General features: G+C 74.6%; 55 protein-coding genes and 1 riboswitch (2 of these 56 only partly in view). Of the genes, 16 read left to right on the top strand and 39 right to left on the bottom strand.

The features are described from left to right. On the top strand, positions 1–1425 hold the 3' portion of the coding sequence (locus GWJ10_RS12795; RefSeq protein ID WP_346773833.1) for an MMPL family transporter. It extends 822 nt beyond the left edge of the window; 1425 of the gene's 2247 nt are visible here — the last part of the coding sequence; its start codon lies off the left edge, out of view; the stop codon is at positions 1423–1425. Between the two features lie 90 nt (positions 1426–1515). After that, positions 1516–2274, top strand: a complete 759-nt coding sequence (locus tag GWJ10_RS12790) for a response regulator transcription factor (RefSeq protein WP_163187846.1) — start codon at positions 1516–1518, stop codon at positions 2272–2274. On the opposite strand, the gene GWJ10_RS12785 is transcribed toward GWJ10_RS12790, so the two are convergent. The 3 genes from GWJ10_RS12785 to aspS form a co-directional block, all read right to left on the bottom strand. Then, positions 2250–2642, bottom strand: a complete 393-nt coding sequence (locus GWJ10_RS12785) for a hypothetical protein (protein ID WP_163187844.1) — start codon at positions 2640–2642, stop codon at positions 2250–2252. The two genes, GWJ10_RS12790 and GWJ10_RS12785, sit on opposite strands and share 25 nt — an antisense overlap. Then, entirely contained in the window at positions 2639–4126 is a 1488-nt protein-coding gene (locus GWJ10_RS12780; RefSeq protein ID WP_241005792.1) for a glycosyltransferase family 2 protein, read from the bottom strand. Before GWJ10_RS12780 ends, GWJ10_RS12785 begins: the two co-directional genes overlap by 4 nt. A 226-nt stretch (positions 4127–4352) precedes the next feature. Next, positions 4353–6167, bottom strand: a complete 1815-nt coding sequence (gene aspS, locus GWJ10_RS12775) for an aspartate--tRNA ligase (RefSeq protein ID WP_163187842.1) — start codon at positions 6165–6167, stop codon at positions 4353–4355. Between the two features lie 281 nt (positions 6168–6448). Here aspS and GWJ10_RS12770 point away from each other — a divergent pair, with 281 nt between their 5' ends. Then, positions 6449–6916 carry a PPOX class F420-dependent oxidoreductase gene (locus GWJ10_RS12770; RefSeq protein WP_043660852.1) on the top strand — a complete coding sequence of 156 codons (468 nt, stop codon included), beginning with the start codon at positions 6449–6451 and terminating at the stop codon, positions 6914–6916. A 6-nt stretch (positions 6917–6922) separates the two neighbouring features. On the opposite strand, the gene GWJ10_RS12765 is transcribed toward GWJ10_RS12770, so the two are convergent. Further along, positions 6923–8578 carry an Rv2578c family radical SAM protein gene (locus GWJ10_RS12765; protein WP_163187840.1) on the bottom strand — a complete coding sequence of 552 codons (1656 nt, stop codon included), beginning with the start codon at positions 8576–8578 and terminating at the stop codon, positions 6923–6925. Between the two features lie 43 nt (positions 8579–8621). Then, positions 8622–9059 (bottom strand): hypothetical protein, encoded by a 438-nt coding sequence (locus GWJ10_RS12760; RefSeq protein WP_076404907.1) that lies wholly within the window; start codon positions 9057–9059, stop codon positions 8622–8624. 145 nt (positions 9060–9204) lie between these two features. Then, positions 9205–9324, top strand: a riboswitch (TPP riboswitch). 105 nt (positions 9325–9429) lie between these two features. On the opposite strand from GWJ10_RS12760, the gene GWJ10_RS12755 reads away from it, so the two are divergent. Genes GWJ10_RS12755 through GWJ10_RS12745 form a run of 3 tightly spaced genes read left to right on the top strand, consistent with a single transcriptional unit; the run spans position 9430 to position 12735 of the window. After that, positions 9430–10143 (top strand): ECF transporter S component, encoded by a 714-nt coding sequence (locus GWJ10_RS12755; protein ID WP_083711788.1) that lies wholly within the window; start codon positions 9430–9432, stop codon positions 10141–10143. Next, positions 10136–11950, top strand: a complete 1815-nt coding sequence (locus GWJ10_RS12750) for an ABC transporter ATP-binding protein (RefSeq protein WP_163187836.1) — start codon at positions 10136–10138, stop codon at positions 11948–11950. Before GWJ10_RS12755 ends, GWJ10_RS12750 begins: the two co-directional genes overlap by 8 nt. Beyond that, the gene (locus GWJ10_RS12745; RefSeq protein ID WP_163187834.1) at positions 11947–12735 is read left to right on the top strand and encodes an energy-coupling factor transporter transmembrane component T; all 789 of its coding nucleotides are present in this window, start codon (positions 11947–11949) and stop codon (positions 12733–12735) included. Before GWJ10_RS12750 ends, GWJ10_RS12745 begins: the two co-directional genes overlap by 4 nt. Positions 12736–12752: 17 nt before the next feature. Here the strand turns inward: GWJ10_RS12745 and GWJ10_RS12740 are convergent, their stop codons facing one another. From GWJ10_RS12740 to GWJ10_RS12730, 3 genes are all read right to left on the bottom strand, one after another. Further along, complete coding sequence (locus GWJ10_RS12740) at positions 12753–13421, bottom strand: M23 family metallopeptidase (RefSeq protein WP_061267260.1); 669 nt, start codon at positions 13419–13421, stop codon at positions 12753–12755. A 29-nt stretch (positions 13422–13450) separates the two neighbouring features. Then, positions 13451–14848, bottom strand: a complete 1398-nt coding sequence (gene hisS / locus GWJ10_RS12735) for a histidine--tRNA ligase (RefSeq protein ID WP_163187832.1) — start codon at positions 14846–14848, stop codon at positions 13451–13453. Positions 14849–14909: 61 nt separating this feature from the next. After that, complete coding sequence (locus tag GWJ10_RS12730) at positions 14910–15692, bottom strand: MBL fold metallo-hydrolase (protein WP_346773832.1); 783 nt, start codon at positions 15690–15692, stop codon at positions 14910–14912. A gap of 212 nt (positions 15693–15904) precedes the next feature. Here GWJ10_RS12730 and GWJ10_RS12725 point away from each other — a divergent pair, with 212 nt between their 5' ends. From GWJ10_RS12725 to ligD, 4 genes are all read left to right on the top strand, one after another. Further along, on the top strand, positions 15905–16654 hold the full coding sequence (locus tag GWJ10_RS12725) for a peptidylprolyl isomerase (protein ID WP_163187830.1): 750 nt from the start codon (positions 15905–15907) through the stop codon (positions 16652–16654). Then, complete coding sequence (locus GWJ10_RS12720) at positions 16651–18525, top strand: DUF349 domain-containing protein (RefSeq protein WP_241005791.1); 1875 nt, start codon at positions 16651–16653, stop codon at positions 18523–18525. Before GWJ10_RS12725 ends, GWJ10_RS12720 begins: the two co-directional genes overlap by 4 nt. A 90-nt stretch (positions 18526–18615) precedes the next feature. Continuing rightward, positions 18616–19269: a hypothetical protein gene (locus tag GWJ10_RS12715; RefSeq protein WP_163187828.1), complete on the top strand. Its 654-nt coding sequence runs from the start codon at positions 18616–18618 to the stop codon at positions 19267–19269. Positions 19270–19279: 10 nt separating this feature from the next. Further along, the gene (gene ligD / locus GWJ10_RS12710) at positions 19280–20356 is read left to right on the top strand and encodes a non-homologous end-joining DNA ligase (RefSeq protein WP_163187826.1); all 1077 of its coding nucleotides are present in this window, start codon (positions 19280–19282) and stop codon (positions 20354–20356) included. Between the two features lie 83 nt (positions 20357–20439). Here ligD and GWJ10_RS12705 read toward each other — a convergent pair whose 3' ends face one another. From GWJ10_RS12705 to pdxT, 11 genes are all read right to left on the bottom strand, one after another. Next, on the bottom strand, positions 20440–21546 hold the full coding sequence (locus GWJ10_RS12705; protein WP_114553430.1) for an ATP-dependent DNA ligase: 1107 nt from the start codon (positions 21544–21546) through the stop codon (positions 20440–20442). 71 nt (positions 21547–21617) lie between these two features. Beyond that, positions 21618–23960, bottom strand: a complete 2343-nt coding sequence (locus tag GWJ10_RS12700) for a bifunctional (p)ppGpp synthetase/guanosine-3',5'-bis(diphosphate) 3'-pyrophosphohydrolase (RefSeq protein ID WP_043651895.1) — start codon at positions 23958–23960, stop codon at positions 21618–21620. Between the two features lie 74 nt (positions 23961–24034). Beyond that, complete coding sequence (locus GWJ10_RS12695; protein ID WP_081895974.1) at positions 24035–24640, bottom strand: adenine phosphoribosyltransferase; 606 nt, start codon at positions 24638–24640, stop codon at positions 24035–24037. Next, a complete protein-coding gene (gene secF, locus GWJ10_RS12690) occupies positions 24637–25755 on the bottom strand; it encodes a protein translocase subunit SecF (protein ID WP_034654760.1) in 1119 nt (372 codons plus the stop codon). Before secF ends, GWJ10_RS12695 begins: the two co-directional genes overlap by 4 nt. After that, entirely contained in the window at positions 25755–27752 is a 1998-nt protein-coding gene (gene secD / locus GWJ10_RS12685; protein WP_076404916.1) for a protein translocase subunit SecD, read from the bottom strand. Before secD ends, secF begins: the two co-directional genes overlap by 1 nt. An 81-nt stretch (positions 27753–27833) precedes the next feature. Further along, the gene (yajC, locus tag GWJ10_RS12680; protein WP_021483634.1) at positions 27834–28292 is read right to left on the bottom strand and encodes a preprotein translocase subunit YajC; all 459 of its coding nucleotides are present in this window, start codon (positions 28290–28292) and stop codon (positions 27834–27836) included. Between the two features lie 189 nt (positions 28293–28481). Continuing rightward, entirely contained in the window at positions 28482–29558 is a 1077-nt protein-coding gene (gene ruvB / locus GWJ10_RS12675) for a Holliday junction branch migration DNA helicase RuvB (protein ID WP_061267253.1), read from the bottom strand. Between the two features lie 2 nt (positions 29559–29560). Continuing rightward, complete coding sequence (gene ruvA, locus GWJ10_RS12670) at positions 29561–30196, bottom strand: Holliday junction branch migration protein RuvA (RefSeq protein ID WP_043651863.1); 636 nt, start codon at positions 30194–30196, stop codon at positions 29561–29563. A 198-nt stretch (positions 30197–30394) separates the two neighbouring features. After that, entirely contained in the window at positions 30395–30964 is a 570-nt protein-coding gene (ruvC, locus tag GWJ10_RS12665) for a crossover junction endodeoxyribonuclease RuvC (protein ID WP_034654762.1), read from the bottom strand. A gap of 223 nt (positions 30965–31187) precedes the next feature. Further along, positions 31188–31949, bottom strand: a complete 762-nt coding sequence (locus GWJ10_RS12660) for a YebC/PmpR family DNA-binding transcriptional regulator (protein ID WP_034654766.1) — start codon at positions 31947–31949, stop codon at positions 31188–31190. A gap of 6 nt (positions 31950–31955) precedes the next feature. After that, complete coding sequence (gene pdxT, locus GWJ10_RS12655; protein WP_076404917.1) at positions 31956–32618, bottom strand: pyridoxal 5'-phosphate synthase glutaminase subunit PdxT; 663 nt, start codon at positions 32616–32618, stop codon at positions 31956–31958. 83 nt (positions 32619–32701) lie between these two features. Here pdxT and GWJ10_RS12650 point away from each other — a divergent pair, with 83 nt between their 5' ends. Next, positions 32702–33373, top strand: a complete 672-nt coding sequence (locus tag GWJ10_RS12650) for a hypothetical protein (RefSeq protein WP_163187824.1) — start codon at positions 32702–32704, stop codon at positions 33371–33373. Between the two features lie 6 nt (positions 33374–33379). Here GWJ10_RS12650 and GWJ10_RS12645 read toward each other — a convergent pair whose 3' ends face one another. The 9 genes from GWJ10_RS12645 to GWJ10_RS12605 all read right to left on the bottom strand — a co-directional run bounded on the left by GWJ10_RS12645 (position 33380) and on the right by GWJ10_RS12605 (position 41656). Continuing rightward, positions 33380–33943, bottom strand: coding sequence for an NUDIX domain-containing protein (locus GWJ10_RS12645; protein ID WP_144682658.1), 564 nt, complete (start codon positions 33941–33943; stop codon positions 33380–33382). 59 nt (positions 33944–34002) lie between these two features. Then, positions 34003–34944 (bottom strand): pyridoxal 5'-phosphate synthase lyase subunit PdxS, encoded by a 942-nt coding sequence (gene pdxS / locus GWJ10_RS12640; RefSeq protein WP_163187948.1) that lies wholly within the window; start codon positions 34942–34944, stop codon positions 34003–34005. Positions 34945–35134: 190 nt separating this feature from the next. Further along, entirely contained in the window at positions 35135–35785 is a 651-nt protein-coding gene (locus tag GWJ10_RS12635; RefSeq protein WP_061267249.1) for a hypothetical protein, read from the bottom strand. Further along, entirely contained in the window at positions 35782–36987 is a 1206-nt protein-coding gene (locus GWJ10_RS12630) for a glycosyltransferase family 4 protein (RefSeq protein ID WP_167496845.1), read from the bottom strand. Before GWJ10_RS12630 ends, GWJ10_RS12635 begins: the two co-directional genes overlap by 4 nt. Positions 36988–36989: 2 nt before the next feature. Next, positions 36990–37970: a phosphatidylinositol mannoside acyltransferase gene (locus GWJ10_RS12625; protein ID WP_061267247.1), complete on the bottom strand. Its 981-nt coding sequence runs from the start codon at positions 37968–37970 to the stop codon at positions 36990–36992. Then, complete coding sequence (pgsA, locus tag GWJ10_RS12620; RefSeq protein ID WP_061267246.1) at positions 37970–38638, bottom strand: phosphatidylinositol phosphate synthase; 669 nt, start codon at positions 38636–38638, stop codon at positions 37970–37972. The genes GWJ10_RS12625 and pgsA overlap by 1 nt, the downstream gene beginning before the upstream one ends. Beyond that, positions 38638–39153, bottom strand: coding sequence for an HIT domain-containing protein (locus GWJ10_RS12615; RefSeq protein ID WP_061267320.1), 516 nt, complete (start codon positions 39151–39153; stop codon positions 38638–38640). Before GWJ10_RS12615 ends, pgsA begins: the two co-directional genes overlap by 1 nt. Before the next feature lie 129 nt (positions 39154–39282). Further along, positions 39283–41283 (bottom strand): threonine--tRNA ligase, encoded by a 2001-nt coding sequence (thrS, locus tag GWJ10_RS12610; RefSeq protein ID WP_163187946.1) that lies wholly within the window; start codon positions 41281–41283, stop codon positions 39283–39285. A gap of 157 nt (positions 41284–41440) precedes the next feature. Continuing rightward, a complete protein-coding gene (locus GWJ10_RS12605; RefSeq protein WP_031316353.1) occupies positions 41441–41656 on the bottom strand; it encodes a hypothetical protein in 216 nt (71 codons plus the stop codon). A gap of 181 nt (positions 41657–41837) precedes the next feature. Here GWJ10_RS12605 and GWJ10_RS12600 point away from each other — a divergent pair, with 181 nt between their 5' ends. From GWJ10_RS12600 to GWJ10_RS12590, 3 genes are read left to right on the top strand one after another with little or no spacing between them, the layout of a single operon-like run. Then, positions 41838–42305 carry an XRE family transcriptional regulator gene (locus GWJ10_RS12600; RefSeq protein ID WP_163187822.1) on the top strand — a complete coding sequence of 156 codons (468 nt, stop codon included), beginning with the start codon at positions 41838–41840 and terminating at the stop codon, positions 42303–42305. Beyond that, positions 42298–42708, top strand: coding sequence for a hypothetical protein (locus tag GWJ10_RS12595; protein WP_163187820.1), 411 nt, complete (start codon positions 42298–42300; stop codon positions 42706–42708). The genes GWJ10_RS12600 and GWJ10_RS12595 overlap by 8 nt, the downstream gene beginning before the upstream one ends. Beyond that, positions 42705–43793: a hypothetical protein gene (locus GWJ10_RS12590; RefSeq protein WP_163187818.1), complete on the top strand. Its 1089-nt coding sequence runs from the start codon at positions 42705–42707 to the stop codon at positions 43791–43793. The genes GWJ10_RS12595 and GWJ10_RS12590 overlap by 4 nt, the downstream gene beginning before the upstream one ends. A 135-nt stretch (positions 43794–43928) precedes the next feature. Here the strand turns inward: GWJ10_RS12590 and GWJ10_RS12585 are convergent, their stop codons facing one another. The 6 genes from GWJ10_RS12585 to GWJ10_RS12560 all read right to left on the bottom strand — a co-directional run bounded on the left by GWJ10_RS12585 (position 43929) and on the right by GWJ10_RS12560 (position 51207). Beyond that, on the bottom strand, positions 43929–44459 hold the full coding sequence (locus GWJ10_RS12585; protein ID WP_163187816.1) for a CAP domain-containing protein: 531 nt from the start codon (positions 44457–44459) through the stop codon (positions 43929–43931). Positions 44460–44530: 71 nt separating this feature from the next. Further along, the gene (locus tag GWJ10_RS12580; RefSeq protein WP_163187814.1) at positions 44531–45847 is read right to left on the bottom strand and encodes a UDP-glucose/GDP-mannose dehydrogenase family protein; all 1317 of its coding nucleotides are present in this window, start codon (positions 45845–45847) and stop codon (positions 44531–44533) included. Positions 45848–45931: 84 nt separating this feature from the next. Next, positions 45932–47641 (bottom strand): polysaccharide biosynthesis tyrosine autokinase, encoded by a 1710-nt coding sequence (locus GWJ10_RS12575; RefSeq protein WP_241005790.1) that lies wholly within the window; start codon positions 47639–47641, stop codon positions 45932–45934. Between the two features lie 94 nt (positions 47642–47735). Then, positions 47736–48716, bottom strand: coding sequence for a GDP-L-fucose synthase (locus GWJ10_RS12570; RefSeq protein WP_241005789.1), 981 nt, complete (start codon positions 48714–48716; stop codon positions 47736–47738). Next, entirely contained in the window at positions 48713–49741 is a 1029-nt protein-coding gene (gene gmd, locus GWJ10_RS12565) for a GDP-mannose 4,6-dehydratase (protein ID WP_061267240.1), read from the bottom strand. Before gmd ends, GWJ10_RS12570 begins: the two co-directional genes overlap by 4 nt. Before the next feature lie 41 nt (positions 49742–49782). Beyond that, on the bottom strand, positions 49783–51207 hold the full coding sequence (locus GWJ10_RS12560; protein ID WP_241005788.1) for a glycosyltransferase: 1425 nt from the start codon (positions 51205–51207) through the stop codon (positions 49783–49785). A 136-nt stretch (positions 51208–51343) separates the two neighbouring features. Here GWJ10_RS12560 and GWJ10_RS12555 point away from each other — a divergent pair, with 136 nt between their 5' ends. Together GWJ10_RS12555 and GWJ10_RS12550 are read left to right on the top strand one after the other, a co-directional pair. Further along, positions 51344–51817, top strand: coding sequence for a COG0110: Acetyltransferase (isoleucine patch superfamily) (locus GWJ10_RS12555; RefSeq protein WP_009863918.1), 474 nt, complete (start codon positions 51344–51346; stop codon positions 51815–51817). A 1-nt stretch (position 51818) separates the two neighbouring features. Next, complete coding sequence (locus tag GWJ10_RS12550) at positions 51819–52949, top strand: glycosyltransferase (RefSeq protein WP_241005787.1); 1131 nt, start codon at positions 51819–51821, stop codon at positions 52947–52949. On the opposite strand, the gene GWJ10_RS12545 is transcribed toward GWJ10_RS12550, so the two are convergent. From GWJ10_RS12545 to GWJ10_RS12525, 5 genes are all read right to left on the bottom strand, one after another. Then, entirely contained in the window at positions 52937–54265 is a 1329-nt protein-coding gene (locus GWJ10_RS12545; RefSeq protein ID WP_163187812.1) for a hypothetical protein, read from the bottom strand. The two genes, GWJ10_RS12550 and GWJ10_RS12545, sit on opposite strands and share 13 nt — an antisense overlap. Before the next feature lie 285 nt (positions 54266–54550). Continuing rightward, the gene (locus tag GWJ10_RS12540; RefSeq protein ID WP_163187810.1) at positions 54551–55777 is read right to left on the bottom strand and encodes a hypothetical protein; all 1227 of its coding nucleotides are present in this window, start codon (positions 55775–55777) and stop codon (positions 54551–54553) included. After that, the gene (locus GWJ10_RS12535) at positions 55764–56117 is read right to left on the bottom strand and encodes a hypothetical protein (RefSeq protein ID WP_061267236.1); all 354 of its coding nucleotides are present in this window, start codon (positions 56115–56117) and stop codon (positions 55764–55766) included. The genes GWJ10_RS12540 and GWJ10_RS12535 overlap by 14 nt, the downstream gene beginning before the upstream one ends. Continuing rightward, on the bottom strand, positions 56114–57055 hold the full coding sequence (locus GWJ10_RS12530; protein WP_061267235.1) for a polysaccharide pyruvyl transferase family protein: 942 nt from the start codon (positions 57053–57055) through the stop codon (positions 56114–56116). Before GWJ10_RS12530 ends, GWJ10_RS12535 begins: the two co-directional genes overlap by 4 nt. Beyond that, positions 57052–57215: the final stretch of a glycosyltransferase gene (locus GWJ10_RS12525; protein WP_163187808.1), read on the bottom strand. Its footprint extends 940 nt past the window's final position; only the last 164 of its 1104 coding nucleotides appear in the window; its start codon lies beyond the right edge, outside the window; it ends in the stop codon at positions 57052–57054. Before GWJ10_RS12525 ends, GWJ10_RS12530 begins: the two co-directional genes overlap by 4 nt.

The raw sequence follows: 57215 nt of genomic DNA, 5'->3' as shown, positions 1-57215 counted from the left end.
GTGTCGCGGTTCCGGGAGGAGCTGCACCGGCTGATCGAGGCGGGCGACGACCCGTCGCTGCGCCGGCGGCGCGGCGACGGCGTGGTGCACGCGGCGCTCGTGCGCACCATGGAGACCGCCGGCCGCACGGTCGCGTTCTCGGCGCTGACGGTCGCGATCTCCATCGCGGGGCTCATGGTGTTCCGCCCGGACATCCTGCGCGCGGTCGGGGCGGCCGGGCTCGGCGTCGTGCTCGTGGCCGTCGCGACGGCGCTCACCCTCGTCCCGGCGCTGCTCGCGTACTCGGGCCGTCGCCTCGCCCGCCCGGGGCTGCTCGGCCGGGTCCCGGGCTTGCGCCGCGTCCTCGCCCGGACCGCGGACGTGCAGTCGGACGAGGGCGCGTTCTCCCGTCTCGCCGGGCGCGTCCAGCGGCACCCGCTGTGGGTGCTGCTCACCACCGCGGCGCTCCTCGTGGTCCTCGCGCTGCCGGTGCTCGGGCTGCAGCTGCGGAACTCCGGGATCGAGCTGCTCCCCCAGGGCTCTCCCCAGCGCGAGTTCGTGGACGAGCTCGCCGCGCAGTACCCGTCCAGTGCGGGTGCCCAGGTCGTCGCCGTCGTGGACGCGAGCGTCGAGGACGCCCAGGCGTGGGCCGACGACGTGGCGACGCTCGACGGGGTCGAGAGCGTCGACCCGGCGGCGCCGCTGGGGTCGTACGCCGTCGTGGGCGTGCACGTCGACACCGACGACGCCGGTGGCCCGGAGGCCGTGTCGGTCGTGCGGGAGGTCCGTGCGACGGACCCGGGCTTCGACGTGTGGGTCACCGGTCAGGCGGCGGGACAGGTCGACTTCCTCGAGGCGCTCGGCGAGCGCGTGTGGTGGGCCGTGGGGATCGTCGTCGGCGCGACGCTCGTGCTGCTGTTCCTCATGACCGGCTCCGTCGTCGTGCCGGTGAAGGCGCTCCTGACGAACGCGCTGTCGCTCGCCGCCTCGCTCGGGGTCCTTGTGTGGGCCTTCCAGGACGGCCACCTCGAAGGGCTCCTGAACTTCTCGTCCGTGGGCGGGATCGAGACGTACGTCGTCGCGCTCGTCGTCGCGTTCGCGTTCGGTCTCGCCATGGACTACGAGGTGTTCCTGCTCGCGCGCATCAAGGAGCTGTACGACGCCGGGCTCTCCAACGACGAGGCGGTCCGCCTGGGCCTGCAGCGCTCCGGGCGGATCATCACGTCGGCGGCGGCGATCATCGTCGTCGTGTTCGCGGGCTTCGTCTTCGGCGACCTGCTCGTCATCAAGGAGGTCGGGTTCGCGCTCGCCGTCGCCGTCCTCATCGACGCGACGATCGTGCGCCTCCTGCTGGTCCCCGCGACGATGACGCTGCTCGGGCGGTACAACTGGTGGGCACCCGGGCCGCTGCGCCGGGTGCACCGTCGGCTCGCGATCACCCACTGAGACGCTCCGACCGGCGAGGACGGTTCGTGCGCGGGCACTCCCGCGGGCGGCTACGGTAGGCGGCAGACTCAGTCGCACGGGGGGAGACGGATGGCGGACAACACACGCACCGCAGTCATCGTCGAGGACGACGCGGAGATCCGTGATCTCCTGCAGACGGTGCTCGGTCAGGCAGGCTTCGTCACCGAGGCGGCCGCGACCGGCGTCGAGGGCGTGGAGCTCGTCCGGCGGACCGACCCGGTCGTGACGACCCTCGACGTGAGCCTGCCCGACATCGACGGGTTCGAGGTGTGCCGGCGCATCCGTCAGATCTCCGACACCTACATCGTGATGCTCACCGCGCGCACCGACGAGATCGACACCCTCATGGGCCTGGACGCCGGTGCCGACGACTACCAGACGAAGCCGTTCCGCCCGCGCGAGCTGCGCGCACGGATCGAGGCCCTCCTGCGGCGCCCGCGACGCGGCCTGCCGTCTGACGGCGCCGACGCCGCACGGCCCGCCCCGGTGGACCACGAGCCGACCCTCGTGGGGTCGGACGGGCTCCTGCTGGACGTCCCGCGCCGCACCGCCACGGTCGACGGCGAGGCCGTCCACCTCACGCGCAGCGAGTACGACCTGCTGGGAGCGCTCGTCGAGGCGGCGGGTCGCGTCGTCAGCCGCAACGAGCTCGTCCGCGTCCTGTGGGGCGAGGAGTACGACGCCGGAACGTACGTCACGGACGCGGACCGGCGCAGCGTGGAGGTCCACATCGCGAACCTGCGCCGCAAGCTCGGCGACGGTCCGTCGTCGCCCCGGTGGATCCGCACCGTGCGCGGCGTCGGCTACCGGTTCGACCCCACGGGCTGACCGACGGCGGGCGGCGGGTCGCCGAGCAGCAGCGCCACCTCGTCGCACGCGCTGCGCGCGGCGGCCCGCAGCGTCGCGAGCGCGCGCGCCTCGTCCGCGGTCGTGCGGTGCCCGGCACGGTGCCGGTCGAGCACCGCGGAGGCGGCGTCGCCGACCTCCGCGGCCCCGACCATGAGCGACGTCGACCGCACCGTGAGCAGCGTGCTGCGCGCCTCCTCGTCGTCGCCCCGGGCGAGCGCGACCGCCGCCGCGTCGACCCGCGGGACGACGAGGTCCCGGTACGCGACGAAGAAGCGCCGGACGGCCTGCACGTCGCCGTCCAGGTCGTCCGTGAGCGCCGTCCACGCCCGGCGCAGGTCCTCTCTCACGCGCGGAGGCCGTGGTGGCGGCGCACGAGCCGGCGCAGCATGAAGAACGTCTGGAGGATCGTCACCACGCCGAGCACCGGCCACCCGAGGGACAGGACGGCGGACTGGACGCCTGGCGTCAACGTGGTCCACGCCCACACCACGGCGGCGAGGGCGACCAGAGCGACGAGGAGCGGGCTGAGGTAGGCCCAGCCGCTGCCCCGCTCGGCCTTGGCCTGCGCCGCCCAGTTGTCGGTGCGCGAGCGCGAGAGGAACTTGGACCACGCGCGCACGAAGTGCCCGATGCGGATCCACATGTAGAGCTCGGCCGGGACGAGGGTCGCGGCGAAGAGCACGTCGCGCCAGGTACGGCCGTTGATGGAGAGCGCGGTCCGGAGGTTGAGCGCGACCGCGACGGCAGGCGGCACGAGCCAGACGGGCGAGAAGCGGAACGCGTGAAGGCTCAGCGCGCCGGCGACGAGCAGTCCGAACAGGATGCGCGTGGCGGCGTTGACGAGCATGCTCACGTTCTCCATCCATCGCAGCCGCAGGTTGGGGTGGAACGGCTGGCCCCGCGTGTCACCACGCTGGCCGGGCCACATGAGGTCGATGGCGCCGTAGTTCCACTTGACCTGCTGGCCGTCGAGCGCACGCAGCGTCGTCATGCCGCCGACGGTCGCGCGAGCGGTCGCGGAGATCTTGGTCGAGTAGCCGAGCGACTTGATCTGCAGGCTGAGGAGGGAGTCCTCGACCTCGGAGTCGGAGACCCACGGGTCGCGCTGGTGGTGCGCGAGCATGACGGCCTCGAGGGCCGACATGCGGAACAGCGAGGCCTGACCGCCGAGGACGGCCATGTTCCGCCCGCGCAGGAGGTTCTGCATGTTGAAAGCGGCGAACTGGGCGCGCTGGCCGGTGAGGAGGAACCTGCCGAGGGGTCCGCGTGGAGAGACGTTGTCGACCGTGTAGATCGCGGAGATCCCGCCGATGCGCGGGTCGGACGACATCTCGGCCTCGAGCCGCTCCACGGCGTCCTTGGCGAGCACGGTGTCGCCGTCCACGCCGAGGAGGTAGTCGACGCCGCGCACGAGGCGGTACCCGTAGTTGAGCGCGCCGACCTTCTTGTCCGCGAGGGCGCCCAGGTCGTGGACGTACACGCGCGTGGTCTGCTCGACGCCGCGGCGGCGCGTCGTGTGCTCCCCGGCGAGCTTGGACGCCTTGGCGAACGTGCGGTCGCTGGTGTTGTTGACCACGACGTGCACGACGTCCGGCAGGCGGGTCTGCCGCAGGATGCCCTTGAGCACGGACTTGATCGTCGAGCCCTCGTTGTACGCGGGGATGATCGCGCCGATCGTCGCGCGGCGGGCGGGCTCCTGGACCACGACCTCGTCGGGGGTGAACTGGTAGCGGTCGAGCTCCGTACCGAAGGGCACGGGCTCGTCGACGTCGACCGGGGCGCGGTCGGTGAGCAGGGCGGTCATGAGTGCCTCGTTCGTCGTGGGGTTCAACGAGCACGATCCTGCGCGCCCCGGCGCGAGGCACCCGCCGGGTCGGCGCAGCGAAACCTCAGGATCTGCTCAAGATCCGGGCGCGGGACGTGCCCGCGGGCTCCGTCCTCGCCCGGTCCGGGCGTCGCGCCCTCGCCGCGCCGGGGTTGGGTCGGCGGCGTCTGGACGCGCAGAGGGCGCGCCACCCGGCGGGGGTGGCGCGCCCTCGGCGTCGTACGGGTTGCGGCTACGCGTCCGTGCGCCCGGTCGCGTCGCCGTCATGGCCGCCGTCGGGCGCAGGAGCGGCGGGCTTCGCGTCGACGCCCGCCTCCTTGCGCTGCTCGGGCGTGATCGGGGCGGGTGCCTGCGTCAGCGGGTCGTACCCGCCGCCCGACTTGGGGAACGCGATGACGTCGCGGATGGAGTCCGACTTCGTCAGCAGCGCGACGATGCGGTCCCAGCCGAACGCGATCCCGCCGTGCGGGGGCGCGCCGAACTTGAAGGCGTCGAGCAGGAAGCCGAACTTCTCCTGCGCCTCCTCGGGCCCGATCCCCATGACGTCGAAGACGCGCTCCTGCACGTCGCGACGGTGGATACGGATGGATCCGCCGCCGATCTCGTTGCCGTTGCACACGATGTCGTAGGCGTAGGCGAGCGCCTCGCCCGGGTTCTGCTCGAACGTGTCGACCCAGTCCGGCGTGGGCGACGTGAACGCGTGGTGCACGGCGGTCCAGGCGGAGTGGCCCAGGTCGACGTCGTCGTCCTCGCCGGTCGGCTTGAACAGCGGCGCGTCGACGATCCAGACGAACGCCCACGCGTCGTCGTCGATCTGACCCGTCCGCTTCGCGATCTCCTGGCGCGCGGCACCGAGCAGGGCACGCGAGTCCGACGTCTTGCCCGCGGCGAAGAACACGGCGTCCCCCGGCTGCGCGCCGGTCGCCTCGCGCAGGCCCTCGCGCTCGGCGTCGGACAGGTTCTTGGCCACGGGGCCGCCGAGCGTGCCGTCCTCGCCGAACGTCACGTACGCGAGGCCGCGAGCGCCGCGCTGCTTGGCCCACTCCTGCCACGCGTCGAACTGGCGGCGCGGCTGCGAGGCCCCGCCCGCCATGACGACGGCGCCGACGTACTCGGCCTGGAACACCCGGAACGGGGTGTTCCGGAAGTAGTCCGTGAGCTCGACGAGGGGGTTGCCGAACCGCAGGTCGGGCTTGTCGGACCCGTAGAGCCGCATGGCGTCGTGGAAGGTCATGCGCGGGATGGGCGTCGGGATCGTGTACCCGATGAGCTCCCACAGCGCGACGAGGATCTTCTCGGCGAGCGCGATGACGTCGTCCTGCTCGACGAAGCTCATCTCGACGTCGAGCTGCGTGAACTCCGGCTGGCGGTCCGCACGGAAGTCCTCGTCGCGGTAGCAGCGCGCGATCTGGTAGTAGCGCTCCATGCCCGCGACCATGAGGAGCTGCTTGAACAGCTGGGGCGACTGCGGCAGCGCGTACCAGGAGCCGGGCGCGAGGCGCGCGGGCACGAGGAAGTCGCGCGCACCCTCGGGCGTCGAGCGGGTGAGCGTCGGCGTCTCGATCTCGACGAACTCCTCGGCGTCGAGCACGCGGCGTGCGGCCTGGTTCGCCTTGGCGCGCAGGCGCAGGGCGTGCGCGGGGGCGGGCCGGCGCAGGTCGAGGTAGCGGTGCTTGAGGCGCGCCTCCTCACCGATCGTCTCGGTGTCCGCGAGCGCCGTCGACACCTGGAACGGCAGGGCCTCGGAGGTGTTGAGCACGACGACGTCGGTCGCGACGACCTCGATCTCGCCCGTGGGCAGCGACGGGTTCTCGTTCCCGTCGGGGCGGCGCGAGACCTCGCCCGTGACCTGGAGGACGAACTCGTTGCGCAGCGGGTGCGCGACGGCCTCGTCGCGGATGACGACCTGGGCGATGCCGGAGGCGTCGCGCAGGTCGATGAAGGCGACGCCGCCGTGATCGCGCCGACGGTCGACCCAGCCCGTGAGGGTGACGGTCTGACCGGTGTGCTCGGCCCGCAGTGAGCCGGCCGTTCGGGTGCGCAGCACGGAGGGTTCCTTCCAGGTGGGCGGTGGGGGGTCGCGCTCCCGGAGCGGGGGCGCGTCCGCTGAAGTCTAGTGCGGGCGGGCGGGCGGCTCGACCGGATACCTCCGACCGGAGGCGGTCGACGGTCCGCTCTCGACCGGCGGGGGCGACCGGATACCGTGGCGGTGCCGCCGCGACGTCCCGTGGCGGCACCGCCGGGACCGGCGCCGCGCCCGCGGGCGCACGGGCCGACCGGCCGCGGCAGGGCCGTCCGGCCCGCCGCCCGCACGAAGGAGGGTCACCCGTGGCACGCACCATCGCGACGAACCGGCGCGTCGAGCGCGACGAGCTCGAGGAGTTCCTGCGCTCCCGGCACGACGGCGTCCTCGTCACCACCCGCGCCGACGGCCGTCCCCAGCTCAGCCCGGTCACGTACGGGGTCGACGACGCGGGTCGGGTCGTCGTGTCGACGTACCCGGAGCGCGCCAAGGCGGTCAACGTGCGCCGCGACCCGCGCGCGTCGCTGCTGTCCCTGGGCGAGCGGTTCTCCGACCCGTGGGTGCAGGTCGACGGCGAGGCGGAGGTGATCGACCTGCCCGAGTCGGTCGAGCCGCTCGTCGACTACTACCGCGCCGTCGGCGGCGAGCACCCGGACTGGGACGAGTACCGCGCGGCGATGGTCACCCAGGGCAAGTCGCTCGTGCGGCTGACGATCACGCGCTGGGGACCGGTGGCGACGGGCGGCTTCCCGGCGCGCCTCGCCGACGCCTGAGACAGGTCAGAACAGGACCTGCTCCACTCCCCCGCCGACGACGTCGAGCCCGCCGCCGTCCACCGGCATGCCCGCGAGCGCACCACCGTGGCCGTCGCGCGCGTCCTGCGGCGCCGGGTCGACGGCGAGGCTGCCGGCCGGGTAGGCGCCGTCCGTCGGCGGCCCTGGCCGGCGGTGCCGGTCGCCGGGTTCGCCGCGGCGGAACCGGCCCTCGACGCCCGCGGGGCCGCGGTGGCCCGCGACCCCGAACCCGCGTGCCTCGAGCATCGGCCGCACCCGGTCCCACAGCCAGGACCGGTACGCCGTCGAGGCGTACGTGCCGCGGGCGTACACGCGCTCGTACCCGGGGACGAGGCGCGGGTGCTCGCGCGCGAGCCAGCCCATGTACCACTCGCGAGTGCCGGGCTTGAGGTGCAGCGGCAGCACCGTGACGCCCGTCGCGCCCGCGTCCTTGACGGCGTCGAGCAGGTCGGTGAGCGCGCGGGTCGAGTCGGTGAGCCACGGCAGCACCGGGGCGACCATGACGCCGCACGGCAGACCGGCCTCCCGGACCGTGCGGACGAGGTCGAGCCGCGCGCGCGGCGAGGGCGTGCCGGGCTCGACGCTCGCCTGGAGCTCGGGGTCCAGGAGCGCGAGGGACACGCCGATCCCGACCTCGACGCGCGAGGCTGCGTCGACGAGCAGCGGCAGGTCGCGGCGCAGGAGCGTGCCCTTGGTCAGCACGGACAGCGGCGTGCCCGACCCGGCGAGCGCGTCGATGATGCCGGGCATGAGGCGGTAGCGACCCTCGGCGCGCTGGTACGGGTCGGTGTTGGTGCCGAGCGCGACGGCCTCGCGCGCCCAGGACGGGCGGGCGAGCTCGGCGCGCAGCACGTCGTCGACGTTGACCTTGACCACGACCTCCCGGTCGAAGTCCTCGCCCGCGTCGAGGTCGAGGTACTCGTGCGTGGGGCGGGCGAAACAGTTGTGGCTCACGACCCCCGCGGCGACGAAGTCACGCGTGCCGGTCGTGATGTCGACCAGCGCCGTCGTCTCCCCCGGCCCGTCGAGTGCTTCCAGGGAGTCGACGCGTAGTGCCTCGCCGCCGGTGACGCCCTGGCCGTCGAGGACGGGCCGCCCGTCCGCGAGCGCCGCGGCGCCCGGCCCGACGAGCACGTCGCCGAGCGCCAGGCGGGCGCGGTGCCCGGTGCCGCCGACGACGTGCCGCCACCCGCGCTCGGTGAGGAACCGGTGGTCGCCGCTCGCGACGAGGCGCGTGCCGTCGGCGAGGGTCACGCGGTAGGCGCGCTTGCGGGTGGTCCAGCGGTCGAGCACCCGGGTGCGCACGTAGCGCCGGTACGCGCCGTGCGGAGCGGTGCCGACGATCTCGTCGCCGACACGCAGCTCGCCGATCGGCCGTTGCGTGCCGTCGGCCAGCAGCACGGGCGTGGCGGGCGCGAGGCAGTAGGAGCACGCGTGGCTGCACCCGCGGTACGGGTTGACGGTCCAGCGGAACGGCATGCGCGACATCGCCGGCACCTTGGACAGCGCGCTCTTGGCCGTGACCTCGTGGAACGTGATGCCCGCGAACTCGGGCGTGCGCACGCTGCGGACGAGGCCGACCCGCTCCAGCCCGGGGAGCGCGCCGTCGTCCGCGCCGAGCGCCTGTCCGTCCCACCGCATCGCGCTATTCGAACAAACGTTCGAACGCGCTGTCAAGGGCGGGTCAGCCGTCGGCGGACCACGCCTTGAGCAGCGCCAGGTTCCCGAGGGGGATGTGGTGGCCGATGCGCGGGTGGTCCAGCGCGACACCGACGACCCCGGCCGCGCCGAAGGACGCGACGTAGTCGATCGCCGCCGGCACGGGTACCCCGAGCAGCGGCACGGAGCCTGTCTCGTCGTCCGCCAGACCGAGCGCCCGGGCCGCCTCGTCCGCGCGCGCGGCGCTGCTGTAGAGGCAGATCATGGGCCCCTGGTCCGCAGCGACGGCGTACGGACGAGGCTGGTCCTCGGACCCCCGCGCGATGAAGAACCACGTGCCGAGGCGCACCGTCTGCCGCCACAGCGCGATCTGCGCCGACGTGTCGCCCGCGGGCGCGCTCCGCACGGCCTCGTCGAGGCGGTCCAGCTCTGCGACCGCGGCGGGGTCGTTGTCTCGGGTCATGCGCACTGCCTCGTTCCTCGTGGTCGGAGCCCGTACCCGGGTCCGCGCGGGCGCCTCGTCGCCGTCACCTTCTCACGGCTGCCGGGCGTCCCGGTGGGTGAGACGCCGGGATTGTCCGGCGGCCGTCCAGGCCCTAGGGTCGGGCCGAACGCCCCCGGGGAGCGCACGAGCGCTGAGAGTGCAGGCCGGACACCCGTCCCCCCTGCAGACCCGTGGAACCTGATCTGGTTCGTACCAGCGAAGGGAGCAGGGCCGACGTCACCGTCCCCTGCGCGCTCGTGCCCGCGCCCCGCGCGTGCCGTCCGCGCGGGGGCGGCGGTGGCGCGCCGTCGTGCACCCCTCGCCCCGGGGGCCCGACGGAGGGAACCGCATGACCGAGCCCCGCACCACACCGCCCCGGGCGACCCCGCCCACCCCCACACCCGGCGCCACGCCCGACGGCGTGCCCGACGGTGCGCGGCCCGCCCCTGGTCTCCACGAGGCCGTCGCCGCTCCCCCGAGCCGTGCCCGTCGCCGCGGCCTCACCCTCCACGAGACGGTCCTCGTCGCCGTGCTGGGGGTCGTGTTCGGGTTCGTCTACTGGGCGTTCGTGCAGCTCTGGGCCCCGCTCCAGCTCGCCATGGGACCGCTCGCGGACCTCGCCGCCAACGTGCTCGCGGGCGCGTGGATCGTCGTCGGCCCCCTCGCGACGTACATCGTGCGCAAGCCGGGCGTCGGCATCCTCACCGAGACGCTCGCGGCGCTCGTCGAGGTGGTCTTCCTCGCGTCGCCCGCCGGCCCGCTGCTCGTCCTCGTCGGGCTCGTCCAGGGCGTTGGGGCCGAGATCCCCTTCGCCCTCACCCGGTACCGCCGCTACGGCTGGTGGGTCTTCGTCGCGTCGGGCGTCAGCGCGGCGCTCGTCACGTACGCGTTCAACGCGGTCCGGTTCGGCTGGCTCGGGCAGGACTACGCGATGCTCCGGCTCGGCGTGCAGGTCGTCTCGTGCGTCGTGCTGTGCGGGATCGCGGCGCGCCTCCTCGGCGACGCCCTCGCCCGCACCGGCGCGCTCGACGCCTTCGCGATCGGGGCCGACCGCCGTGGCTGAGGCACCGACCGCCGCACCGGACGTCACGCCGGACGCCGTGCCCGGCGACATGCCCTGCGACGTGCCCGACGCCGTCGCCGCCGCCGGTCTGACCGTCACCGTGGGCCACGACGGCACGCGCGTGCTCGACGACCTCACGCTCACCGTCCCCGCGGGCACCGGGCTGCTCGTGCTCGGCCCCTCGGGCTGCGGGAAGTCCACGCTGCTGCGTGCGCTCGTCGGCGTCGTGCCCCACACGCTCCCGGGGTCGGTCACGGGCGACCTGCGCGTGACGGGCGTCGACCCGCGCGACACGACCCCGGCGGCGCTCGCCGCGCGCGTCGGCCTCGTCCAGCAGCGGCCGGGCGACCAGCTCTGTCTCGCCCGCGTCGACGACGAGCTGCGGTTCGCGCTCGAGAACCGGGCGGCGGACCCGCGCACGATGGACGCCCGCGCGACCGCCGCGCTCGCCGCCGTCGGCGCGGACCATCTGCACGACCGGCCGACCCACGCGCTGTCGGGGGGCGAGGCGCAGCGCGTCGCCCTCGCGGCGGCGCTCGTCGCCGACCCCGAGCTCGTGGTCCTCGACGAGCCGACGGCGTTCCTCGACCCGGCCGCGGCGCACGAGGTCGGGACGCTCGTGGGCGGGCTCGTCCGGGCGCCCGGACGGGACGCGCCCGACACCCCCGGCCGGTCGGTCGTGCTCGTCGAGCACCGCCTCGACGACGTCGGGACCCTCCCGGCCGCGACGCTCGTGCTCGACGACACCGGCCGCGTCGTCGCGCACGGCCCCACGACCGCCGTCCTGCGCGCGCACGCCGCCACGCTCGCCGCGCTCGGGTGCTGGCTGCCGCTCGACGTCCGGCTCCGGCAGGCAGGAGCCCCGGGCACGCTCGGCGCGCCCGCGACCGACGCCTGGCTCGTCGACCTCGCGCGCGCCGCCCCCCGCACCGTCGACCCCCGCGCCGCGGACGCCGGCCCGGTCGCCCTGCGTGCCCGACGCCTCGCGGTGGACCGTGCCGCGGCAGGCCACCGGCGGCGCGGGCGGGACGAGACGCCGGTGGTGCGCGACGTCGACCTCGACGTGCACGCGGGTGAGGTGCTCGCGGTGGTGGGGCCGAACGGCGGCGGCAAGTCGACCCTCCTACGCGGGCTGGCGGGACTCGAACGGACCACGGGCGAGATCACGACGGCGCCCGGTGCGCCCGTCGCGATGGTGTTCCAGGACCCGGAGCACCAGCTCCTCGCGCGCACGGTCCGCGACGAGGTCGCCTGGTCGGCCCGGCTCGCGCGGCTCGACGGCGTCGACGGACGCGTCGCGCGCACCCTGGACGCGTTCGCCCTCGCGCACCTCGCCGACGCGAACCCGTACCGGCTCTCCGGCGGCGAGCAGCGGCGCCTTTCCCTCGCGACGGCGACGGTGCTCGACCCGCCCGTCCTCCTCGCCGACGAGCCCACGTCGGGGCTTGACCGCGCCCAGGCGGACGCCGTCGCCCACGCGCTGCGCGAGCGCGCCGACGCGGGCGGCGCGGTGGTCGTCGTCACGCACGACCTCGCGCTCGTCGCGGCCCTCGCCGACCGTGTCGCCGTCGTCGTCGGCGGCCGGCTCGTGGCGCTGGGGCCGCCCGCCACCGTGCTGGCCGACGACGCGCTGTGCCGGCGCGCCCGCCTGCGCCGTCCTCCCCTGCTCGCGTGGTGGGCCCGCACGGGCCGCCGCCACGGCGTGGACCCGGGCGCGCTCGTCCGGGCGCTCGACGCCACCGTCGGCGCCGTCGCAGCCGACCCCGCAGAGACCGCGCCCGCAGCCCTCGCGGAGGTCGCCCCGTGACCGCTCCGCACAGCACGCCCCTCGGGCGCTGGAACCCGACGGTCAAGCTCGCGACCGTCCTCGTCGTGTCGACGGGTGCGCTGCTCGTCACCGACCCGTACACCCCCGCGATCGGGTGGGTGCTCACGATCGCGGCGCTGCTGGTCGCGGGACGCGTCCCCGTGCGCACGCTCGCCCTGGCGCACGTGCCCTTCCTCGTGTTCGCGACGAGCCTGCTGGTCGTCAACGTCGCCACCCGGCCCGGCGGCGACCCGGTCGACCTGGGCCCGGTCACCGTCGGCTCCGACGGCCTGACGATCGGCGCCGGGCTCGCCGTGCGCACGCTGCTCGTCGGCGCCCTCTCGCTCACGGTCGCGGTGACGACCGACCCGGTGCACCTCATGACGAGCCTCCACCAGCACGGGCGGCTGCCCCTGACGTGGACGTACGCGGTGCTCGCGGCCCACCGGCTGCTCGTCGAGCTGCCCGACGCCTGGCACACGATCCGCTGCGCGCAGGCCGTGCGCGACCCGCGGCGGCGGCCCGGCACGCTCCCCCGGTCCCCCCGCGCGCTCGGGACCGCCGCGTTCGCCCTCCTCGTCGGCGCCGTGCGCCGGTCCGAGCGCCTGACTGTGGCGCTCGAGTCGCGCGGCCTGGGCTCCGGTCCACGCACCACGGCGCGGCCCGTCCCGCTCGGCGTGCCCGACGTCGTCGCTGCGGTCGCCGTTCTCGCCGTCGCCGCGGCGGTGGTCGTCGTCGGGGTCCGTGCGGGCTGGGTCACGGGGCTGGGCGCGCTCACGGCGTGAGGCTTGCCGGACCGCGGTCACGCAGGCTCGACGACCGCGCCCTCCGCCGGGACGCCGAGGTCCACGACGCGCGACGAGCCGTCGCGGGACCGCTCGCGGAAGCCCCGGAAGACGAGCGGCAGCCCGCGGGCGGCGAGCGCGTCCGGCGCGTCCATGACCTGCAGGTGCACGTGCGGCTGCGTCGAGTTCCCCGAGCTCCCGCACCGGCCCAGCTCGTCGCCCGCCTCGACCCGTCGGCCGGGCACGACGGCCACGGACCCGGCGCGCAGGTGCGCGAGGACGACGTACGTGCCGGGCGGGTCCAGGGCGAGCACCACGTGGTTGCCCGCGAGCGCCGCGGCACCGCCGCGCGCCCGCGCCGCCTGCGTGAGCGCGTAGCCGAGCAGCGCGATGGGCGACCGGCGGGCCTCGTGGTCGGGCTCGCCGTCGTGCACCGCGACGACGGTGCCCGCCGCCGGGGCGAGCACGGGCCGCCCGAACGCGACGAACCGTTCGGGCGGCTCGGTGCTCAGCGCGGTGCGCCAGTCGCGCACGGCGGCGGTGCGCCGCCCTCGGACGGCGACGAAGTCGATCGCGTACGTCGTCGCGAAGAGGTCGGTGCCGTGGCTCGGCACGCGGCGCGCCGGGCTGTTGCGCACGAGCCACGTCCCCTGGAAGGGCAGGGCGAGCTCGACCGGTCGCGTCACGGCGCCCTCCCCTCCCCGGTGCGGCGGGGTCAGCCCTCCGCGGGCACGACGCGCGGGAAGCGGTCCTCGGCGGGCGGCTCCCACGTCGCCGCGTCGGCGTCGACCTGCTCCCCCGAGCGGATGTCCTTCACCTGGTCGGGCGAGCGCGTGCCGTCGTCCTCGACGCGCCCGGGGAACCAGACGAACGGGATGCCGCGCCGGTCGGCGTAGCGGATCTGCTTGCCGAACTTCGCGGCCGCGGGTGCGACCTCGACCGGGACCCCGCGGGCGCGCAGCGCGTGCGCGACCGCGTCGGAGGCGTCGCGCGTCTCCTCGCTCGTGACGGCCACGACGACGGCGCTCGGCACCGACCGCGTCGCGCGCACGAGGCCGGCGGAGAGCAGGCGCGACACGAGCCGGGACACGCCGATCGACAGGCCGACGCCGGGGTAGGTGTTCGCGCCGTCGGACGCGAGCGTGTCGTAGCGCCCGCCCGAGCAGATCGAGCCGAGCTGCTCGTGGCCCACGAGCACGGTCTCGTAGACGGACCCGGTGTAGTAGTCGAGGCCACGCGCGATCTTGAGGTCGGCGACGACGACGCCCGGGGCGCGCACGCTCGCGGCCTCGATCAGCGCGCCGAGCTCGCCGAGCCCGGTCTCCAGCAGCTCGCTCTCCACGCCGTGCTCGGCCGCGAGCGCCCGCACGCGGTCGACCACGCCGGAGTCGCTCCCGCTGATACCCGCGAGCGCGAGGCACGCCTGCGCCTGCTCGGGCGTCGTGCCGGCCTCGGACTCGAGCAGCGCGGCGACCCTCTCGGGGCCGACCTTGTCGAGCTTGTCGATCTGGCGCAGGACGTCGTCGACCGCGTCGACGCCGAGTCCGCGGTAGAACCCCTCGGCGACCCGGCGGTTGTTCACGAGGACGCGGACCTCGGGCACGCCGATGTCGCGCAGCGCGCCCAGGGCCTCGGCCATGACGAGCGGCAGCTCGACCTCGTAGTGGTAGGGCAGCTCGCCCGCGCCGACGACGTCGACGTCGGCCTGGGTGAACTCGCGGAAGCGCCCGTCCTGGGGGCGCTCGCCGCGCCACACCTTCTGGATCTGGTAGCGCTTGAACGGGAACGCGAGGTGCCCGGCGTTCTCGAGCACGTAGCGCGCGAAGGGGACGGTCAGGTCGAAGTGCAGGCCGAGCTGCTTGTCGCCCTTCGCGGCCGACCCGGCCGCGGCGTCGTCCTGCGGCTCCTCCTGGAGCCTGCGCAGGACGTAGACCTCCTTCGACGTCTCGCCCTTGCGCAGGAGCTGGTCGAGCGGCTCGACCGCGCGCGTCTCGATCCCGGCGAACCCGTGCAGCTCGAACACCCGGCGCAGGGTGTCGAGGACGTGCTGCTCGACGATGCGACCGTCGGGGAGCCATTCGGGGAAACCGGAGAGGGGTGTGGGCCTGGCCATGGGTCAGATCTTCCCAGACGCCGGCACCCGCGACCGCATCGTCCGGCCCCCGGACCCGCGCTCAGCGGGCGAGGAAGGGGTTCGTCGCCAGCTCGCGCGCGACCGTCGTCGCCGGCCCGTGCCCCGCGAGCACGTCCCAGGCCGGGTCCAGGTGCGCGACGACGTCGCGCAGGGTGCGGGCCATCGTCGCGCCGTCCCCGCCCGGCAGGTCGGTGCGGCCGACGGAGCCCGCGAAGAGGACGTCGCCGCTGAGTACGAGGCCCGATCCCGGCTCGCCGACCAGGTAGAGCGTGGAGCCCTCGGTGTGCCCGGGCGCGCCCACCGCGCGCAGCGCGACGCCGCCCCAGCGCAGCTCCCGCTCGCCGCCCGCGGGCACGTCGAACGTCTCGACGCGGCCCGGCTCGCGGTAGTCCTGCGGCCCGGCGCCTGCCGCCGCGAGCGCCGCGCCGAGCGGGCCGGACACGACGGCGCCCGGCCGGCTCGCGGCGGACCCGCCGTGCTCCAGGCTCCCGAACGGGTCCGCGAGCCGGTACGCGTCGGCCGCGTGCAGCACGACGGGCACCCCGAAGCGGTCGGCGAGCGCCGCGGCGTCCCACGTGTGGTCCACGTGGCCGTGCGTCGCGAGGACGGCGCGGGGCACGAGGCCCGCGGAGCGGACGTGCTCGACGACGGCGTCCGCGACCCCCGCCCCCGCGTCGACCACGACGCAGTCGCCGCCCGGGGCGCTCACGACCGTGCAGTTCGTGCCGAAGACGGGCGCCACCACCACGTGCACGGCCGGTCCGGGCGGGGTCGGGCCGTGCTCGGTAGAGGGAGTCGGCGTCGTGCCACGAGGTCGGTCCACGAGGGCGAGGGTAGCCCGCGGCACGGGCGGCGGGGCGGCTCCGGGCGAGCGCAGGACGGGTTTCGGGCGGCGGCGTCGATACCGGACCGTGACCTGCGCGCGGCAAATCCACCCGCCACCAGGGTTCTCGGTGCCTAGACTGTCCCGTACCGACCACGGCCGCACCGGGGTCGACCGTGCGCGCCGTCGCGGCGCCGGACGAAGGAGCTGGGGTGTCGACGAAGAGTCGCGAGCGCGAGCAGGCGCGTCGTCGTGAGGAGAAGTGGGACCGTCACGTGGCCCAGCTCCGGGCGAAGCGCCAGCGCACGTGGTCGATCGTGGGCGTCGTCGTCGCGCTCGTCGTGATCGGCGTCGCCGTCTGGTGGGCGCTCGCCGCCACCCAGGATCCCGGCACCGACCCGGGCGGAGGCACGGGCGCGGCGCCGTCGGGCGAGCACACCCTGCCGCCCGCGTCCGCCGCCGAGGGCCGTGACTGGACCACGACGCTCACCACGAGCGCGGGCGACCTCACGCTCACGCTCGACGGCGCGGCCGCCCCGCAGGCGGTCGCGAGCTTCGTGTCCCTCGCCGAGTCCGGGTACTTCGACGGCACGTCGTGCCACCGCCTCACGACGTCGGGCATCTACGTGCTCCAGTGCGGCGACCCGACGGGCACCGGCACGGGCGACCCGGGCTACAAGTTCGGCCCCGTCGAGAACGCCCCCACCGACGACGTCTACCCCGCGGGGACCGTCGCGATGGCCCGCCAGGGCGGGGACGGCGACTCGATGGGCTCGCAGTTCTTCCTCGTCTACGAGGACTCGACCATCCCGTCCGACGCGGCGGGTGGTTACACGGTGTTCGGCACCATCACGTCCGGCCTGGACGTCGTCCAGGCAGTCGCTGACGCGGGGACGCAGGACGGATCCGGCGACGGGTCCCCCTCCACCCCGGTCACCATCGAAGGAGTTGAGACCCAGTGAGCGATCCCGCCCAGAACCAGGCGAGCGCACCGGCACCGGAGCCCGCGGAGGCGAGCGAGACCGGACGGGTCGACGCGACAGACGTGGAGCCGACGCCGGAGGCCACCTCGGCCACCGAGGCCACCGAGGCCACCGAGGCCACCGAGGCCACCGAGGCCACCGAGGAGGGTCCCGCCTCCGCCGCGGCCGAGGTTGCCGCCCCGGCCGAGCAGGTGGAGGCCACGCCTGCCGCCGAGGCCGAGGCGACCGACGCACCGGCAGCGGAGGCCGAGACCGCCCCCGCGGCCGAGCAGACCGGGGCCCCCGCGGCCGACGACGCTCCCGCCGCCGAGGCCGAGACCGACACGCCCGCTGCCGCGGCAGCGGAGGCGCCTGCCGCCGACGCAGCCGACGACGCAGCTCCCACCACCGGGGCGACGGCACCCGCTGAGACGACGGCACCCGCCGGGGCGGCACCCCGGCCCGCCGCCCCGCGTCCCGGGCCGCGGCCCAAGCCGTCGGCGCTCCCGCACCCACCGCGCAAGCCGGCCGCCCCGGCCGCGGGCGCTCCCGCCGCCCCGGCCGTCGTGCCGGAGGTCCCGGCCGTCCCGGCGCTGGCCGACGACTCGGCCGCCGCCAAGGCCGCCGCCGCGTTCGGTCGGGTCGACGAGGACGGCACGGTGTACGTCCGCGAGAGCGCGGGCGAGCGCTCCGTCGGGCAGTTCCCGGGCGTCGGCGCCGACGAGGCGCTCACGCTGTACGTGCGCCGCTACCTCGACCTCCAGGCGAAGGTCGCGCTGTTCGAGGCGCGGCTGACGAGCACAGACCTGTCGGTCAAGGAGATCGACCAGACGATCGCCCGGCTCACCGAGGAGACCGCGGAGCCCTCCGCGGTCGGCGACCTCGACGGGCTCCGGGCGCAGGTCGAGTCGCTGCGCGGCGCCGCTGCCGAGCGTCGCGCACAGCTCGAGGCGGAGCGCGCCGCGGCGAAGGCCGCGGCTCTCGAGGCCCGCACAGAGATCATCGAGGCTGCGGAGAAGATCGCCGCGACCGACCCGAGCCGCATGCAGTGGCGGCCCGCGGGCGAGGAGCTGCGCGGGCTGCTGGAGCGCTGGAAGGAGGCCCAGCGCTCGGGACCGCGCATCGACCGCGCGAGCGAGGAGGCGCTGTGGAAGCGGTTCAGCCACGCGCGCACCGCGTTCGACCGCGAGCGCCGGCACTACTTCGCCGAGCTCGAGCAGCGCAACGCCTCCGCCAAGGCCGCGAAGGAGAAGCTGGTCGCAGAGGCCGAGGCGCTGTCGTCGAGCACCGACTGGGGCCCGACGGCGGGCGCGTACCGCGACCTCATGGCGCGCTGGAAGGCCGCGGGCCGGGCGAGCCGCAAGGACGACGACGCGCTGTGGGCCCGCTTCCGCGCCGCCCAGGACACGTTCTTCCAGGCGCGCGACGCGGTGAACTCCGCGACGGACGCCGAGTACGCGGCGAACCTCGAGGTCAAGGAGGCGCTGCTCACCGAGGCGGAGGCGCTCGTGCCCGTCAAGGACCTCGCCGCGGCCAAGGCGGCGCTGCGCGACCTCCAGGAGCGCTGGGAGGAGGCCGGCCGCGTGCCGCGCGGCGACCTGCAGCGCGTCGAGGGCCGCCTGCGTGCCGTCGAGAACGCGGTCCGCGACGCCGAGCAGGCGCAATGGACGCGGAGCAACCCCGAGACGCGCGCCCGCGCGGAGGGTGCGGCGGCACAGCTCGAGGCCGCGATCGAGGCGCTCGAGGCCGACCTCGCCGCCGCGCAGAGCCGCGGGGACGCGCGCGCGGTCAAGGAGGCCGAGACGGCGCTCGCCGCGCGGCGCTCCTGGCTCGAGCAGGTCGTCCGCGCGGCGGAGGACTCGCGGGGCTGACGCCCTCCCGCTCGGTCGCAGGGCCGGCGCTCGTCCACAGACGAGCGCCGGCCCTTCCGCGTCCCCACGGCCGTGCGGCACGGTAGGGCCGTGCCCGCAGCCACGACCGCGCCCGACCACGCCGCACCCGCCCGCGCCACGGGCCACGTCCCCGCCGCCGCGCTCGCGCACCTGCTCGCGCCGCCGGGACCGGAGGTCGGCCTGCTCGTCGTCCCGCAGGACGTCGGCGGACCGGCGGCCTTCCAGGATCTCGTCCGCGCGGGCGCCCTGCGTCGGCTGTGGGGCGACGTCGCCGCTCCGGCGAGCGTCCCCGTCACCCCCACGCTGCGCGCGCTCGCCGTCCGCGACGAGGTCCCGCGCGGCACGGTGCTCGCGGGCGCGGCCGCCGCGTGGGTGCTGTGCGGCTCCGCGCCGCCCCGGGTGCTCGACGTCGTCCACCCGCCCGGGCGTCATCGCCCGCCGCCGCGGCAGGGCCGGGCCGCGCGGCAGGCGCACGTGCTGCGCGACGAGACGAGCCTCGTCGCGGGCGTCCTCGTCACGTCGGTGCTGCGGACCGCGCTCGACGTCGCCACCCGGTGCGAGCCGGTGCAGGCGCTGAGCACCCTGCGCCGGCTGGAGGCGGTGTGCGGGCTCGATGCCCGTGCGGCGGCGCGGTCGCTCGAGCTGCGCCACCGGTGGGCCGGCCGGCCGCAGGCGCGACGCACCCTCGCGCTCCTGCTCGCCGGGACCGACGACCCGGTCTAGGTTGGTCGGCATGGCCGCAGCCACGACTCCCCCCGTGGAGCTCGACGTCCGAGGAAGGACCGTGCGCGTCACGAGCCCGGACCGCGTCGTCTTCCCCGCGCGCGGGCTCACCAAGCTCGACGTCGTGCAGTACTTCCTCGACGTGGGCGACGGCATCCTCGGCGCCCTGGTCGACCGCCCGACGACGCTCGAGCGCTGGCCCAAGGGCGTGTTCGAGGGCGCACGTATGAGCACGCGCACGGACAACACCGGCGACGCGTTCTACCAGAAGCGCATCCCGAAGGGCGCCCCGGAGTGGGTGCAGACCGCGCGCATCGCGTTCCCGAGCGGGCGCACGGCCGACGAGGTGCGCCCCACGGAGCTCGCCGTCGTCGCCTGGGCGGCCAACCTCGGCACCCTGACGTTCCACCCGTGGCCCGTGCGCGGCGGCGACGTCGAGGCGGTGGACCAGCTCCGCATCGACCTCGACCCGCAGCCGGGCACCGACTTCGACGACGCGGTGCGCGTCGCACCGCACCTGCGCGAGATCCTCGACGAGCTCGGCCTCCCCGGCTACCCCAAGACGTCGGGCGGCCGCGGCATCCACGTGTTCGTCCCGGTCGCGCCCGAGTGGGACTTCGTCGCCGCGCGCCGCGCGACGATCGCGATCGGTCGTGAGCTCGAACGCCGCCTGCCGGACCAGGTCACCACGAAGTGGTGGAAGGAGGAGCGCGGCGCCAAGATCTTCGTCGACTACAACCAGATGGCGCGCGACCGCACGATCGCGTCGGCCTACTCCATCCGTTCCAACCAGCGCGCGACGGTGTCCGCTCCCCTGCGCTGGGAGGAGCTCGGCGACGTCCACCCGGACGACTTCGACGTGCTGTCGATGCCCGCGCGCTTCGCCGCGGTCGGCGACCTCTTCGCACCCCTGCGCGCCGACCGGGAGGACCCGGGCGCGTCGCTCGAGCCCGCCCTGGAGCTGTCCCGGCGCGACGAGGCCGAGCACGGGCTCGGGGACCTCCCCTACCCGCCCGAGTACCCGAAGATGCCCGGCGAGCCCAAGCGCGTCCAGCCGAGCAAGGACCGGGACCGCGCCCGGGACTGACATGGCGCCCGGGACTGACATGGCGCCCGGGACTGACATGGCGCCCGGGACTGACGTGGCGTGCCCCCGGGGCGCTCGCCGCGTCAGCCGACGCCCGGCGCCCCGGGCAGGATGCCCGTGAGGTCGTAGCGCACCGGCTCCTCGAGCTGCTCATAGGTGCACGACCCCGGGTCCCGGTCGTCGCGCCAGCGCCGGAACTGCGCGGTGTGCCGGAACCGAGAGCCCTCCATGTGGTCGTAGGCGACCTCGAGCACGCGCTCCGGGCGCAGCGGCGTGAACGACAGGTCCTTGCCCGAGCTCCAGCGCGACACCGCACCCGGCATCCGCTCGCCGGCGGGGTTCTCCCACCCGGACCACGGGTGCGCGTCCGCGTCCGGCGTGCCCGGCTCGACGACGAGCGGCGCGAGCTCCTCGACCAGCGCGGCGCGCCGCGCCGTCGGGAACGACGCGGCGACGCCGACGAACTGGAGCTGGCCCGCGTCGTCGTACAGGCCGAGCAGGAGCGAGCCGAGCAGCGGCTTCGCGGGGGTCGACGTCTTGTGCAGGCGGTACCCCGCGAGCACGACGTCCGCCTCGCGGCCGTGCTTGATCTTGAGCATCGCGCGCTTGTTCGGCTGGTACGTGCCGTCGAGCGGCTTGGCGACGACGCCGTCCAGGCCCGCCCCCTCGAACGTGTCGAACCACTCCCGCGCCACGGCGACGTCGCGTGTGCGGGGCGTGGCGTGCACGGCCGGGCCGTCGAGGCCCAGGGAGTCGAGCACCTCCTGCCGCCGCGCGAGCGGCGCGCGCGTGAGGTCCTCGTCCCCGAGCGCGAGCACGTCGAACACGACGAGGGCCGCGGGGGTCTGCTCCGCGAGCAGACGCACACGCGACGCCGCGGGGTGGATGCGCTGCTGGAGCACCTCGAACTCGAGACGACCGTCCCGCGCGACGACGATCTCGCCGTCGACCACGCACCGGGGCGGCAGAGCCGCCCGCACCGCTTCGACGACCTCGGGGAAGTAGCGGTCCATCGGGCGCGCGTTCCTGCTGTCGAGCCGCACCTCGTCGCCGTCGCGGTACACGATCGCGCGGAAGCCGTCCCACTTTGGCTCGTACACGTACCCGCCGTCGACGGCGTCGGGCTCGGGCACGGCGGGCACGGACTTCGCGAGCATGGGCAGCACGGGAGGCATGACGGGCAGGTCCATGTGCCGATGCTGCCACCGGGTCTGCCGCCCTGCGCGGCGTGGTGGCCTCGGTCAGCGTGCGACCCGCGGGCTCAGGCGGGGAGCTGCGCCGTCTCGGCGGCCTTCGTCCCCGTGATGCGGTAGACGTCGAACACGCCGTCGACCTTGCGGACGGCGCTGAGGACCTGCGCGAGGTGCGCGGGCTCCGCCATCTCGAAGACGAAGCGCGACATCGCCACGCGGTCGTTCGAGGTCGAGACGGTCGCCGAGAGGATGTTCACGTGGTTGTCCGACAGGACGCGCGTCACGTCGGAGAGCAGGCGCGCACGGTCGAGCGCCTCGACCTGGATCTGCACGAGGAACATCGCGTTGCTGCCCGTGGTCCACGAGACGTCGACGATCCGCTCGGGCTGGTTGCGCAGCCCGACGACGTTCGCGCAGTCCGCGCGGTGCACGCTCACGCCCTGCCCGCGCGTGACGAAGCCGATGATCTCGTCGCCCGGGACCGGGGTGCAGCACTTCGCGAGCTTCACCCAGATGTCGTCGACGCCCTTGACCATGACGCCTGGGTCGCCCGTGCGCACGCGGCGCGCGGTGTTCCCGGGGCGCGCGGTCTCGGCGACGTCCTCGACCGTGCCCTCCTCGCCCCCCATCGCCTGGACGAGCTTGGAGACGACGTTCGCCGCCGACACCTGGCCCTCGCCGATCGCCGCGTACAGGGCGGTGACGTCCGCGAAGCGGAGCTCGTTGGCGAGCGCGACGAGCGACTCGTGCGACAGCAGGCGCTGGATCGGCAGGTTCTGCTTGCGCATCGCCTTGGCGATCGCGTCCTTGCCGTGCTCGACGGCCTCCTCGCGGCGCTCCTTGGAGAACCACTGCCGGATCTTGTTGCGCGCCCGGGGGCTCTTGACGAACGCGAGCCAGTCACGGCTCGGACCCGCGTTCTCGGACTTCGAGGTGAGGACGTCGACCGAGTCGCCGTTCTCGAGCGTCGAGTCGAGCGGGACGAGCCGCCCGTTGACGCGCGCGCCCATGGTCCGGTGCCCGACCTCGGTGTGCACCGCGTAGGCGAAGTCGACCGGCGTCGAGCCCGCCGGCAGCGCCATCACGTCGCCCTTGGGGGTGAAGACGTAGACCTCCGCGCCGCCGATCTCGAAGCGCAGCGAGTCGAGGAACTCGGCCGGGTCGGCCGTCTCACGCTGCCAGTCCACGAGCTGGCGCAGCCACCGCATGTCGTTGGCCGCGGCGTCGTCCTTCGCCGTCTTGCCGCCCGACTTCGCGGTCTCCTTGTACTTCCAGTGCGCCGCGACGCCGTACTCCGCGCGCCGGTGCATCTCGTGCGTGCGGATCTGGATCTCGACCGGCTTGCCGCCCGGCCCGATGACCGTCGTGTGCAACGACTGGTACATGTTGAACTTCGGCATCGCGATGTAGTCCTTGAACCGCCCCGGCACGGGGTTCCACCGCGCGTGCAGCGCGCCGAGCGCCGCGTAGCAGTCCCGGACGCTGTCCACCAGGACGCGCGCGCCGACGAGGTCGTAGATCTCCGCGAAGTCGTGGCCGCGCACGATCATCTTCTGGTAGATCGAGTAGTAGTGCTTCGGCCGGCCGGTGACGGTGGCCTTGATCTTCGCGCTCCGCAGGTCGGCCGTGACCTGCTCGCGCACGACGGCCAGGTACTCCTCGCGCGCCGGCGCGCGCTCGGCGACGAGGTGGACGATCTCGTCGTACACCTTGGGGTACAGGGCCTGGAACGACAGGTCCTCGAGCTCCCACTTGATCGTGTTCATGCCGAGGCGGTGGGCGAGCGGGGCGTAGATCTCGAGGGTCTCGCGCGCCTTGCGCCCCGCCGACGACGACGACACGTACTTCCAGGTGCGCGCGTTGTGCAGGCGGTCGGCGAGCTTGATGACGAGCACGCGGATGTCGCGCGCCATGGCGACGACCATCTTGCGCACCGTCTCGGCCTGCGCCGCGTCGCCGTACGTGACCTTGTCGAGCTTGGTCACGCCGTCGACGAGCATGGCGATCTCCTCGCCGTACTCCTCGGTGAGCTGCGCGAGCGAGTAGTCGGTGTCCTCGACCGTGTCGTGCAGCAGCGCGGCGGCGAGCGTCGACCCGTCGAACCCGAGCTCGGCGAGGATCGTCGCGACCGCGACGGGGTGCGTGATGTACGGGTCGCCGCTCTTGCGCAGCTGGCCGCGATGGGCGCGCTCGGCGGTCTCGTACGCGCGCTCGATGACGCTCAGGTCCGTGCGCGGGTGGTTGGTACGGACGGCCTGGAGCACCGGCTCGAGCGCCGGGCTGCCCGCGTTGGGGCGCGCGCCGAAGCGGACCAGGCGCGAGCGCACACCGCGCCCGCCCGAGCCGCCGGTGCCGGAGGTCGGGGCGCCCGCGCGCTCAGGAGCGCGCGACGTCCGGGTGTTCTCGCTCATGCGCGCCTCCTTCCGCAGGGCGGCCGCCACCGGCACGATGCCGGCGACCAGCCGAGACGACCGGAGTGGCAATCCTACGACTCGACGTGGACCAGCGTGGCCACCTCGCGGCCCGCGAGCCGCTCGCGGCCTCCCAGGCCCTCGAGCTCGAGGAGGAACGCCAGGCCCACCACGACGCCTCCCCCGCGCTCGACGAGCTCGGCGCCCGCGGCCGCCGTGCCCCCGGTCGCGAGCACGTCGTCCACCACGAGAACACGCGCACCCGGGGGCAGTGTTCCCGACCGGAGCTCGATGGTCGCGGTGCCGTACTCGAGGTCGTAGGTGACGGTGTCCGTCGGCGGCGGGAGCTTGCCCGCCTTGCGCAGCGGCACGAACCCGACGCCGAGGTGCGTCGCGAGCGGCGCCCCGATGAGGAACCCCCGCGCCTCCATGCCCGCGACGAGGTCGACCCCGCCCGCGGCGCGCGCGACGTCGCCGAGCGCCTCGACGACGTGGCCGAAGGCGTCGCCGTCGGCCAGCAAGCCGGTGATGTCCCGGAAGACGATCCCCGGTCCCGGGTAGTCCGGGACGGCACGGACGAGCTCGAGCACGCGCGAGGCGCGCTCCGGGCCGAGCCCGGCGAGGTGGACGGCGCGCAGGCCGCCCGCCTCGCCGGCCGGCACGTGACCGGGTGCCGTCATCGGGGACGACGGCGGCGCGGCTGCGCCTTGTTGCCCTGGTGCGCGCCCGGCTGGAGCTGGCGGTGCCCTGCCCCGACGCCGGCCGCCGCGAGCGCGGCGTCCTCCTCGTCGCCCGCGACCTCGGCCCGCTCCGCGCGCAGCGCGAGGACCTTGGCCGTGTGCTCCTGGATGGGCTTCTCCCGCTCGCGCAGCGCGACCTCGAGCGGCGTCGCGAGGTACACCGACGAGTAGGCGCCGACGGCCATGCCGACGAAGAGCGCGAGCGCGATGTCGCGCAGCGTGCCCGCGCCCAGCAGGAACGCCCCGATGAAGAGGATGCCTGCGACGGGGAGCAGCGCGACGACGGACGTGTTGATCGAGCGCACGAGCGTCTGGTTGATCGCGAGGTTGGCCCGCTCGGCGTAGGTGCTGCGCGTCTGGTCGAGCACGCCCGCGGTGTTCTCGCGGACCTTGTCGAAGACCACGACGGTGTCGTAGATCGAGTACGCGAGGATCGTCAGGAGGCCGATCACCGTCGCCGGCGTGATCTCCCAGCCGATCGCCGCGTAGATGCCCACGGTGACGATGAGGTCGTGGAACAGGGCGATGACCGCGGCGAGCGCCATGCGCCAGTTCCGGAAGTAGATCGTCATGACCAGGCTCACGAGGAGCAGGAAGACGACGAGGCCGACGATCGCCTTCTGGGAGACGTCCTTGCCCCAGGTGGGACCGATGTACGAGCTCGTGACCTCCCCCTCGGACACGTCGTACGCGTTCGCGAGCTCGACGGCGACCTGCTCGACCTGCGCGTTGCTCAGCTCCGCCGTCTGCACCCGCACGGTGCTGGAGCCCACCGAGGTGACGCGCGGCACCTCCTCGGGGGCGACCGCCGCGACGGCGTCGAGCGCCGGCTGCTGCGAGGTGTCCGAGACGCCCGAGACGGTGAACTCCGACCCGCCGCGGAACTCGATGCCGAGGTTGAGCCCGTCACCGGCGATCCGGACCCCGATGATGCCGAGGGACAGGACGACCAGGACGAGCGCCACCACGAAGTAGGCGCGCCGCTTGGCGACGATGGCGTAGGACCGGCGGCCCGTGTACAGGTCGTTGCCCCACTGGGCGAAACCGCTGGCCATCAGTGCTTCTCCTCGTTCTCGTCGCCCGCCGCGTCAGCGGCCGGGGACCCCTCGTCGCCGTCCGCGGAGGCGGCGGCCCGCCGCTCGGCGGCACGGCGCTCGGCGATGGTCATGCGCGGGCCGTCGGACCGGCCGACGCCGGCACCGACCGTCTCCCGGACGGGCGCCGTGCGCTCGCGCGCCGGGGCGTCCTGCACCGGCGCGTCCTCGACGACGTCACCGCCGTCCGCGGGTGCCGTCGAGGTCGCCCCGACGACGCGGCCGCGACCGGCGTACCGCGTGCCGCGCACCCCGAGGCGCCGCGGGTCGAGGCCCGACGCCGGGTGGCCGTTCGCGAAGAACTTGGTCCGGGCGAGGAGCTGCATGAGCGGGTGCGTGAAGAGGAACACCACGATCAGGTCGACCAGGGTGGTCAGGCCCAGCGTGAACGCGAAGCCGCGCACGCCGCCGACCGCCAGGTAGTACAGGACCACCGCGGCGACGAAGTTCACCGCGTCCGAGGCGAGGATCGTGCGGCGGGCACGCTGCCAGCCCTTCTCCACCGCGGAGTTCAGCGTCCGGCCGTCGCGCAGCTCGTCGCGGATGCGCTCGAAGTACACGATGAACGAGTCCGCGGTGATACCGATCGCGACGATGAGCCCCGCGACGCCGGCGAGCGACAGGCGGTACCCGATGGTCCACGAGAGCACCGAGATCACGCCGAACGTCACGACGGCCGCGATGCCGAGCGACGCGACGGTGACCAGGCCGAGCACGCGGTACTGGAAGAGCGAGTAGATGACGACCAGCAGCAGGCCGATCGCGCCCGCGAGCAGACCCTTCTCGAGCTGCTCGGAGCCGAGCGTCGCGGAGATCTGCTCCTGGCTCTGCACCTCGAACGTCAGGGGCAGCGAGCCGAAGTTGAGCTGGTTCGCGAGCGTCGCCGCGCTGTCGCGCGTGAAGCTGCCCGAGATCTCGGCCTTGCCGTCCGGGATCGGGGTCTGCGACACGGGCGCGGAGATCACGAGGCCGTCGAGGACCATCGCGAACTGGTTCTGCGGCGACGGGAGCGACGTGAGACGCGTCGTGACGTCACGGAAGGCCTTGGTGCCCTCGGAGTCGAACTCGATGTTGACGACCCACTCGTTGGTGACGACGCCGTTCTGCCCGACGCGCAGGCCGGAGCTCGCGTTCGAGATGTCGGTGCCCTCGATCTCGACCGGGCCGAGGATGTACTTGGCCGTGCCGTCGTCGGCGCACGAGACGAACGCGCTGTCGGTCGGGCCGCTGTCGCCGCCCACGAGGTTCTCGGGGAGCGTGCAGTCGAGCGCGTCGAACTGCGCCTGCAGCTCCGGCGTGATCTGCGCGAGGTCGCTCGGGTTCTCCGGGCGGGTCGTCTCCGGCGCCGGGTCCGTCGTCGCGTCGTCCGCCGGGGCGTCCGTCGCTGCGTCGGCCGCCGGGTCCGTGCCGTCCTCGGCCGCGGGGTCCGTCGCGCCGTCGGTGGCGGCGTCCGCGGACTCCGTCGCGTCCGGGGCGTCCTCGGCCGCGGCGTCGTCGCCCGCGGCCGGGTCGGTGGACTCGTCGGCGGGCGTCGCCGTCGGCATGCCCACGGAGAGCACGGGGCGGAAGCGCATCTGGGCCGAGGTGCTGACGAGGTCGATGGTCTCCTGGGACGGCTGCCCCGGGATGCCGACGACGATGTTGTTGCGGCCCTGGCTCGTGATCTCGGCCTCGGAGACACCCTGCGCGTCGATGCGCTGGCGGATGACGTTGATCGCCTGGTTGATGTCCTCGGCCGTCGGCTGCGAGCCGTCGGTGGTGACGGGCTCCAGGATGATCTGCGTGCCACCCTCGAGATCGAGCGCGAGGCCCGGGGTGAGGCTCGCCCCGCCCGGGTTGTCCTCGGTCTTCGGGTCGAGCTTCGTGCCCGCGAAGAGGGACCCGAAGAGGACGACGATGAGGATTCCCAGGGTGACGAGGGTCCGTACGGGCCTCGCTCGTGTGCTGCTGGTGGCCAACTGTCCGTCTCTTCTCGTGCGTGTGCGGTGGGCCTCGCGGCCCACCGCGTCAGGCCGGTCGCGGCAGCGACCGGCATAGGGTCACTTGATGTCGGTGCCGTCGTCCCGGCGTCCGCGGTCCTTCTCCGACCGGTCGTCGGTCAGACCGGAGAGGTCGTCGGGCACGACGAGGTCGTCGACGTCGCCCTTCGTGGTGGTCCCGGCGTCGGCGCCGGCGGTGCCGTACTCGGCCGCGTCCTCGGACGCGTCGTCCGCCGTCGTCTCCTCGGTCTCCTCGACCGGGGGCTCGACGAGCTTGGCGATCGCGGCGCGCAGCCACCGGGACTGGTTGCCCGGCGTCGACTCGATGGTGATGACGTCGGCCTCGTCGTCGACGTCGACGACCGTGCCGAACATGCCGGAGCCCGTCATCACCTCCTGCCCGGGGGCGAGGGTCGCCCGGAAGTTCTGGGCCTCGCGCTGCTGCTTGCGGGTGCGGCTGGTCATGAGGAACATCGCACCCGCCGCGAGGGCGAGGATGAGGATGAAGCTGATATCCATGACGGAGTCTCGTGTCCTGTTCTGTGCGGGATCTGCGCGCAGTCTAGGCGTGCGCGCACGGTTCACCAACGAGCCGTCTCGCCGCGGAGTTCCGCCCGCCCGGGTCCCGACCATTCTAGGACCACCCGCGGAGCGCCTGTGACCGCCGTCACGGAGCATCCTCGCACGCTCGTGACCTCCGGCGTCGCCTCAGGCGTCGAAGAGCGTGCCGCCCTCCCGCGGCGGAGTGAGCCCGAGGTGCGCCCAGGCAGCCGGGGTCGCGACGCGGCCTCGCGGCGTCCGCCCGATCAAGCCCTCGCGCACGAGGTACGGCTCGGCGACCGTCTCGACGGTCTCCGCCTCCTCGCCCACCGTCACCGCGAGCGTCGTCAGGCCCACGGGACCGCCGTTGAAGCGCGTGCACAGCGCGGTGAGCACCGCGCGGTCGAGCCGGTCGAGGCCGATCGGGTCCACCTCGTAGACCTCGAGGGCCGCGCGCGCGGCCGCGAGGTCCATGGTCCCGTCGCCGCGCACCTGCGCCCAGTCGCGCACGCGCCGCAGGAGGCGGTTCGCGATGCGCGGCGTGCCGCGCGAACGCCCGGCGATCTCGCGGGCGGCCTGGGGGTCGAGCGCGACGCCCAGCAGGCCGGCCGAGCGCGTCAGCACGCGCTCGAGCTCGTCGCCCGAGTAGAAGTCCAGGTGCCCGGTGAAGCCGAACCGGTCGCGCAGCGGCGCGGGCAGGAGCCCCGCGCGCGTCGTCGCGCCGACCGCCGTGAAGGGCGGCAGCGAGAGCGGGATGGCGCTCGCCCCGGCCCCCTTGCCCACGACGACGTCGACGCGGAAGTCCTCCATCGCCATGTAGAGGAGCTCCTCGGCCGGTCGCGCGAGCCGGTGGATCTCGTCGATGAACAGGACCTCGCCCTCCTCGAGCGAGGACAGCACCGCCGCGAGGTCGCCGGCATGCTGGATCGCGGGCCCGGACGTCACGCGCAGCGACGTGCCGAGCTCCGCGGCGATGATCATGGCGAGCGTCGTCTTGCCGAGCCCGGGCGGCCCCGACAGGAGCACGTGGTCGGGCGCGCTCCCCCGCGCGAGCGCGGCCTGGAGCACGAGCGACAGCTGGTCGCGCACGACGGCCTGGCCGACGAACTCCTCCAGCCGTCGTGGCCGGAGCGCGGCCTCGGCCGCGCGCTCGAGGTCGTCCGCACCCGCCGCGACGATGCGCTCGGACGAGAACGTGCCGTCCCCGCCGAGGTCGTCGAGTCCCACCTGGTCGAAGGTCGCCACCGTCAGCTCCTCGGCCCGCCGAGCACCCGCAGCGCGGCACGCAGCGCGCCCGCCACGTCGGGTGCCTCGACGACGTCGACGCCTGCCTCGGCGAGCACGGTGGACACCGCGTCGTCGGCGGCCTTGAGGTTCCAGCCGAGCCCGACGAGCGCCTCGACCACCTGGTCGCGCCGGTCCTCCGGACGCGGCGCCGACGCCGAGGCGGTCGATCCCGCCTCGGGAGCGTCGGCGCCCGTGGGCGGGCCGAGCTTGTCGCCGAGCTCGAGCGCGATCCGCTGCGCGCCCTTGTTGCCGATGCCCGGGACGCGCACGAGCGCGGCGATGTCGGCGCCCGCGACCGCACGACGCAGGCCGTCGGGCGTGTGCACGGCGAGCATCGCGAGCGCGAGGCGCGGACCGACGCCGCTCACGGTCTGGACGGTCTCGAAGACGGCGCGCTCGTCGTCGTCGGCGAAGCCGTAGAGCGTGAACGAGTCCTCGCGCACGACGAGGCTCGTCGCGAGGCGCGCCGTCTCCCCGACGCGCAGGCCGGCGAGCGTGGCGGGCGTGGCGTGGACGAGGTAGCCCACTCCTCCGACCTCGAGCACGGCGCGGTCGAGCTGGACGCTCGCCACGACACCGCTCAGGGACGCGATCACGCAGGCTCCTCTCCCGGCCGGCAGCCCCGGCCTGGTCCGATGGTCCGCCGGCCCCGAGGACCGCCGTCGGGCCGCGCACCGAGAGGCGCGTCGAACACCCGTACGACCGCGGTCACTCTAGCAAGGGCCGCCCACCCGCCGACCGACCGACACGGACCGCCGGCACCCCCACCGGCACGACCGGCGGCAGCGTCGCCGCTAGCGCGGCGCGCGCCGTCCCTTCGCCGCGTGCTCGGCGGCCGCCCAGGCGCGCTGGGCGGCCGTGAGCTCGTGCCGCTCGCCGCCCTGCAGGGCGCCCGCGGGGCGCCACAGGTGGCAGATCGCGAGCGCGAGCGCGTCGGCCGCGTCCGCGGGCTTCGGCGGCTCCGCGAGGCCGAGGATCCCCGCGACCATGCGCTGGACCTGCTCCTTGCCGGCGCGTCCGCTCCCCGTGACCGCGGCCTTGACCTCCGACGGCGTGTGCAGCGCGACGGGGACGCCCCGCTTCGCGGCCCCGACCATCGCGATGCCCGCGGCCTGCGCGGTCCCCATGACCGTCCCGACGTTGTGCTGCGCGAACACGCGCTCGACCGCCACGACGTCGGGCACGTGCTCGTCGAACCACGCGTCGAGCCGCTCCGCGATCCGCAGCAGCCGCAGGTCCACGCTCAGCTCCGGGTCCGTCCGGATCACCCCGACCGCGACGAGCTCGGCCCGCCGCCCCCGCGCGGAGTCCACCACCCCGACACCGCACCGGGTCAGCCCAGGATCCACTCCGAGAACGCGCACCCCAGTACCCTCCCACGACCCGACCACGGAACCCGTCCGCCTCGCGGGCCGCCGACCACGGCGAGCCGACACCGGCGGGGCGGGTGAGGTGCGCGCGGTCGTGGCGGGCCTGGCGGGAGCGGCGCGAGGGACGAGCACCGCGGATGGTAGACCGCGCGCGCCTCACCCGCCCCGCCACCCCAGGGGGACCACGTCGTCGGTCTCGGTGACCGAGCCGACGGGATCAGTCGTCGTTCTCGAGCTCCGCCATGACCTCGTCCGACGCGTCGAAGTTGGCGTAGACGTTCTGCACGTCGTCGCTGTCCTCGAGCGCGTCGATGAGGCGCAGGATCTTGCGCGCGCCCTCGGCGTCGACCTCGACCTCCATCGACGGGTGCCAGATCGAGTCGGCGGAGTCGTACTCGATCCCCGCCTCCTGGATCGCGCTGCGCACGGCGACGAGGTCGCTCGCCTCGGACAGCACCTCGATGACGTCGCCGGAGTCGGTGACCTCCTCGGCCCCCGCCTCGAGCGCGGCGAGCATGACGTCGTCCTCGGTCACGCCCTCCGCCTTCGGCACGACGACGAGGCCCTTGCGCGCGAAGAGGTAGGACACGGAGCCCGGGTCGGCGAGGTTGCCGCCGTTGCGGCTGAACGCGAGGCGGACCTCGGAGGCCGCGCGGTTCTTGTTGTCGGTGAGGCACTCGACCAGGACGGCGATGCCGTTGGGGCCGTAGCCCTCGTACATGATCGTCTGGTAGTCGACGGCGTCGGCGCCGGTGCCCGAGCCGCGCTTGACGGCGCGGTCGATGTTGTCGTTGGGGACCGACGACTTCTTCGCCTTCTGGATGGCGTCGAACAGCGTCGGGTTGCCCGCGGGGTCACCGCCGCCCGTGCGCGCCGCGACCTCGATGTTCTTGATGAGCTTCGCGAAGAGCTTGCCGCGCTTGGCGTCGATGGCCGCCTTCTTGTGCTTGGTCGTGGCCCACTTGGAGTGCCCTGACATGCGTTCCTACCCCTTCGCGATTCTGACGAACAGCTCGTGCACGCGCGCGTCCCCGGAGATCTCCGGGTGGAACGAGGTGGCGAGCAGCGATCCCTGCTGGACTGCGACGATCCTACCGGCGGCAGCCGCCGGGATGCCGGGTGCGCCGTGCTCGGGGATCCGTGCGAGCACCTCGACCCCGGGCCCGGCCTCCTCGACCCAGGGCGCCCGGATGAACACGGCGTGCACCGCGTCCTCGTCCTGGCCCGGTCTCGGTGCGCCGTCGCGCCCGTCGTCCGCCGGCGCCAGACCCGCGAACGCGAGGTCGGTCTCGAACGAGTCGACCTGCCGGCCGAACGCGTTGCGCCGGACCGTCACGTCGAGCCCGCCGATGGTGCGCTGGTCGGCGGTGCCGCCCAGGATGCGGTCGGCGAGCAGGATCATGCCGGCGCACGAGCCGTAGACGGGCAGGCCCTCGGCGATGCGCGCGCGCAGCGGCTCGTCGAGCTCGAAGATGCGCAGGAGCTTGTCGATGGTCGTCGACTCGCCGCCAGGGAGCACGAGCCCGTCGACCGCGGCGAGCTCCTCGGGGCGGCGGACGCCGACCGTGCGGGCGCCCGCGGCCTCGAGCGCGGCGCGGTGCTCGCGCACGTCGCCCTGGAGGGCGAGGACACCGATCGTGATCGTCACGAAGGGGAATGATACGTCGGCGGCTCCGCCGCTTGTCCCGCGGTGGGCCTCCGGCCGCGCCCACGGTTGCTAGCCTCGCCGTCGTGACGTACCCGCCCGCCCCCGGCCAGCCCTACCCCGCGCCCGGTCCGGCGCCGTACCCCGGGGCGGCGCCGCGGCCCCCGCGCAGCACGCGCGGCGCCACGACGATGATCGTGGTCGGCGCCGTCGTGCTCGTGCTCGCGCTCGTGGCGGGGGTCCTCGGCGTCACGACGTTCGTCCGGGCGCTGCCGACCGGCGTGATCGACGGCGCGGGTCGGCCCGGGTCGGCGGCGCTCGCGTCGGGCGACGTGCCGGGCGAGGCGGAGCTCGAGGTCACGGGCGGCCAGCCGTACAGCATCTGGGCGGTGGGGAGCGCGGGGTCCTCGGACGGCGCGGGCCTCGACGTCGAGGACGTGACCGTGACCTGCGCCGACGGCGACCTCACGGTGAGCGCCCCGTCGGTGTCCGGCAGCTCCGGCCTGGGCTCCTCCCAGGCGACGACGGTGGCCGAGGTCACGCCGCCCGCGTCCGGGACGTGCACGGTGGCCGTCGCGCAGGGCGCAGCGCCCGCGGGCACGACGTTCGTCGTCACCGAGGGCTGGCGCTTCGGCACGTTCTTCGCGACGCTCGGCGGCACGATCGTGCTGTGGTTCGTCGCGATCGGCGGCGGGCTGCTGGGCGCGGGACTGCTCGTCGGCGGGATCGTGTGGCGGGTGATCGCCCGCCGGGCGTAGCGCCGGTCAGTCCGCGCGCGCCGTGCCGAGGTGCCGCGTCACGCCGTCCCACCCGCGCAGCAGCGGTGCGACGAGGTCGGGCAGCCCTTCGGGGAAGACCTCGATCTGGACGCCGCGCAGGTCGTCGAGCGCCCACCAGCGCATCTCGTCGACGACGTCGAGCTCGACGTCGGTCCACCCGTCGCGGCTCAGCCCGCCGTCGCGGTCCGCCCCCGTGACGCGCGCGAGGAACAGCACCTCGTCCTGGCGGCAGTGCTGCCGGTAGAAGTCGAAGATCGCGCTGCGCGTGTACACCGGGCCGACGAGCGCGCCCGGGTCCAGACGCAGGCCCGTCTCCTCGCGGACCTCGCGCAGCGCGGCGTCGACGTCGCTCTCGCCCGGGTCCACTCCCCCGCCGATCGTGAACCACCACGAGCGCTCGGGCTGGTCGACGTCGTGCCCGCGTGCGAGGAGGATCCGGTCGGCGTCGTCGAGGAGCAGCACGCGCGCGCCGCGGCGGAAGTACAGGCCGTCGTCCCCGAGCACCCAGTCGGGGCCCAGGGACGACGGCGCTCCGGCGGCCTCGGCCACGACGGCTCAGCCGTCCGTCGTCGGCACGACGACGGACGGCTGCGACGCGCGGCGGTCGGTCACCAGCCGCGCTCGGCCAGACGGTGCGGGACGGGGATGTCGTCGACGTTGATGCCGACCATCGCCTCGCCGAGACCGCGCGAGACCTTGGCGACCACGTCGGGGTCGTCGTAGAACGTCGTCGCCTTGACGATGGCGGCCGCGCGCTGGGCGGGGTTGCCGGACTTGAAGATGCCCGATCCCACGAACACGCCCTCGGCGCCGAGCTGCATCATCATCGCGGCGTCGGCCGGGGTCGCGATCCCGCCGGCGGTGAACATGACGACCGGGAGCTTGCCGGTCGCGGCGACCTCCTTGACGAGCTCGTACGGCGCCTGGAGCTCCTTCGCGGCGACGAACAGCTCGTCCTCGGGGAGCGACGTGAGGCGGCGGATCTCCCCGCGGATGGTGCGCATGTGCGTGGTCGCGTTGGAGACGTCGCCCGTGCCGGCCTCGCCCTTGGAGCGGATCATCGCGGCGCCCTCGGTGATGCGGCGCAGCGCCTCGCCGAGGTTGGTCGCCCCGCACACGAACGGGACGGTGAACTGCCACTTGTCGATGTGGTTGGAGTAGTCCGCCGGCGTGAGGACCTCGGACTCGTCGACGTAGTCCACGCCGAGCGACTGGAGCACCTGCGCCTCGACGAAGTGGCCGATGCGCGCCTTGGCCATCACGGGGATGGAGACGGCCTCGATGATCCCGTCGATCATGTCCGGGTCGGACATGCGCGAGACTCCGCCCTGCGCGCGGATGTCAGCGGGAACGCGCTCGAGCGCCATGACCGCCACGGCCCCGGCGTCCTCGGCGATCTTCGCCTGCTCGGGCGTGACGACGTCCATGATGACGCCGCCCTTGAGCATCTCCGCCATCCCCCGCTTGACCCTCGCGGTGCCGACCGCGCCGGCACCCTCCGCGGTCGCGGCGCCCGGGGCGCTCTCGGCAGGGACGTTCTGGTCGGCCACGTTGGTCACCGGTACCTCACACCTTCAGGTCAGGGGAACGTCGCGCGATCGCGCGCGGACGCCGTCGAACAGGCTCGACGGCACATGCTCCCACGCGCTCCCCATCCTAACGTCGGGCCGTCCACGGCCCCGGTCCCCGGACCGGCCGGGAGCGGCCGCCGAGCCCGGTACGACCCGCGAGAGCCGACGCTCAGTCGGGCGTGGCCGCGGTGGCGACAGGGCGCACGAGCGCGTCGGGCGCCGCATCGTCGAGCTCGACCGTGACGGGCATCGGCGCGTGGCCCGCGAGGTGGAACAGACGCACCCACCACTTGCTGCGCACGCGCAGCGCCTGGGCGACGGCCTCGTTGTGGAAGCGGCGCGCGAGCTGGGCGCGGTACCACGCGGCGGACAGCGTGGCGAGCAGCTCGTCGCCGGCGGGGACCGACCGCACCTCGGCGAGGTCGTCGGCGTCCTCCAGCGCGGAGCGCAGCGTCGCGGTGAGGTCGCTCTCCGCGAGGGCGCGCGACTCCGCCATGCCGCCCAGCAGGCGCCGGGGCCGCGGGCCGTCCGCCGGCACGAGGCCGGGCACCTGCTCGCGGAGCCGGCGCGCGTCGGCGTCGTCGTCGAGGACGGCGTGCGCCGCCTCGGCGACGAGGACGGAGCTCGCGGGGTCGAGCTCGCCGGACGCCGCGAGGTCCACGGCGGCCGACGCGCGGCGCACGAGCTGGGCGTCCAGCGCGAGCCTCGACGCCATGACCTTGCGGTGGAGGCGGTCGAGCCGCGACGCGGCGACCCACAGCAGCCACGCGGCCAGGGCCGCGACGACGAGGACGAGGACGGCGGTCTCGGACCAGGTCACGGGCGACCCACCTCCTCCTCGCGGGCGCGGCCCAGCAACCGCCCGCCGCGGCGCGAGCGCGGGTCCTCGTGCACGGGGATGACCGCCTCGGACGCCGCGAGCACCATGTCGTACACCGCGGAGACCTGGTCGGTCACCGCGGACCAGTCGAACCGCCGCACGAACTCGGCCGCACGCGCCCGGTGCGCGGCACGGGCGTCGGGGTCCGCGAGGACGTCGACCACCGCCCGGGCCAGCGCCTCGGGGTCGCCGACGGGGAACAGCACGCCCGCGGCGCCGTCGTCGAGCACGCGGCGGAACGCGCCGAGGTCGCTCGCGACGACGCACGCCCCGGCGCTCATCGCCTCCACGAGGACGATCCCGAAGCTCTCGCCCCCGGTCTGCGGGGCGATGTAGAGGTCCACCGACGCGAGCAGGCTCGCCTTGTCCTCGTCGCTCACACCACCGAGGAACTCGACGGAGGACGCGTGCGCGCCGAGCGCCTCGATCGCGGCGTCCCGACCGTCGTCGCCGCGCCCGGCGACGAGGAACCGCGCGCCGGGGAGCTGCTCGAGGATCCGCGGGATCGCTGCCGTCAGGACGGGCAGGCCCTTGCGCGGCTCGTCGAGGCGCCCGAGGAACGCGATCGTCGGCGCCTCGGGCGTGCCCTGCCAGGCCGGGCTCGGCACGGCGTCGGCGAACGTGTCGACGTACACGCCGTTGGGGATGACGACGGCGTCCCCGCCCAGGTGGTCCACCAGCGTGCGCCGCGCGTCCTCCGAGACGGCGATGCGCGCGTCGATCTTCTCCAGGCTCTGCCGCACGAGCGGGTAGGCGACCTGGAGCGCGCGCGAGCGCACGAGCGACGTGTGGAACGTCGCGACGATCGGGCCCTGCGCGATCCAGAGCGCGAGCATGCTCAGCGAGGGCGTCACGGGCTCGTGCAGGTGCAGCACGTCGAACCGTCCGGCGTCGAGCCACCGGCGCACGCGGCCCGCCGTGCGCGGGCCGAACGTGAGCCGCGCGACCGAGCCGTTGTAGCGCACCGGCACCGCACCGCCGGCGGAGGTGAGGTAGTCCGGGACGGGCGTGTCGTCGTCGGCCGGGGCGAGCACGGAGACCTCGTGGCCCCGCGCCATGAGCGCCTCGGCGAGGTCGCGGACGTGGAACTGCACGCCGCCGGGGGCGTCGAACGAGTAGGGGCACACGATGCCCACGCGCAGGCTCATGCGGCACGCTCCGCGCCCGGGGCCGGCTCGCCCGCCGCGGCGCGCGTGCGCGCGTAGCGCTCGGGGTCGAGGTCGTCGACGAACACCTTCTGGAGCATGTGCCAGTCCTGCGGGTGCTCGCGGATCGCGACGCTCAGCGCGTCGACCCAGGACTGCGTCGCCGCGGCCACTCGCTGGGCGCGCGGGACGTCCGTCGCGATCTCGACGCGCGGGAAGAAGCGGATGACCAGGCCCCAGGGCGAGCCCGCGGCCCGGCGCCGCTCCCCGCGCAGCCGCTCGTAGTGGATGCCGGCCGGCACGAGCGGCGCGCCCGTGCTCACGGCGAGCGCCGCGGGCCCGGCCGCGACCCGCGCCCGCTCGCCGAAGAGGTCGACCTCGACGCCGCGGTGGGTGAGGTCGCGGTCGGCGAGCAACGGGATGATCTTCCCCGGCCGGCTCGCGCCGCGCACCAGGTCGCGGAAGACGTCGCCGTCGCCGAGCGCGAGGATCTCGAGCCCGAGCCCGGTGCGGAACGCGAGAAACTCCTCGAACAGCTCGTCGGGCTTCAGCCGCTCCGCGACCGTGAGCACGGGCGCGATGTGCGGGGTCGCGTACGCGCCCGCGAGGTCCCAGTTGCCCTGGTGGGACAGCGCGAGCACCGGGCTCCGGTCGCCGTCGAGGTGCTCAGCCAGGTTCTCGTACCCGACGAGCCGCACGCGCGCCTCGACCTGCTCCGGCGTCCAGGCGGGGAGCGTGAAGGCCTCCCGGTAGTACCGCATGTACGACCGCATGCCCGCGCGCGAGAGCCGGCGCAGGGCGCGCGGCGAGAGCCCGGGCCGGACGCGCGCGAGGTTGCGCTCGAGCTGGCGCACTCCCCCGCCGTGCAGGAGCCACGTCACGTCGGCGATCGCGTCGAACAGCCCGCGCAGCAGCGGGTCGGGCACCTTGCGCGCGTTGCGCCAGGCGAACGTGAACGCCTTGCCGGCGTCGAGGGCCATCAGCGACCGTCCTCCGTGTCGTCGGTCCGGGAGGCGCTCGCGGAGAGGGCGAGCGCCTGGCGGCGCACCGTCGCGACGCGCTGCACGACCGTCACCGCGCTCGCGAGCGCGAGCAGGCCGAGCACCACGACGAGCACGACGGGTGGCAGGCCGAGGCCGACGAGCCCGGCGGCGACGAGGGCCGCGACGAGGCGGTCGGCACGCTCGGCGATCCCGACCTGCGCGGTCATGCCGACGCTCTCGGCGCGGGCCCGCGCGTACGGCACGACGGCGCCGAGCGCGAGGCACGCGAGCGCGACGACGGTCCCCCACGCGGCAAGGTCGGGCGTGAGGCGCGGGTCGTCGGCGCGGACGAACCACAGCGTGAGCCCGACGAACACGGCGGCGTCGGCGAGCCGGTCGAGCGTCGAGTCGAGGAACGCGCCCCAGGGGCCCGACCGGCCGGCGCGGCGCGCCATGACGCCGTCGAGCACGTCGGCGAAGGCGCAGACCATGACGACCATGACCCCGGCGAAGAGGTGGCCCGTGGGGAAGAGCCACAGCGCGCCGACGACGACGCCGAGCGTCCCGGTGACGGTCACCGCGTCCGGGCTCACCCCGACGCGCAGGAGGAACGCGGCGAGCGGCGTGAACAGGCGCGTGGTGAGCGCGCGCAGACGACCGAACATCAGGCGTCGTCCCCCTCGCCGGTGGTCGGCCACGCGTCCGCGAGCCGCGCCCGCGTGTCGGAGAGCAGCTCCGGCACGGCCTTCGTCTGCGCGACGATCGGCAGGAAGTTCGCGTCCCCCGCCCAGCGCGGCACGACGTGCTGGTGCAGGTGCGCGGCGATGCCCGCGCCCGCGACCGCGCCCTGGTTCATGCCGAGGTTGAAGCCGTCGGGCGCGGACACCGCGCGCACGACCCGCATGGCCGTCTGCGTGAGGTGCGCGACCTCGACCGTCTCGGCCTCCGTGAGGTCCGTGTAGTCGGAGACGTGCCGGTACGGCACGACCATGAGGTGGCCCGGGTTGTACGGGTAGAGGTTGAGCACGACGTACGCCGTCCGGCCGCGCGCGACGATCAGCCCGTCCTCGTCCGTGCGGTCCGGCACGCGGCAGAACGGGCACTCGCCGCGCGAGTCGTCAGCGGGCTTGTCCTGCCCGCCGATGTACACCATGCGGTGCGGCGTCCAGAGCCGGTCCAGGCCGTCGTCGAACCGTGGGTGCGCGTCCGACGTCTCGACCGTCGCACCGGTCGCGGGGTCGGGTGCGGCGCCCGGCGCGGCCTCGTCGGCCGCGCCGGGTGCCCCCGTGCGCTCGTCGCTCACGCGCCGTCAGACCTGGACGCGGTCGCGCACGGCGGAGACGATCCGCTCGACGGCCTCGGCGACGGGCACGCCGTTGTCCTGGCGGCCGTCCCGGTAACGGAACGACACGGCGCCCGCCTCGGCATCCTCGCCGCCCGCGATGAGGACGAAGGGCACCTTGCGCGTGCTCGCGTTGCGGATCTTCTTGCCGAACCGGTCGTCCGAGTAGTCGACCTCCGCGCGGATCCCCTGCGCCCTGAGCTGCGCGACGACGTCGGCCACGTAGTCGTTGAACGGCTCCGCGACGGGGACCGCCATGACCTGGACGGGCGCGAGCCACGCGGGGAACGCGCCGGCGTAGTGCTCGACGAGGATGCCGAAGAACCGCTCGATCGAGCCGAACAGCGCGCGGTGGATCATCACGGGACGCTGGCGCGTGCCGTCGGACGCCGTGTACTCGAGCTCGAACAGCTCCGGCTCGAAGAAGTCGAGCTGGATCGTCGAGAGCTGCCACGTGCGGCCGATCGCGTCCTTCGCCTGGACCGAGATCTTGGGGCCGTAGAACGCCGCGCCGCCCGGGTCGGCGACGAGCTCGAGGCCCGACTCCGTCGCGACCTGGCGCAGGACCTCGGTCGCCTCCTCCCACGTGGCGTCGTCGCCCACCGACTTCTCGGGGTCGCGCGTCGACAGCTCGAGGTAGAAGTCGTCGAGCCCGTAGTCGCGCAGGAGGTCCAGCACGAAGGAGAGCAGCGAGCCCAGCTCGTCGCGCATCTGCTCGCGCGTGGTGTAGATGTGCGCGTCGTCCTGCGTGAAGCCGCGCGCCCGCGTGAGCCCGTGCACGACGCCCGACTTCTCGTAGCGGTACACCGTGCCGAACTCGAACAGCCGCAGCGGCAGCTCGCGGTACGACCGCCCGCGCGAGCGGTACACGAGGTTGTGCATCGGGCAGTTCATCGGCTTGAGGTAGTAGTCCTGGCCCGCCCGCTTGACGTTGCCGTCGTCGTCGAGCTCCTCGTCCAGGTGCATCGGCGGGTACATGCCGTCGGCGTACCAGTCGAGGTGGCGCGACGTCTGGAACAGGTTCGCCTTGGTGATGTGCGGCGTGCTGACGAACGAGTAGCCGGCCTCGACGTGCCGCTTGCGCGAGTACTCCTCCATCTCCATGCGGATCGTCGCGCCGTTGGGGTGGAACACGGGCAGGCCCGAGCCGATCTCCTCCGGGAAGGAGAACAGGTCGAGCTCGTTGCCGAGCCGACGGTGGTCGCGCCGCTCCGCCTCCGCGAGCCGCTCGAGGTACGCCTTGAGCTCGTCCTTCGTCGGCCACGCCGTGCCGTAGATGCGCTGGAGCTGCGGGTTCTTCTCGCTGCCGCGCCAGTAGGCCGCGGCCGAGCGCATGAGCTGGTAGCCGTTGCCGATCAGGCGCGTGCTCGGCAGGTGCGGGCCACGGCACAGGTCCTTCCAGACCACCGTCTCGCTCTCGCGCCCGGCGCCGCGCACGTTGTCGTAGATCGTCAGCTCGCCGCCGCCGACCTCGACGTTCGCGCCCTCGGTGTCGTCCGCGGTGCCGGAGCCCTTGAGCCCGATGAGCTCGAGCTTGTACGGCTCGTGCGCGAGCTCGGCGCGCGCCTCGTCCTCGGTGACCACGCGGCGGCGGAAGGTCTGGCCCTCCTTGATGATGCGCGACATCGCCTTGTCGAGCGCCTTGAGGTCCTCGGGGGTGAACGGCGTCTCGACGTCGAAGTCGTAGTAGAACCCGTCCGTGATCGGCGGGCCGATGCCCAGCTTCGCGTCCGGGTTGACCTGCTGGACGGCCTGTGCGAGCACGTGCGCGGCCGAGTGCCGCAGCACCGCGAGGCCGTCGGGCGAGTCGATCGTCACGCCCTCGACCACGTCGCCGTCCGCGACCGGCGTGTCGAGGTCCTTGAGCTCCCCGTTCACGCGGATCACGACGACGTCGCGACGCGACGCGAACAGGTCCGTGCCCGTCGTGCCCGTCGTCACCGTGGTCTCCTCCGCGTCGAGGGTGATGGTGAGTGGTGACGAGACGACGTCAGACACGTCCGTGCTCCGTTCTGTGGCAGGAGGCGCCCGCGGCGCCCGGTCAGGTCCTCCGGCGCCGGGGCGTCCCCGACAGCACGAAGGGCGCCGTCGTGGACGGCGCCCCTCGATCGTACCGACCCGCAGGTCAGTCGTTGGCCTTCTTCGCCTTCTCGGCGAGGGTGTCGACGTGCCGGTCGACGGAGTCCGGGGCGACCGACTTGATCTTTCCCGCGACCTCGTCGATGCGCTCGTCGGTCATGAACTCCTTGGCCTTGTCGATGCGCTCCTCGGTCATGAACTCCTTGGCCTTGCCGAGGAGGTCGCCGAGTCCGCCCCGGTCCTTCGGTGTCTGCTCGCTCATACCGGCTCCCTCGGGGTCGTGGTGCGCGCGTCCCGCGCCGGGCGGCGGCCGTCCCGCGCCCGCACGAAACGCTACCCGGCGCCACCACGTCGCGCGACGGGGCACGGGCAGGGGCCACGACCCGCGTGACCCGCCGACCCGGACCGGCGCACGCGCGGTCCGGGCCTGCCAGAATCGGCCCATGGACGACGACGTGGCACCCGGGGAGCGCACCGCGCGCGTCTTCCGGCACCGGCTCAACGAGCTCTTCGCGCGCGGCCGCGGCGGGCGTCCCGTGACCAACCGGGAGGCCGCCCACTGGATGACGGAGCGCGGCTACTCGATCAACGAGGCGTACCTCAGCGCCCTGCGCGGCGGGCACCGCTCGTCGCCCAGCCTGCGCGTCGTCGAGGGCATCGCCGCGTTCTTCGGGGTCAGCACCGGGAGCCTCGTCGACCCCGAGGAGAGCCCCGACGACCGCCTGCGCGCCGCGCTCGCCGACGAGGGCGTGGAGCAGTTCGCGCTGCGCGCCCAGGGGCTGTCGCCCGAGAACGTCCGCGCCATCATCGAGATCGTCGACCGCGTACGCAGCCTCGAGCACCTCCCTCCGGTGGCACCGCCCGGCACGCCGAACGAGCATCCTCCTGCACCGGGGGCCGACCGTGGATGACCTCCTGCGCGCCGCGGGCCTCGACCGCGCCCGCAGCATCGAGGAGGCGTGCCGCCTCGTCGCCGCGGCCCGCGGCAAGCCGCTCGAGGTCGTCGAGGGCGACCTCGGCCCCGGCGTCACCGGCCTCTGGCTCGCGTTCCCCGAGCGCGACCTCGTCCTCGTCGACGCCCGCCAGACGCTCCCCGGACCGCACCGCGACCACGTCGTCGCGCACGAGCTCGTGCACGTCCTCGACTCGATCCGCCCCGGCCCCGCTCGGGGCCCGGTCCCCGCCGGGTGCCGCGACGAGCACGACGACCCCGCCGAGCAGCGGGTCGAGCGCCTCGCGAGCGAGCTGATGATCTCCATCGCGTCGCACGGGAGCTCGGCCGCACGCCTCACGTCCCTCGAGCTCTACCGGTGAGCCCGGTGCTCGACCTCCTCGCCACGGCGCTGTTCGCCACCGCCGCGACGTGGACGGCGCTGCGTGCCCGCACGGGCACCGACGCGGCTCTCCCGCTCGGCCTCGCGTTCGTCGCCGTGGCGTCCGTGCTGCGGGTCCCGGCCGTGGCCGAGCTCCTCAAGACGCACGCCCCCGGCGGCACGCACGAGGTCGCCAAGCACGTCGCGCTCGTCGCCGGGTGCCTCTTCGTCGGCGTGTGGGCGTACAGCACGACGACCGGGCACGCGCCACGGACGCGGTACGTGGCCCTCACGGCCGGTCTCGTCGGCGGAGTGATGGTCGCGCTCGCGGCCGCGAGCGGACCGTGGACGACGCTCGACCTCGACGCCCAGGCCTCCGGCCGGCCGCTCATGTGGGTGTACCGCGCGCTGTACTACGGCGCGTTCGTGGCGGCGACCGCGACGTTCGCCGTGTCGTGCGTCCGCACGCGCTCGCGCCGCCCCGTGCGGCTGCGGTGGGGCATGGACGTCGCGGCGGCCGGGGCGGTCGTCGCCATGGTGTGGGCCGTCGTCAGCTTCGTGGCCGCGCTGCTGCACGAGCCCGGCAGCGCCGAGCCGTACCTCGTCCTCGGCGTGCGCACCCGGTATCTCGTGCTCGCGGCGAGCGTCCTGCTGACGGTCGGCATCGTGGGCCAGCTCGCGTCGTCGGCGGCGTTCGCCCGCGAGCGCCGGCGCGATCTCGGGCACCTGCACGCCTTCGTGCTGGCGACCGTGGGCGGCGGGGGCATCCCCGGGTCCAGCGCGGCGGTGGACGAGTACCACCGCACCATCGAGATCTTCGACGGCCTCGCCGCGCTCGCGCTGCACTCGCGTCGGGACGACGTCGACCACGTGCGCGTCGCCGTCCCCGGCAGCCCGCGCGAGGTGATCCTCGCCTACCAGCTCCAGCTCGCGGCGACGCGGCGGGCCCGGGGTGACGCCCCGAGCGTCGACCCGGACGACTGGTCCGACCTGCTCGCGGACGACGACGCGCTGCGTCGGCTGGGCCGCGCGCTGCGCGACCGGACGAGCACGGAAGGGACGGCCCGCGTCCTCGCGGGCGTCTGAGCCCGCCGGGCCCGACGCCAAGCTCCCCCTGCGCGCTTGCCCCCGCGCCGGGCCTCGGCGGGCGGGCTCAACCTACAGACAGACGCACGGGGGCGCAACGTGCCTCACAGTTGAAATCTCAACGGTTCAGCGCCGTCAACCGAGGAACACCTGCGCGCACACGACCTCCGCCGGCCCGGCGCCGGGGTCGACGGCGCACGCGATGCCGACCGAGGTCAGCGTCGGATCGAGCAGGTTCGCCCGGTGCCCGTGCGACGCCATCCACGCGTCCACCACCTCGGCGGGGTCCGCGGCCGTGCGGCTGAGGTTCTCCGCCGCGCTCCCCGCCGGCGGGTCGCACGCGGCGAGGACCTCGTCGAGCGGCGCGTGCTCCAGCGGCGCACCGACGAGCGCCGCGGCGCGCGAACGAGCCGCGGAGATCGCGCACGCGCTCTCGTCGAGCGGGGGCAGCCCCTCGTCCCGGCGTACCTCCTGCGTCCCTCGCAGCAGGCCCGCGGCATACTCGTCGAGGTCCGCCGCCCCCGACGCACCGGGCGACGGAGGCACGGCGCCGGGCGCGGCCTGGGCGGGCGCGTCCGTCGCCGGGTGGTCGGACGCCGGACCACCGCTCTCCCGGTGGTCGGCGTCGCCGTCCGGCGAGCACGCCGCCAGAGGTCCGAGCGTCACCACCAGGACGAGGAGGGCGGCCCCCCGCGCGGTGCGCAGCCACGGGCGCCGCCGGGGACGCCGCGCGGCGCTCACTGCCGCCCGAGCGCGCGGTACGTCCAGCCGGCGGCGCGCCACGCCCTCGCGTCGAGCGCGTTGCGCCCGTCGACGACGCGCGGAGCCGCGACGAGGCCGAACAGCTTTCCCGGGTCCAGCTCGCGGTACTCGCGCCACTCGGTGAGGACGAGCACGGCGTCCACGCCGTCCACCGCCTCCTCGACGGTCTCCGCGAAGCCCAGGGCGGGCGCCTTGGCCCGCGCGTTCGCGAGCGCGCGGGGGTCGGTGACGACGACGCGCGCGCTGCGCTGGTGGAGCCGCTCCGCCACGTCGAGCGCGGGCGAGTCGCGCACGTCGTCGCTGTCGGGCTTGAACGCCGCGCCCAGCACCGCGATGCGCGCGCCCGCGAGCGGGCGGCCGTCGAGGACGCCGACCGTGAGGTCGACCATCCGTTCGCGACGCCGGAGGTTGATCGAGTCGACCTCGCGCAGAAAGCTCACCGCCGGGTCGGCGTGGAGCTCCTCGGCGCGCGCCATGAACGCCCGGATGTCCTTCGGCAGGCAGCCCCCGCCGAAGCCGAGGCCCGCGTTGAGGAACCGGCGTCCGATGCGCTCGTCGAGCCCGATCGCGTCGGCGAGGAGGGTGACGTCTCCCCCGGCGACCTCGCAGAGCTCCGCCATCGCGTTGATGAACGAGATCTTCGTGGCGAGGAACGAGTTCGCCGCGACCTTGACGAGCTCCGCCGTCGCGCGGTCCACCACGAGACGCGGCGTGCCGTCCGCGAGCGCCGCGGCGTACACGGCGTCGAGCACCTCGGCGGCCCGTGCGCCCGCTGCGTCGTCGGGGACGCCGTACACGAGCCGGTCCGGCCGCAGCGTGTCCTGGACGGCGAAGCCCTCCCGCAGGAACTCCGGGTTCCAGACGAGCGTCGCGCCCGGCGCCGCCGCGGCGAGGTCCGCCGCCAGGCGTGTCGCGGTGCCGACGGGCACCGTGGACTTGCCCACCACGACCGCGTCTGCGGCCAGGTGCGGCAGCAGCGCGCTGAAGGCGGTGTCGACGTACGACAGGTCGGCGGCGTAGGAGTCGGCCCGCTGCGGCGTCCCGACGCACACGAAGTGCACCTCCGCGTCCGTGGCCTCGGCCACGTCGGTCGTGAAGGTCAGGCGCCCCGACGCGCGCGCCTCCGCGAGCAGCTCGTCGAGCGCGGGCTCGTAGAACGGCGCCCGCCCCTCGCGCAGCGACGCGACCTTCCGCGCGTCGACGTCCACCCCCACCACGTCGTGCCCCAGCCGGGCCATGCAGGCGGCGTGCACCGCGCCCAGGTACCCGCAACCGATCACCGAGATCCTCATGCCGTCCCCCCTGCTCGTCCCGCCGATGGCCGCGCGCGTCCGTCCCGCCGCCGGGCGACCGGGCCACGGCCCGCGGCCTGCACCTCACCGCCGCTCGCGCGGCAGCACCACCTCGTCGAAGGTCCCCGTCGCCGGGCGCGACCCGACCGCCACCGCCGCCTCGCTCCCGGGGCGCCCCGGGCCGAGGTCGGCCTGCGCGCCGTCGACGGCGGTCGCGACGCCCGTCGGCGGTGGGGCGGGCACCGCACCGCGCGTTGCCTCCGCGGCCGGAGCCCCGCCGGCCGGACCCTCCGAGGCGACGGGTGCCCACGGCCCCGTGCCGGTCGCGGGAGCCGCCTGCCGTGCCGCGCCGCGAGCGTGCCGGCTTCCCCGCACGGCCGACCGCCGTGCGGAGCGACCCTGCGAGGCCTCCCCCGCGGCGTCCGCCGTGTACTCGTAGTAGCCGTACTCGTACGGGCCCGCGCCCGGCCCCTTGACCGGCACGCGGTTCACCACGATGCCCAGCGGCCGCACACCCACCGTGCCGAGTGCCGACAGCGCAGTCTCGAGCTGGTTCCGGTGCACCGTGCCCGCGCCGACGACGACGATCGCTCCCCCGACCCCCTTCGCGAGGATGGCCGCGTCCGTGACCGGGAGAAGCGGGGGCGTGTCGACGACGATCACGTCGTACTCCGTCCGGAGCCGCTCCAGGAGCTGCGCCATGGGCTCGCCACCGAGCAGCTCGCTCGGGTTCGGCGGGATCTGGCCCGACGCGATGACGTCGAGGTTCCCGTTGCCCCACGGCTGGACCGCGTCCTCCACGGCGACCTTGCCGATGAGGATCGTCGTGAGCCCGACCGACCCCTCGATGCCCAGGTACCGGGCGACCGCGGGACGGCGCAGGTCGGCGTCGACGAGCACGACGCGCTGGCCGGCGTCCGCGAGGGTGATCGCGAGGTTGACGCTCGTGGTGGTCTTGCCCTCGCCGGGCAGCGCGGACGTCATGACGTACGTGCGCGCCGCCGGTCCGAGCTCGAGGAACTGCAGGTTGGTACGCAGCCGTCGGAACGCCTCGGCACGTACCGCCTGCGGCGACTCCTGCACGATGAGCGGGTGCTCCGGCGCGTCGGCCTCGTACCCGATGACGCCGAGCACCGGCGCGTCCGTCACGTCCTCGACGTCGGCGGTGGACCGGACGCGCGTGTCGAGCAGCTCGCGGACCACGGCCACCGCGACCCCGACCGCGAGGCCGATCACGAGCCCCAGCACGAGGTTGAGCCGCAGGTTCGGCGACGCGGGCGCCGTCGGCACGGACGCCGCCCTGACCGTGCTGATCTGCACCGGCGAGTCCCCGCCGCCGACCGGCGTCTCGAGCTCGGCGACGACCGAGGCGAGCGAGCGCGCGGTCGCGTTCGCGATCTCTGCCGCGAGCTGGGGCGACTCGTCGGTCGCGGTGACGTTGACGAGCGCCGTGTCGAGCGGCGAGTCCGCCTGCACGCGCTGGGCGAGGGACGCCGCGTCGTCCGCGAGCCCCAGCTCGTCGACGACGGGGTCCAGGACGCGCGGGCTCGTCACGAGCTCGATGTACGACTTCACCTGGCGCACCGTGAAGTTCGAGCCCTGGAGGAGGTCCGTCGTCGAGTCGGAGCCCTGCACGGACACGTAGACCTGGGACCGCGCGGAGTACGTCGGTGTGCTCAGCAACGAGTAGGCACCCGCGAGCACCAGTCCGAGCGCCGCCGCGACGGCGACCGTGACCCACCGCCTGCGCAGCAGGAGCAGGTAGTCCTTGAGCTCCATCGTCGTCCCCCTCACCGGCCCGCTCCCCCTGAGCGTCGACCCACGACCGCCCCAATCTCGCACAGCCCCTCGCCCGTCGCGAGCCTGGGCGCACCCGCGCCGGCGCGGGTCATCCGCGCACCAGCCCGGCCCGCTCGCGGTACCACGCCACGGTCCGTTCGAGGCCCTCGCGCAGCCCGGTGCGCGCCTCCCAGCCGGTCGCGCGCAGGCGCGACACGTCGAGCAGCTTCTGCGGCGTGCCGTCCGGCTTCGACGTGTCCCACCGGGTCTCGCCGTCGTAGCCGACGACGTCCGCGACCGCTGCCGCGATCTCTCGGATCGTCACGTCGTGGCCGGTACCCACGTTGACGTGCTCGGCGCCGTCGTAGTGCTCGAGGAGGTGCAGGCACGCGTCGGCCAGGTCGTCGCTGTGCAGGAGCTCGCGCCGGGGCGTCCCCGTCCCCCAGTTCGTCACCACGCGCGAGCCGTTGCGCACCGCCTCGTCGTAGCGCCGGATCAGCGCGGGCAGCACGTGGGAGCCCTGCGGGGAGAAGTTGTCACCCGGCCCGTAGAGGTTCGTCGGCATCGCGGAGATCCAGGGCAGGCCGTCCTGGCGGCGCACCGCCTGCACGTGCAGGATGCCCGCGATCTTCGCGATCGCGTACGCGTCGTTCGTCGGCTCGAGGTGCCCCGTGAGCAGCGACTCCTCGACGATCGGCTGGGGCGCGAGGCGCGGGTAGATGCACGACGACCCGAGGAAGAGCAGCCGCTCCACCCCGACCGCGCGCGCGGCGTCCAGGACGTTGACCTGGATGCGGACGTTCTCGGAGAGGAAGTCCACCGGGTGCGTCGCGTTCGCGAGGATCCCGCCCACCTTCGCCGCCGCGAGCACGACGTAGCGCGGCCGCTCGGCGCGGAAGAGCTCGAAGACGGCGTCGCGGTCGGTGAGGTCCAGCTCCGCCGACGTGCGGCCCACGAGCCGACCGAACCCCGCCGCCTCGAGGCGGCGCCAGACGGCGGAGCCGACGAGCCCACGGTGGCCCGCGACGTAGAAGACCGCGTCGCGGTCGAGCGGTCCGGGCTCGAAGGCCACCGGGTCCTGCGCGCTCACGCGGCGTCCCACGTCGCGAGCGCCACCTCGTCGATCCACGGCGAGCCCGCGTGGTCGAGCGCCTGCAGGTCGGCGTCCACCATGATCCGGGCGAGCTCGCGGCCGTCGACCGTGGCCTTCCACCCGAGGTCGGCGTGGGCCTTGCTCGGGTCGCCGACGAGCGCGTCGACCTCCGCCGGACGGAGGTAGCGCTCGTCGAACCGCACGTGCTGCTCCCAGTCGAGACCTGCGTGCGAGAACGACTCCTCGAGGAAGTCGCGCACCGTGAGGCCCGTCCCCGTGGCGAGCACGTAGTCGTCCGGCGTCTCGGCCTGCAGCATGCGCCACATGCCTTCGACGTACTCGGCCGCGTACCCCCAGTCGCGGACCGCGTCCAGGTTGCCCAGGTACAGGTGCTGCTGCCGGCCGGCCTTGATCGCGGCGACCGCGCGAGTGATCTTGCGTGTCACGAACGTCTCGCCGCGACGCGGGGACTCGTGGTTGAACAGGATCCCGTTGACCGCGAACATGCCGTACGCCTCGCGGTAGTTCTTCGTGATCCAGTAGGCGTAGAGCTTGGCCGCCGCGTACGGCGACCGCGGGTGGAACGGCGTCGTCTCGCCCTGCGGCGGCGGGGTGGACCCGAACAGCTCGGACGACGACGCCTGGTAGTAGCGCGTGTCCACGCCCGCGAGCCGCACCGCCTCGAGCAGCCGGATCGCGCCCGTCCCGGTCGTGTCCGCGGTGTGCTCGGGCTCGTCGAACGACACCCGCACGTGGGACTGCGCCGCGAGGTTGTAGACCTCGTCGGGACGGATCTGGGAGAGGAGCGTGACGAGCCGGGCGCCGTCGGACAGGTCCGCGTAGTGCAGGAAGAGGCGCGCGCCCTCCTCGTGCGGGTCCTGGTAGAGGTGGTCGATCCGTGCCGTGTTGAACGTCGAGGCGCGGCGGATCAGGCCGTGCACCTCGTAGCCCTTGCGGAGCAGGAGCTCCGCCAGGTAGGAGCCGTCCTGTCCGGTGATGCCCGAGATGAGTGCCTTTTTCATGGTTCCCCCCGTGTGGTGTGCGGCGGCGCGGCGGCCGATGGCTACGTGCGGGCGACGTCCGGGGCACGGGGAGCGCCGTCGGCCGCCCGTGCGGTGCCGCGAGCCCCGGTGCCCGCGGTCGCGGTGGTCGTCGCGGTGGCGAGGGCAGCGGTGGCCGTCGCGTCCGTCGCGACCGCGCTCGTGCGCGGCTCCGGGACCGGGCGGCGGGCGGTCGCGGCGAGGACCGCCGCGAACGCGTCGACCGCCGCGCCCTCCGTGAGCCTCTCGTCGCGGTATCGACGACCCGCGGCCCCGAGACGGTCCCGCCGTGCTGGGTCGGCCGCGAGCACGAGCGCGGCGTCGAGGAGCGCCTGCGGGTCCTCCGGGTCGACCCGGACGCCCCCGCCGGACGCGCGCATCTCCACCGCGGTCGTCGAACGCTCGGACGACGCGGCGAGCACGGGTCGCGCCGCGTGGAAGTAGGACGTGAGCTTGCTCGGTACGGACATCTCCGCGAGCCCGGCGAGCTCGTTGACCAGCAGCACGTCCGCAGCACGGAGCGCGGCACGGAACTGCGTGTCGGGCAGGGGGTCGAGGAACTGCAGGCTGCGGACACCTGCCCCGGCGGCCTCGAGGGCGGCCCGCCGGCTCCCGTCCCCCAGGAGCACGAAACGCACCGCAGCCCCCTGCGCGTCGGCGCGGCGCGCCGCCTCGACCACGTTCTCGAGCCCCTGCTTCACCCCCTGGTTCCCCGCGTGCAGCACGACGGTCTCGTCCTGGGCCCACCCGTGGGCCGCGCGCACGGCCGGTCGCTCCGCAGGCTCCACGTCGTCCGCGAGGTGGGTCCAGTTGCGCACGACGCGCAGGGCAGCGGCGTCGACACCGAGCGACTCGCGGAGGTGGCGCGCGAAGCTCTCGTGGATGGCGACCACGCCGTCCGCACCGCGGGCGGTGAACCGCTCGACGGCGCTCACCGCCCGCGCAGCGAGACCCGAGGCCGTACCGGTCTCCGCGACGCCGAGCGAGTAGAGGTCCTGGGTCCACAGGACAGCCCCCGGGAGCGCCGTCCTCCGCGCGCGGCGGGGGGCCAGGGCACGGCCGGCCCGCAGGCGCAGCATCGCGACGGCCGCCGCGAACAGCGAGGGCGAGACGAGCAGGACGACGTCGGCGTCGGGCCAGCGGACCGCGGCAGACCGCACCCCGAAGCTCAGCTCGGCGAGCAGACGGCGCGCCGAGGTCGGCGACCGCGGGACGTAGTGCCGCAGGCGCAGCACGTCGACGCCGTCGATGCGCTCTCGGCGCGCCCACCCTCGATCACCCTCGCGCACGCGCCACTGCGGGTAGTGGGGGTAGGTCGTCACGACGCGCACCCGAGCGCCGCGCGCGACGAGCGCACGGCTCAGCGCCGACGTGTAGGGCGCATTTCCGGTAGGTTCAGGGGCATAGTTGGCGCCGATCACCAGGATGCGCGTTCCCGAGATGCTCACGCACTCACGATAACGACGTTCGGGCACATTCGCTGGGGGGCAGATGACAGCACAGGAAGAACGCGACGGAATTCGGGTCGTACCGCTCTCGGAGGCACCCGGGGAAAAGACGTCCTGGGGTCGCCCGGGCGCGCTCGTGTATCTCTGGGGTGCGGCCGAGCTGCTGTTCGTCTCGAACCCGTGGCAGATCAGCTCGCGCCTGCGCGTCGCGGTGCTGCGCGCCTTCGGTGCCCACATCGGCGAGGGGGTCGTCTTCCGCCCTCGTACGCGCGTGCGATTCCCATGGAAGATTCATGTCGGAGCAAATTGTTGGATCGGTGAAGGTGTCTGGATCCACAACCAGGACGACGTCTGGATCGGGCACGACGCCGTGCTGTCCCAGGACACCCTCGTCACCACCGGCAGCCACCGACACCGGACGGACATGGGGCTGGTGACGGCCCCGGTGCACGTCGGTCCGGGCGCGTGGGTCACGGCGCGGTGCGTCGTCCTCGGAGGCACGCGGATCGGGCGCTCCGCGCTCGTCACACCGGGGTCCGTCGTCCGTGGCGAGGTGCCCGACGGCGGGGTCTGGGACGGGCGGTCGCTCTCCGACCGCACACGGTTCTGACGTGCCGCCCCGCCTGCGCGTCCTGCACGTCGCCACGCTCCTGACGCCCGACGGCGCCTACGGCGGCCCGGTCCGCGTCGCGACGAACCAGGTCCGCTCCCTGCGCGCGCGGGGCCACGACGCGGTCCTGGTCGCCGCGGCGTCCGGCTTCGACCGCCTCCCGACGACGTGGGACGGCGTGCCCGTCGTCACCTTCCCCGCGGTGCGGGCCGTCCCGGGCACCGGCTTCGCGGGGCTCGCCGCTCCGGCGATGGTGCGGTGGATCCGCACCCACGGTGCGCGCGCCGACGTCGCCCACGTCCATCTCGCACGCGACCTCGTCACCCTGCCGGCGGCCGCCGCCTGGAGCCGCTCGGGCAAGCCGTTCGTGACGCAGACGCACGGCATGGTCATGCCGTCCGGGCACCCGTTCGCCGCACCCCTCGACGCCGTCCTCACCCGTCGCGTCGTCGCCCGGGCGTCCACGAGCTTCGCGCTCACCCCCGTCGAGGAAGCCGGCCTGCGCACGCTCTTCGGCCGCGCGGCGACCGTGCGCCGGCTCGTCAACGGAGTGCCTCTGCCCGCCGAGGGGGTGCCGCTCGCGGACCCGCGCCACCCGGAGGTCCTGTTCCTCGCGCGGCTGCACGCGCGCAAGCGCCCCCTGGCCTTCGTGGAGGCCGCGGCTCGTCTCGCAGCCCGCTTTCCCACGGCGCGGTTCACCCTCGTCGGGCCCGACGAGGGTCAGGCCGCGGCGGTGCGCGAGCGGATCGCCGACCTGCCCGGCGACGCTCGCGCCCGGGTGACGTGGGAGGGCGCGCTGCCCCCCGAGCGGACGGCGCGACGCCTCGCCCGGTCCGCGCTGTACGTCCTGCCGTCGGTCGACGAGCCGTTCCCCATGAGCGTGCTCGAGGCGATGTCGTGCGGGGTCCCGGTCGTCGTCACGCGGTCGTGCGGTCTGGCGGCGCCCGTCGAGCGTGCGGGCGCCGGGGCGGTCGTCGGCGAGGACGTCGACGACCTCGTCGCCGCGGTGGCGGCGTTCCTCGAGGACCCGGCCCACCGCCGGGCGACGGGCGTGCGGGCCCGCGAGCTCGTCCGCGAGGACTACTCGATGGAGACCGTGGCCGAGGAGCTGGAGCAGGCCTACACGCGGTGAGCCTCGCGACCCGGGCGGTCCCCCGGCGCGAGCACGGCAGCCGCGGCGACGAGGGCGACCGGGACCCACAGGTAGCGGTTGTACAGGCTGGGGGCCGTGGCGCTGAAGACGAGCGCCGTGACCCCCACCGCGAGGACCCGGACCTGGATCGGCGTCCGAGGCACGGCCCGCACGGCCCTGACGACCGCGACGACGAGGCAGCCGAGCAGTCCGAGGGCGAAGACCGCGCCGCCCTGGTACAGCGCCGCGACCGGCAGGCTGTGCACGCCGAGCGTCTCGACCACCAGGGAGGACCGCGCGTCCAGGCCCGCTCCGGTGAACGGTTCCTCCAGGAAGCCGCGCCAACCGAGCACGATGGTGTCCCACCGCGACGCGGACGTGTTGAGCGACGCATCCCCGCCGGAGAGCCCGAGCACCTGCTTGACACGCTCGGCGGGGCGCAGCGCACCCTGCGTCTCCCCGAGGACGCCACCCGCCAACCACAGCGCCGCGCCCGCGACGACCGCAGCGACGGCGACCCGTCCGAGCGGGATCCCGCGCAGGACGAGGAGCGTCGCGCTCCCGAGGACGGCCGCCAGCATGCCGCTCACGCTGCCGCTGAGGACGAGCCCGACGATCCCCGAGAGCGCCACGCCCACGAGCAGGAGCCGTTGCAGGCGCCCCAGGCCGCGCGTCAGCCCGGACAGGCCGATCACCACGGCGAGCGACGCGACGGCACCCGTGTCGCTCACGTGCCCGGTGAACCCCGTGTAGCGCCCGGCCGTCGTGACGACGCCGCCCGGGATCGCCCCGGGCCCGAGCGCGTACTGCACGAGCGTGCCGAGCGAGCAGACAGCGGCTCCGACGCCGAACGCGACGAGCCCGCGGCGCAGGCGTCGCTCGTCGTCGAGCAGGACCGCGAGCTGCCACGGGAGCGCCAGGGCGACGTAGAGCACCCGCAGCAGGCTGACGAGGCTCTCCACGGGCGCCGGCGATCCCGCGGTCGCGAGGCAGCCCCCGACGACGAGCAGGAGGCACGCGGGCAGCGCCCACGCGCCGTACGGATGAGGCGTCGGCGGCCGCCCCACCGCCGCAAGGCACAGCGCGAGGCTCGCGAGCAGGACGACGTCCCCCGCCGTGACTCCGACGCCCACCCGCAGGACCAGCAGGGAGACGAGGACGAGCCCGCAGTACAGCAGCACGCGTGCCAGCGCCAGCACGGGGTCGCGCGAGCCCCCACGGCTCTCCGCCACGCTGCCGCCGGGGCGCCCGGATCCGCCCGTCTGCCCGGAGGAGCCCCGGCCGCCGGCGCGGTCCTCGACGCGACCAGGCCGCACCGCGGCTCCTTGCGGCCGGACAGCGCGAGCCATCGAACGGTCATGCACAGTCCATCACCTGTCCTCGTGTCACGTCCCGCACCGGCCCCGCCGAGCGCCCCACGAAGCGGCCGCGGGCGGCCTCCCCTGCGTGCGGACGGCGTACCGTCCCGCTGTCGGGAACAGGCTCCGTGACCTCGCGTGCCGCACCCGCGCGAGAATGCGTGGAAGCGCTTCGTACGCATTTCCACCGCCGCGCCGGAAAATACCTGCGCATCGACTTCTCGCCACCCCCTGGAACGCACTTCACACCGCCGCCCCGCGGTACGTCCGGACCGCGGCGGGAAGGAAGAACGCGACGTATCCCGCGCCTCCGAGGACAAACCCGAGGACGAGGCTCGAGAAAGGCCCCCCGGCCAGGTATCCGAGCACGAACCCGCACCATGTCACGGCGACCATCCCCACCCGTGCCCGGGTCACGACGGACTGCGCCTTGAAGATCCGCATGACCACGAGGTGCGGTCCGACGAGGCCGCCGCAGGCCGCGAAGCAACCCACCGCAGCGAGCGCGACGGCCAGCTCCCCGCGCTCGATGCCCGACGGGTGCACCGCCCCGGCTGCGGCGACGACGACCAGCGCGACTCCGAGCACCGTCGCGCCCCCCGCGGAGAGGAGGCCGAGACGTCGTGCGCGCCGGACGAGCGTGGCGTCGTCGGGCCGGTCGGCCGTGCCGACCGCGTCCGAGAGCAGGTTCAGCGCGACCGCGGCGAAGAGGACGTTCACGGGACCGTAGAGCGTCTGGCTGAGCCGGAACGCACCGATGCTCGCGCTCACGGAGAGCGCCCCGAGCACCAGGAGCGGCACCGTCGTCGCGAGCTGCGCGACGAGGAACTCGTACGCCTGGGAGCGCGCCCGGGCCCCGTACCCCGCGTACCGCGAGTACCGGTCCACGCGTCGGGCGGCCAGCGCGAGCGGGACTGCCGCGACGGCGTAGGCCGCGCACCACACCGCGTAGAAGGCCACGAGCGGCTGCGAGGAGCCGCTGACGAGGAGGACCGCGGGCACGAGCAGGAGACGGACCCCGTCCGAGAGCGCGACCGCGCCGTTGCGGCCCTGACCGATGCACCGGAACCGCAGCCAGTCCTGCACGACGGGCGCGACGCTGAGGGACCCCAGCGCGACCGCTCCGCCGGCACCGAGCGCGGTCACGGCGAGGTCCGCCGCGGCGACCAGGACCGCGACCGCCCCCGCCGCGACGACGACGTAGCGGGTCGGGACCACGGCGTGCGGGTCCGTGCGCCGCTCGATGAGCGCGGGCTGGAAGAGGCCGCTGCGCACCAGGCCCGTACCGACGTTCAGCACCAGCAGCGCGAGGCTGAAGCTCGTGAACTCGGCGGGCTCCATGTGCCACGCGCCCAGGAGCACGACGAACGCGCCCGCGGCGCTGGCCGCCGCCTGGGAGAGGACGAGCGGGCGGGTCAGGGCCGTCGCCGGGGCCGCGAGCGAGCGGCGCAGCACGTCAGGAGGGGTCATGCGTCAGCCTCACGAGCCTGCTCCCCGCGAGGAGCGCGCCGAGGCGCGGCGCGAGCGGGGCCCCGCGCCGCCAGTACACGACGCCGATCCCGGTGTTGAGGACGGTCCGCCGCCACCGCCAGGGCATGACGAGCCGCCCGAGCCGAGCCGCGGCGTCGGAGCGGCGGTCCGTAACGCTGAACCGCAGGTGCGTGGCCACGGGGTCCAGGCCCGCGGCCACCGCGTCGTGCCACCCCTGCTCGTCGGTGACGAGCACGTAGTCGGCGGCACGGTCCGCGCGAGCGGCGGCGTGCCCGGGGACGGACAGCACGGCCGTCGCCTCCGGCCGACGCCCCGTCACGACCCGATCCCCCATCGTGCACGCCAGGAGTCGACGGCGTCCCGTGGCACGTCGATGCGGACCACCTCGCCCGACCGCAGGTCCTCCCGGTAGCGCCGCGCCGCGTTCCGCGACGGCGCGCGCAGCCCGACGGACCGCGCGATCTCCCGTGCGCGGTTGTCGATGGACAGGACGAGCGTGGGCACGCCCCGCTGCATCGCCCGGATACCGCCGTGGAGCCGCAGGCCCACGTACGCGGTCCCCGGCTCGTCGAGCACCGCGTCGAAGTCCTCGAGGCGGGGGCCGAGCATCGTGCCCGTCCCGCCACGGACGCCGTCCACGTACTCGCGGTCGCCCGGGCCCTGCGGCCAGAAGAGGAGCTCGTCGAACCGCTCGGCGAGCGCGTGCACCAGCCTCCTGTCCGCCAGCGGGTCCTGGCTGTAGTCGGTGAACGTGACCACGACCCGCCGCTCGTCGGACGGGAGCGTCTGCTTCTCCACGCCCCAGAGCGTCGGACAGCTCGTGTGGACGGCCGGCACGCGCGCGCGGCGGAGCCGGGCGAGCGAGTACTCGTCGCGCACCGCCCACGGCACGTCACCGGCGAGCGAGCGCAGCCACGCGGCCGAGACCGGGTCGATCCCGGCCCGCTGGTACTGCCACCAGCCGACGCCGAGGAACGTCAGCCGACCTCGGCACAGGTCGACGTCGTCGGCCGGCCAGTGCCACGCGCGGCGGAACCGCATGTGGTCGGAGAGGAGGTTCGTCCCGCACGCGATCACGGAGCGCGCGTGCCGCAGGGCGGCCCGGTGCGCCGTGGTCAGCCGCCCGTGCATGGGCACGAGCTCGACCTCGTGGCCCTGCTCGCGCAGCGGCGTCACGAGCTCGGCGTCGACCGCCTCCGAGATGATCTGGTCGCCGACGTTCGTCGACGCCGCTCCTGGATCCACCACCACGATCATCGGACCGCTCCCTCCTCGACCCTGCTCAGCCAGTCGCCGTACCGAGCACCGACGCGGTCCCACGTCGCCGCGCGCTCGGTCCACTCCCGGGCGCGGCGGCCGAGGTCCCGGTTCTCGTCGACCTCCTGGAGCGGGCCCAGCAGGCCCCCAGGACGGTCGA

This window comes from Cellulosimicrobium sp. SL-1 (assembly GCF_011033075.1).
Lineage (GTDB): Bacteria > Actinomycetota > Actinomycetes > Actinomycetales > Cellulomonadaceae > Cellulosimicrobium > Cellulosimicrobium funkei.
Note: the sequence above shows the minus strand (reverse complement) of the source record. Positions and strands in the feature narration are given on the sequence as shown.

Coding starts and splice junctions, on each gene's coding strand:
- GWJ10_RS12530 (WP_061267235.1), bottom strand. CDS start 57,055: ATGATCGTGGTGGTGGATCCAGGAGCGGCGTCGACGAACGTCGGCGAC.
- hisS (WP_163187832.1), bottom strand. CDS start 14,848: ATGGCCAGGCCCACACCCCTCTCCGGTTTCCCCGAATGGCTCCCCGAC.
- GWJ10_RS12755 (WP_083711788.1), top strand. CDS start 9,430: ATGACCGAGCCCCGCACCACACCGCCCCGGGCGACCCCGCCCACCCCC.
- pgsA (WP_061267246.1), bottom strand. CDS start 38,638: ATGTTCGGTCGTCTGCGCGCGCTCACCACGCGCCTGTTCACGCCGCTC.
- GWJ10_RS12540 (WP_163187810.1), bottom strand. CDS start 55,777: ATGACCCCTCCTGACGTGCTGCGCCGCTCGCTCGCGGCCCCGGCGACG.
- GWJ10_RS12580 (WP_163187814.1), bottom strand. CDS start 45,847: ATGAGGATCTCGGTGATCGGTTGCGGGTACCTGGGCGCGGTGCACGCC.
- GWJ10_RS12700 (WP_043651895.1), bottom strand. CDS start 23,960: ATGAGCGAGAACACCCGGACGTCGCGCGCTCCTGAGCGCGCGGGCGCC.
- ligD (WP_163187826.1), top strand. CDS start 19,280: ATGGCCGCAGCCACGACTCCCCCCGTGGAGCTCGACGTCCGAGGAAGG.
- yajC (WP_021483634.1), bottom strand. CDS start 28,292: ATGGATATCAGCTTCATCCTCATCCTCGCCCTCGCGGCGGGTGCGATG.
- secF (WP_034654760.1), bottom strand. CDS start 25,755: ATGGCCAGCGGTTTCGCCCAGTGGGGCAACGACCTGTACACGGGCCGC.
- GWJ10_RS12600 (WP_163187822.1), top strand. CDS start 41,838: ATGGACGACGACGTGGCACCCGGGGAGCGCACCGCGCGCGTCTTCCGG.
- GWJ10_RS12760 (WP_076404907.1), bottom strand. CDS start 9,059: ATGACCCGAGACAACGACCCCGCCGCGGTCGCAGAGCTGGACCGCCTC.
- GWJ10_RS12705 (WP_114553430.1), bottom strand. CDS start 21,546: ATGGACCTGCCCGTCATGCCTCCCGTGCTGCCCATGCTCGCGAAGTCC.
- GWJ10_RS12765 (WP_163187840.1), bottom strand. CDS start 8,578: ATGCGGTGGGACGGACAGGCGCTCGGCGCGGACGACGGCGCGCTCCCC.
- gmd (WP_061267240.1), bottom strand. CDS start 49,741: ATGAAAAAGGCACTCATCTCGGGCATCACCGGACAGGACGGCTCCTAC.
- GWJ10_RS12695 (WP_081895974.1), bottom strand. CDS start 24,640: ATGACGGCACCCGGTCACGTGCCGGCCGGCGAGGCGGGCGGCCTGCGC.
- GWJ10_RS12790 (WP_163187846.1), top strand. CDS start 1,516: ATGGCGGACAACACACGCACCGCAGTCATCGTCGAGGACGACGCGGAG.
- GWJ10_RS12625 (WP_061267247.1), bottom strand. CDS start 37,970: ATGGCCCTCGACGCCGGCAAGGCGTTCACGTTCGCCTGGCGCAACGCG.
- GWJ10_RS12660 (WP_034654766.1), bottom strand. CDS start 31,949: ATGTCAGGGCACTCCAAGTGGGCCACGACCAAGCACAAGAAGGCGGCC.
- GWJ10_RS12605 (WP_031316353.1), bottom strand. CDS start 41,656: ATGAGCGAGCAGACACCGAAGGACCGGGGCGGACTCGGCGACCTCCTC.